Source organism: uncultured Roseivirga sp., assembly GCF_963973945.1.
In the GTDB taxonomy this organism is placed as follows: Bacteria; Bacteroidota; Bacteroidia; order Cytophagales; family Cyclobacteriaceae; genus Roseivirga.
In genome coordinates this window covers 1-57,671 of record NZ_CAXBBV010000017.1, presented here as the reverse complement: position 1 = coordinate 57,671, position 57,671 = coordinate 1, and the positions used below count along the sequence as shown (strand labels likewise).

General features: G+C 40.0%; 49 protein-coding genes and 1 tRNA gene (1 of these 50 running past the window's edge). 20 read left to right on the top strand and 30 right to left on the bottom strand.

Features of this window, described 5'->3' with window-relative positions:
• The 4 genes from AAC026_RS18645 to AAC026_RS18630 form a co-directional block, all read right to left on the bottom strand.
• A protein-coding gene (locus tag AAC026_RS18645; RefSeq protein WP_339701308.1) for a hypothetical protein crosses the window boundary here: on the bottom strand, nt 1-22 show its start. It extends 761 nt beyond the left edge of the window; only the first 22 of its 783 coding nucleotides appear in the window; it begins with the start codon at nt 20-22; the stop codon falls past the left edge of the window.
• A 4-nt stretch (nt 23-26) separates the two neighbouring features.
• Nucleotides 27-683, bottom strand: coding sequence for a L,D-transpeptidase (locus AAC026_RS18640; protein WP_339701305.1), 657 nt, complete (start codon nt 681-683; stop codon nt 27-29).
• Nucleotides 683-1,777, bottom strand: coding sequence for a L,D-transpeptidase family protein (locus tag AAC026_RS18635; protein ID WP_339701302.1), 1,095 nt, complete (start codon nt 1,775-1,777; stop codon nt 683-685). Before AAC026_RS18635 ends, AAC026_RS18640 begins: the two co-directional genes overlap by 1 nt.
• A gap of 74 nt (nt 1,778-1,851) precedes the next feature.
• The gene (locus tag AAC026_RS18630) at nt 1,852-2,457 is read right to left on the bottom strand and encodes a hypothetical protein (protein ID WP_339701299.1); all 606 of its coding nucleotides are present in this window, start codon (nt 2,455-2,457) and stop codon (nt 1,852-1,854) included.
• 262 nt (nt 2,458-2,719) lie between these two features.
• Here AAC026_RS18630 and AAC026_RS18625 point away from each other — a divergent pair, with 262 nt between their 5' ends.
• From AAC026_RS18625 to AAC026_RS18615, 3 genes are all read left to right on the top strand, one after another.
• A complete protein-coding gene (locus AAC026_RS18625) occupies nt 2,720-3,364 on the top strand; it encodes a hypothetical protein (protein WP_339701296.1) in 645 nt (214 codons plus the stop codon).
• A gap of 227 nt (nt 3,365-3,591) precedes the next feature.
• Nucleotides 3,592-4,146 (top strand): carboxymuconolactone decarboxylase family protein, encoded by a 555-nt coding sequence (locus tag AAC026_RS18620; protein ID WP_339701293.1) that lies wholly within the window; start codon nt 3,592-3,594, stop codon nt 4,144-4,146.
• Between the two features lie 186 nt (nt 4,147-4,332).
• Nucleotides 4,333-4,797, top strand: a complete 465-nt coding sequence (locus AAC026_RS18615; RefSeq protein WP_339701290.1) for a MarR family transcriptional regulator — start codon at nt 4,333-4,335, stop codon at nt 4,795-4,797.
• A gap of 28 nt (nt 4,798-4,825) precedes the next feature.
• Here AAC026_RS18615 and AAC026_RS18610 read toward each other — a convergent pair whose 3' ends face one another.
• The 6 genes from AAC026_RS18610 to AAC026_RS18585 form a co-directional block, all read right to left on the bottom strand.
• The gene (locus AAC026_RS18610; RefSeq protein ID WP_339701287.1) at nt 4,826-5,653 is read right to left on the bottom strand and encodes an ABC transporter substrate-binding protein; all 828 of its coding nucleotides are present in this window, start codon (nt 5,651-5,653) and stop codon (nt 4,826-4,828) included.
• 238 nt (nt 5,654-5,891) lie between these two features.
• Nucleotides 5,892-9,122 carry a S41 family peptidase gene (locus tag AAC026_RS18605; protein ID WP_339701284.1) on the bottom strand — a complete coding sequence of 1,077 codons (3,231 nt, stop codon included), beginning with the start codon at nt 9,120-9,122 and terminating at the stop codon, nt 5,892-5,894.
• 146 nt (nt 9,123-9,268) lie between these two features.
• On the bottom strand, nt 9,269-9,679 hold the full coding sequence (locus AAC026_RS18600; protein WP_339701281.1) for a DUF1573 domain-containing protein: 411 nt from the start codon (nt 9,677-9,679) through the stop codon (nt 9,269-9,271).
• 27 nt (nt 9,680-9,706) lie between these two features.
• Nucleotides 9,707-10,360, bottom strand: coding sequence for a DUF2461 domain-containing protein (locus AAC026_RS18595; RefSeq protein WP_339701278.1), 654 nt, complete (start codon nt 10,358-10,360; stop codon nt 9,707-9,709).
• Between the two features lie 31 nt (nt 10,361-10,391).
• Nucleotides 10,392-11,087, bottom strand: a complete 696-nt coding sequence (locus tag AAC026_RS18590; protein ID WP_339701275.1) for a DUF2461 domain-containing protein — start codon at nt 11,085-11,087, stop codon at nt 10,392-10,394.
• Between the two features lie 79 nt (nt 11,088-11,166).
• Nucleotides 11,167-12,063, bottom strand: coding sequence for an aldo/keto reductase (locus AAC026_RS18585; protein ID WP_339701273.1), 897 nt, complete (start codon nt 12,061-12,063; stop codon nt 11,167-11,169).
• A gap of 145 nt (nt 12,064-12,208) precedes the next feature.
• Between AAC026_RS18585 and AAC026_RS18580 the strand changes: the two genes are divergently transcribed.
• Nucleotides 12,209-12,285, top strand: a tRNA-Arg gene (locus AAC026_RS18580).
• A 140-nt stretch (nt 12,286-12,425) separates the two neighbouring features.
• On the opposite strand, the gene AAC026_RS18575 is transcribed toward AAC026_RS18580, so the two are convergent.
• The 6 genes from AAC026_RS18575 to AAC026_RS18550 form a co-directional block, all read right to left on the bottom strand.
• The gene (locus AAC026_RS18575) at nt 12,426-13,424 is read right to left on the bottom strand and encodes a type II TA system antitoxin MqsA family protein (RefSeq protein ID WP_339701270.1); all 999 of its coding nucleotides are present in this window, start codon (nt 13,422-13,424) and stop codon (nt 12,426-12,428) included.
• Between the two features lie 4 nt (nt 13,425-13,428).
• The gene (locus tag AAC026_RS18570) at nt 13,429-13,788 is read right to left on the bottom strand and encodes a hypothetical protein (protein ID WP_339701268.1); all 360 of its coding nucleotides are present in this window, start codon (nt 13,786-13,788) and stop codon (nt 13,429-13,431) included.
• An 81-nt stretch (nt 13,789-13,869) separates the two neighbouring features.
• Nucleotides 13,870-14,394, bottom strand: a complete 525-nt coding sequence (locus AAC026_RS18565; RefSeq protein WP_339701266.1) for a hypothetical protein — start codon at nt 14,392-14,394, stop codon at nt 13,870-13,872.
• Between the two features lie 10 nt (nt 14,395-14,404).
• Nucleotides 14,405-16,255 (bottom strand): AAA family ATPase, encoded by a 1,851-nt coding sequence (locus AAC026_RS18560; RefSeq protein WP_339701263.1) that lies wholly within the window; start codon nt 16,253-16,255, stop codon nt 14,405-14,407.
• A gap of 14 nt (nt 16,256-16,269) precedes the next feature.
• The gene (locus AAC026_RS18555) at nt 16,270-16,608 is read right to left on the bottom strand and encodes a hypothetical protein (RefSeq protein ID WP_339701260.1); all 339 of its coding nucleotides are present in this window, start codon (nt 16,606-16,608) and stop codon (nt 16,270-16,272) included.
• Nucleotides 16,609-17,196: 588 nt separating this feature from the next.
• Nucleotides 17,197-18,873, bottom strand: coding sequence for an AMP-binding protein (locus tag AAC026_RS18550; RefSeq protein WP_339701257.1), 1,677 nt, complete (start codon nt 18,871-18,873; stop codon nt 17,197-17,199).
• Between the two features lie 395 nt (nt 18,874-19,268).
• Between AAC026_RS18550 and AAC026_RS18545 the strand changes: the two genes are divergently transcribed.
• The 9 genes from AAC026_RS18545 to AAC026_RS18505 all read left to right on the top strand — a co-directional run bounded on the left by AAC026_RS18545 (nt 19,269) and on the right by AAC026_RS18505 (nt 26,466).
• Nucleotides 19,269-19,736, top strand: a complete 468-nt coding sequence (locus AAC026_RS18545; RefSeq protein ID WP_339607322.1) for an Lrp/AsnC ligand binding domain-containing protein — start codon at nt 19,269-19,271, stop codon at nt 19,734-19,736.
• 125 nt (nt 19,737-19,861) lie between these two features.
• Entirely contained in the window at nt 19,862-21,307 is a 1,446-nt protein-coding gene (gene sufB, locus AAC026_RS18540; protein WP_339607321.1) for a Fe-S cluster assembly protein SufB, read from the top strand.
• Nucleotides 21,308-21,445: 138 nt separating this feature from the next.
• Nucleotides 21,446-22,204: a Fe-S cluster assembly ATPase SufC gene (gene sufC, locus AAC026_RS18535; protein ID WP_062300192.1), complete on the top strand. Its 759-nt coding sequence runs from the start codon at nt 21,446-21,448 to the stop codon at nt 22,202-22,204.
• 11 nt (nt 22,205-22,215) lie between these two features.
• Nucleotides 22,216-23,541 (top strand): Fe-S cluster assembly protein SufD, encoded by a 1,326-nt coding sequence (gene sufD, locus AAC026_RS18530; protein ID WP_339701254.1) that lies wholly within the window; start codon nt 22,216-22,218, stop codon nt 23,539-23,541.
• A 3-nt stretch (nt 23,542-23,544) separates the two neighbouring features.
• Nucleotides 23,545-24,789: a cysteine desulfurase gene (locus AAC026_RS18525; RefSeq protein WP_339701251.1), complete on the top strand. Its 1,245-nt coding sequence runs from the start codon at nt 23,545-23,547 to the stop codon at nt 24,787-24,789.
• The gene (locus tag AAC026_RS18520; RefSeq protein ID WP_339701248.1) at nt 24,786-25,217 is read left to right on the top strand and encodes a SufE family protein; all 432 of its coding nucleotides are present in this window, start codon (nt 24,786-24,788) and stop codon (nt 25,215-25,217) included. The genes AAC026_RS18525 and AAC026_RS18520 overlap by 4 nt, the downstream gene beginning before the upstream one ends.
• Before the next feature lie 105 nt (nt 25,218-25,322).
• A complete protein-coding gene (locus tag AAC026_RS18515) occupies nt 25,323-25,598 on the top strand; it encodes a four helix bundle protein (RefSeq protein WP_339701245.1) in 276 nt (91 codons plus the stop codon).
• A 91-nt stretch (nt 25,599-25,689) separates the two neighbouring features.
• Nucleotides 25,690-25,998, top strand: a complete 309-nt coding sequence (locus AAC026_RS18510) for a DUF59 domain-containing protein (protein WP_068415345.1) — start codon at nt 25,690-25,692, stop codon at nt 25,996-25,998.
• A 51-nt stretch (nt 25,999-26,049) separates the two neighbouring features.
• Entirely contained in the window at nt 26,050-26,466 is a 417-nt protein-coding gene (locus AAC026_RS18505) for a BrxA/BrxB family bacilliredoxin (protein ID WP_339607316.1), read from the top strand.
• 79 nt (nt 26,467-26,545) lie between these two features.
• Here AAC026_RS18505 and AAC026_RS18500 read toward each other — a convergent pair whose 3' ends face one another.
• The 6 genes from AAC026_RS18500 to AAC026_RS18475 form a co-directional block, all read right to left on the bottom strand.
• Nucleotides 26,546-26,938, bottom strand: a complete 393-nt coding sequence (locus AAC026_RS18500) for a hypothetical protein (protein ID WP_339701242.1) — start codon at nt 26,936-26,938, stop codon at nt 26,546-26,548.
• A 337-nt stretch (nt 26,939-27,275) separates the two neighbouring features.
• Nucleotides 27,276-27,707, bottom strand: a complete 432-nt coding sequence (locus AAC026_RS18495; protein ID WP_339701239.1) for a hypothetical protein — start codon at nt 27,705-27,707, stop codon at nt 27,276-27,278.
• A gap of 7 nt (nt 27,708-27,714) precedes the next feature.
• Nucleotides 27,715-40,170 (bottom strand): MBG domain-containing protein, encoded by a 12,456-nt coding sequence (locus tag AAC026_RS18490; RefSeq protein WP_339701236.1) that lies wholly within the window; start codon nt 40,168-40,170, stop codon nt 27,715-27,717.
• Between the two features lie 262 nt (nt 40,171-40,432).
• Nucleotides 40,433-41,302, bottom strand: a complete 870-nt coding sequence (locus tag AAC026_RS18485) for a hypothetical protein (protein WP_339701233.1) — start codon at nt 41,300-41,302, stop codon at nt 40,433-40,435.
• Nucleotides 41,303-41,441: 139 nt separating this feature from the next.
• A complete protein-coding gene (locus AAC026_RS18480) occupies nt 41,442-42,170 on the bottom strand; it encodes a response regulator (protein WP_339701230.1) in 729 nt (242 codons plus the stop codon).
• Nucleotides 42,171-42,299: 129 nt separating this feature from the next.
• The gene (locus tag AAC026_RS18475; protein WP_339701227.1) at nt 42,300-44,255 is read right to left on the bottom strand and encodes a sensor histidine kinase; all 1,956 of its coding nucleotides are present in this window, start codon (nt 44,253-44,255) and stop codon (nt 42,300-42,302) included.
• Between the two features lie 219 nt (nt 44,256-44,474).
• Here AAC026_RS18475 and AAC026_RS18470 point away from each other — a divergent pair, with 219 nt between their 5' ends.
• The 4 genes from AAC026_RS18470 (at nt 44,475) to AAC026_RS18455 (ending at nt 47,125) form a co-directional block, all read left to right on the top strand.
• Entirely contained in the window at nt 44,475-45,053 is a 579-nt protein-coding gene (locus AAC026_RS18470; RefSeq protein ID WP_339609401.1) for a MarC family protein, read from the top strand.
• Nucleotides 45,050-45,511 carry a ribonuclease HI gene (gene rnhA / locus AAC026_RS18465; RefSeq protein ID WP_339701224.1) on the top strand — a complete coding sequence of 154 codons (462 nt, stop codon included), beginning with the start codon at nt 45,050-45,052 and terminating at the stop codon, nt 45,509-45,511. The genes AAC026_RS18470 and rnhA overlap by 4 nt, the downstream gene beginning before the upstream one ends.
• A gap of 69 nt (nt 45,512-45,580) precedes the next feature.
• Nucleotides 45,581-46,300 (top strand): methyltransferase, encoded by a 720-nt coding sequence (locus AAC026_RS18460; protein ID WP_339701221.1) that lies wholly within the window; start codon nt 45,581-45,583, stop codon nt 46,298-46,300.
• A gap of 81 nt (nt 46,301-46,381) precedes the next feature.
• Entirely contained in the window at nt 46,382-47,125 is a 744-nt protein-coding gene (locus AAC026_RS18455; protein WP_339701218.1) for an ROK family protein, read from the top strand.
• A gap of 178 nt (nt 47,126-47,303) precedes the next feature.
• Here the strand turns inward: AAC026_RS18455 and rplI are convergent, their stop codons facing one another.
• The 5 genes from rplI to cdd all read right to left on the bottom strand — a co-directional run bounded on the left by rplI (nt 47,304) and on the right by cdd (nt 49,675).
• The gene (gene rplI / locus AAC026_RS18450; protein WP_339609393.1) at nt 47,304-47,750 is read right to left on the bottom strand and encodes a 50S ribosomal protein L9; all 447 of its coding nucleotides are present in this window, start codon (nt 47,748-47,750) and stop codon (nt 47,304-47,306) included.
• Nucleotides 47,751-47,775: 25 nt separating this feature from the next.
• On the bottom strand, nt 47,776-48,027 hold the full coding sequence (gene rpsR / locus AAC026_RS18445; protein WP_053224657.1) for a 30S ribosomal protein S18: 252 nt from the start codon (nt 48,025-48,027) through the stop codon (nt 47,776-47,778).
• Complete coding sequence (rpsF, locus tag AAC026_RS18440) at nt 48,024-48,389, bottom strand: 30S ribosomal protein S6 (protein ID WP_339609409.1); 366 nt, start codon at nt 48,387-48,389, stop codon at nt 48,024-48,026. Before rpsF ends, rpsR begins: the two co-directional genes overlap by 4 nt.
• A 155-nt stretch (nt 48,390-48,544) precedes the next feature.
• Nucleotides 48,545-49,186 carry an alpha/beta hydrolase gene (locus AAC026_RS18435; RefSeq protein ID WP_339701215.1) on the bottom strand — a complete coding sequence of 214 codons (642 nt, stop codon included), beginning with the start codon at nt 49,184-49,186 and terminating at the stop codon, nt 48,545-48,547.
• Nucleotides 49,187-49,675: a cytidine deaminase gene (cdd, locus tag AAC026_RS18430; protein ID WP_339701212.1), complete on the bottom strand. Its 489-nt coding sequence runs from the start codon at nt 49,673-49,675 to the stop codon at nt 49,187-49,189. It lies immediately after the preceding gene.
• 143 nt (nt 49,676-49,818) lie between these two features.
• Here cdd and AAC026_RS18425 point away from each other — a divergent pair, with 143 nt between their 5' ends.
• Nucleotides 49,819-51,159 (top strand): saccharopine dehydrogenase C-terminal domain-containing protein, encoded by a 1,341-nt coding sequence (locus tag AAC026_RS18425; protein WP_339609914.1) that lies wholly within the window; start codon nt 49,819-49,821, stop codon nt 51,157-51,159.
• A gap of 61 nt (nt 51,160-51,220) precedes the next feature.
• On the opposite strand, the gene AAC026_RS18420 is transcribed toward AAC026_RS18425, so the two are convergent.
• Nucleotides 51,221-53,563, bottom strand: coding sequence for a transglycosylase domain-containing protein (locus tag AAC026_RS18420; protein WP_339701209.1), 2,343 nt, complete (start codon nt 53,561-53,563; stop codon nt 51,221-51,223).
• 204 nt (nt 53,564-53,767) lie between these two features.
• Here AAC026_RS18420 and AAC026_RS18415 point away from each other — a divergent pair, with 204 nt between their 5' ends.
• Nucleotides 53,768-54,451 carry a hypothetical protein gene (locus AAC026_RS18415; protein WP_339701206.1) on the top strand — a complete coding sequence of 228 codons (684 nt, stop codon included), beginning with the start codon at nt 53,768-53,770 and terminating at the stop codon, nt 54,449-54,451.
• Nucleotides 54,452-54,518: 67 nt separating this feature from the next.
• Here the strand turns inward: AAC026_RS18415 and AAC026_RS18410 are convergent, their stop codons facing one another.
• A complete protein-coding gene (locus tag AAC026_RS18410) occupies nt 54,519-56,036 on the bottom strand; it encodes a beta-1,3-glucanase family protein (protein ID WP_339701203.1) in 1,518 nt (505 codons plus the stop codon).
• A gap of 173 nt (nt 56,037-56,209) precedes the next feature.
• Between AAC026_RS18410 and AAC026_RS18405 the strand changes: the two genes are divergently transcribed.
• Entirely contained in the window at nt 56,210-56,926 is a 717-nt protein-coding gene (locus AAC026_RS18405) for a DsbA family protein (protein WP_339701200.1), read from the top strand.
• A 121-nt stretch (nt 56,927-57,047) separates the two neighbouring features.
• Here the strand turns inward: AAC026_RS18405 and AAC026_RS18400 are convergent, their stop codons facing one another.
• Nucleotides 57,048-57,446 carry a TonB-dependent receptor plug domain-containing protein gene (locus tag AAC026_RS18400; protein ID WP_339608674.1) on the bottom strand — a complete coding sequence of 133 codons (399 nt, stop codon included), beginning with the start codon at nt 57,444-57,446 and terminating at the stop codon, nt 57,048-57,050.
• Nucleotides 57,447-57,671: the final 225 nt, after the last annotated feature.

The window sequence follows — 57,671 nt, the reverse complement described above, 5'->3', positions numbered from 1 at the left end:
GGCTTTTTTCTTGCTCTTCCATTCAATTAGAAAATAAAAACCTTTGAACCTATGGGCAGCGACTTATACACCAACTCGAGGTTAGCGTCATCTAAACGAATACAGCCATGCGTTACCGGCAAACCTAAAAAGCGCTGATAAAGTGTACCATGAATCAGGTAACCATCACCAATGCTCAGTGAGTAATCTCCCAAAACTCCGTATTCAAAACGAGAAGAATGGTTTGGAGAAGGAACAGGTAAACCTTCTTCAACAAAAGCCCAGTCGGGTTTTTTCCATACTGGGTCTTTGGTTTTATTCAGTATTTTAAATTCGCCCTTTGGCGTTTTAAACATCCATTGCTTTTTGCTATCGTTGCCCTTTAAGAGAATGTAACTACCTGTTGAGCAGATATCGCTCTTAACCAGGTTCGTTCCCTTATACAAATAGAATTCATTCACCGTGCTGTTCACTACCAAGTAGTTGTTTTTAGGAATATTGGCCGATAATTTTTTATCCAAAACCGCCAATTGGTTTTGCATGTCAGTCAGCAAAGTGGCTTCGGTTTCCTTATCTACTTTTACCACATCTTCCTGAGCAGCGATACTGATCATGATGGTCTGTATTTTCGCCAATACTAAAAGCAGAAGCACAACAGTGCTCCCGAGTATTACCCATTTCCTTATATTCCTTTTCTTCTCCATTATTTAGCTGGGAGCGGTTTAAGCGCCCCCACTATAATTACTTGTGTATTTTCAGAGGCTAAAGCAAAAAGCTTGTCCATATCGTTATTGTTCAGCGCGACACAGCCATCAGTCCAGTCCAACCCCTTTCCGCCATCGCCATGAATTTCAATCAAATTGCCTATGCTTGCGTTTTTAGGAATAATGCCTTTGGCTTTATTCTCTTTAAAGCGCTTCTGATCGTCAGCGTTTGGGTAGTTCAGCAGTAAAGCTTTATAATATTTGGTCTGCCCATTGCCCTTTTTCTTTACCACTTTATACACGCCTTCCGGGGTGGTTTTATCTCCTGAAAGCATCTTATCGCCCATCCAGTTGGCACCAAGTTCCATATTGAAAGTATGTGTCAACTTACCCTTGGCGTATACATAGCAAAGCCTTTCCATCTTATCTATGATGAAAACCGTTTCGTTCGATTTACGCGACCTTTCAATTCCAGCGGCCGCCCACTGTTTCCATAGCGGATAATCTTTAAAAAAATCTGCCATAGTAGTTTCAGCTTGACTAATAAGTTGGGTCAAATTATTTTCCAGTGTGCTGAGGTTTTCTTTGAGGTATGCCGCGTTTTCATTTTCATACGCAGCAGATACTTCATGATAAAGCAAGCGAGTTTGCGCTAGTTGTTTCACTGCATTTTCGTTCAGTGGAATATTTTTATACTTAAGGTCGAAACGCTCAAATTGGTCATCAATTAAATCGAGTCGTTTGCTGTAATTCGACCATATTTTTTTGCTTACGTTTTGAGCGGTACTTTTGGCTAAAATTGCTGTCTCCGATGCTTTACCAGCAAGTTGTTTTGTAATCGAAAAATCCTTCAGAAAGAAAAAACGATCGTTTTCTTTGGCCCATGCTACCATGGCAGAATCATAAAAGGAAGTTGCCTTTTTATACAAATCTGGTGCGTATTCAGACGCTTGGCTTTTTTCTGCTTCAGAAAGTCTTTCTCGCGCCTCGGTTAATTCAACCAGCGGAGGCTGAGGAAAAATGAAGGAAGGAAATAGTAATACTATCAGAGTTAGCACAGTAAGCAGCGCAATCGCTAGCCATTTGATTTTCATATCTTTTCAAAAAATGAAAATCCCCATTAGGCTTTCAACCGTCAGGGGATTTTGCCTTTATCGTTCTACTAAAATTACTTTCTTCTAGGAGCAGCTTTATACTTGCTGATCACTTCAGTTAATTCAGTATTGATTGTGCTTGCTTTTTCTTTGGCAACTTTCACTTTCGCTAACGAAGGCTTCAACTCACCGTTTTGAAACATTGTGTTTGACTCGGTAATAGAAGCTTCAACAACATCTAACTCAGTTTTAATAGCTTCCAATGCTGTTGTTCCTTCTTTGCCTTTAGGAGCTTCAGTAATTAACTGTCTACCTTGAGCAACCAAAGTTTGAACTTCTTCCATTGAAGCTAAAATTTCAGCTTTCACAGCTTCTTTGGTAGCTTCAGTGTTAGCAGAAACCTCATTAGCCATTGTAGTTACCTTGTTTAACTTCTCAACAGTTTTAGTGTACTTTTTGAAAAATTTAGATTTCTGCTCTTCCAAACTTGCCATAGCTACAGCCATAGAGTCATTTAAAGCATTGTATTGCTCGGTAACATACACTTCGGCACCAGCAACTTTTGCAGTTTCAATAGCAGCCGTAGCAGCATCAATTTCAGTTTGAGGTACATCTGCGCAAGAAGTTATGCCTACCATACCAATGATTAACGCACCGAATAATTTGTTTGTAATTTTCATGATTGTTTATTCTCTTTTTAATTGTTGATTGTTGCCCGAAGGCATACATGGTTTTAGTTTTGATCATGAGACGCAACATTTTTAAAAAGTAACATCACGGTTGAAAAAATATTTTCAACAGAATGAAAAAGGCCAAAATCACTCAAATTTTCATATATGAGCAGATTTTCAAATTTCATTCAGTGGGTACTAAAAAAGTCTGACTATCTTATCAGCTCAATTTTATTAACAGAATAAGGAAGTACTCCGCAGTAGATCAAGCATGAGAATTAAGAAACTTAGAGGGCACAATCGCATATGGAAGGACATTGAGGCTTGGAAGAATGAGAACCTTAAACTCGATATCGAATCCTTAAAAAGTAGTCAGCGCGACCATACAAAAATTTGGGTCAGCCCCTATTGTGACTACAATATGCTAAACAGCGAATACCCTCAACCTAAAGGAAAAACCCGTCAAAAAATCCTTAATGGTTTGATTGAAATTTATACTGAATGGAAAAAGCAGTTGGATGCATTACATGAACCTTATTATCTCAAAATCTGGCTTATTGATCCTTACTTTGCCAACTCTCAGGTAGTATGTGCTATTGGTGATTTCCTTCATTTTTATGACGGCACATTCTTTAAGCCCGATCAAGAATACTCGAACCAAGTTGAGCCTCAAATCAAAAGCCTTCCTGCTGGTTTTAATTGGGAATGTCGTTTAGACGAAATGCATTTAAGTAGTACTGATCTAGGTAAGCCTGAAGATTACTATGATGAAGAAGATTACTTGACAGAGAAAAGAGCCTTTGAGAAGCGATTAAAAAAGCCACATCGAAAAATGATCAGCAAGTCAGAGGACGGTGAGGTAACCGAGTATTATTCATTCAAAGTAGGGCACGCTTGGCTGGGAAGTAAGGACTAGCAGGGCTTAAATCATTTCTTTCTCCTTCTCAAAACTATTCTCCATAGAGAGAAGGCTCTTCCTTCTAAAGTTTATCCAAAAAATAACCAATCCATTAATCTCTTATTATCAGATGGTTACACAACACAAGTGAAAAGACTCAAGAATTTTTATTTCAATGTTTGAACTTCAATGTTATAACATTAGTTGACTACTTGAATTTGAAAAACATTAAAACAAACAATACAATGAGAAAATTTGAAGTACCAACAAGAGAACAAGTAGCCCCAGCAACACAAGCCATTTTTGACGGAGTTAAGCAGAAAATCGGAATGGTCCCGAACATTTATGCCACAATAGGTTATTCTGCAAATGCATTAGATTCATATTTGGCCTTCCAAGGCGCACAAGCCAAGGGATCGTTTAACGCAAAGGAAAGAGAAGCGGTAGCACTTGCCGTAGCTCAAGCCAACGGATGTTCTTATTGCCAAGCGGCACACACTGCCATTGGAAAAATGAATGGTTTTAGCGAAGAAGAAACCCTGAACTTAAGGGCTGGAAAAAGCGAAAATGAGCGTTTAAATGCACTTGTTGCATTAGTAAGAGAAGTCACTTTAAAACACGGACGACCTTCTAGCCTTGCCGTTGAGAACTTTTTTGCACAGGGCTTTGACAATGCTGCACTTATGGACTTGGTGCTTTTGGTAGCCGATAATACTGTAACCAACTATGTAAATAACGTTACAGAAATAGCCATCGACTTCCCAGCAGCAAAACCTCTTGAAGAAGTTGCGGAAGTCTAATTACTGCAATAATTATAGATAAGGTTGATAATTGTTGAACAATAGCCATCTGACAATTGGGATACACCCCCTTACGTTGGATGGCTAATTCTTTTAAGCTTAAAACACTTTATCAAATTTTGATTTTCTCAGTCAATGTTATAACATTAGGTCTGATTTAGTAAGCCAACGGACAATATTTTAAAAATGGATACGCAAACAAACGCTCAGAACACGAAAACCATCAAGGAGCAATTGCGAGCAAACCTATTGTACTCAGCTTATTGGCTAAGCGATTTAACCACTGAGTTTTTAAAGCATTACGACATCACTCAACAGCAATTCAATGTATTGACCATTTTGGGTGAACAACACCCTGAACCCATAAGTACCAAGCAGATCAGAGAACGAATGATCATCAGTAATTCTGATACTTCGCGCTTAATTGATAGGTTATGCGACAAAGGTTTGGCTTGGAAAAGGCCTTGCCCGCATGATGGCAGATTGATTCAGGCATTTATTCATGAAAAGGGTCAGGCGCTCTTAAGTGAAATTGGTCAAAACATGGCTAAGCTTGATGATGTTATGTGCAATATTACCGAAGCGGAAGCTACAGTAGTGAACAAGCTTTTGAACAAAATGAGATTCCACTCCAAAGAGAAAATGGTTTAGATCAGTACATGCCATTAGCTACCAATGTCTACTTCTCTAGTTCTTCAATTGGGCCTACCAAATGGTCGACCTTCAAGTTTTCACTCACCAAGTTGAGCACTCCTAAAGTATCGATTGTCGTTTGGAGCATTGCTTGGTTAAGGTGCGGACGGGATGTCCAGTTTACATCTTTGAGCCATGCTTCTACATCTTCGGGCTTTAAATGATAAAATTCACTTATCCGTTTCACCTTATCTGTACTGGCAATAAATTGATTGACTTGCTGAAATAAGGCGTTTATAGTTGTCAATACTGCTTCTTTCTTTTCTTCAAAGGCCTTGTCCGACACACAAATCACAAAGCAACTAAAAGGTGTTTTACGCTCTCCTACCCTTCTAAATTCTCCACTGTCTACCAGAGATTTAGTCGTGAACTTCTCCCAAAGGAAAATATCAGAATCGCCATATTGGAACGACTCTCGAGCACCAGCCAGATTATCAATCACTTCAAACTTCATGTTTTCTGTAGACCATCCTCTAGCCTTAGCGTCAATAATGGCCATAAGATGTGAACCTGAACCAAAGCGGCTAATGGCATAACGCTTTCCTTCAATATCTGAAACGGATTGGAAGTCGGAATTTGCAGGCACATGAATTCCCCAGGTTAAAGAGGAATCGACATAAAAACTGAAGATTTTGAATGTTTTTCCTTTATCAATTCCCTGAACTGCGCCTTCGGTAAGTAGCACCCCAATGTCTAAATCGCCATCGTGTAATGCTTGCGCCAAAAGGCCTGTGCCACCATGATAATCTGTCCAATGTGGTTTAATACCAGATTTCTCAAGTATTCCTGAAGAAAGCAATAGTTGCCAAGGCATATTAAAATGTTCTGGCACTCCCCCTATTTTCAATTCAACCATTAGTCTTTCGAAAAAATTGAGGCGCAAAGAACACCAAAATCATAGAAAAAAACGCCCAAAATGTAGAAAGAATGTCGTACTACTGATTAAGAGGCGGATTAAATAAATGAAAGGATTGTGGAAAGACGTTGACATGAAAAAGCCTCCATAAGTATTCCACTTATGAAGGCTTCTTTCAAATTATTAGAATGTCAGATTATCTGATCTCTTTCATCAGTTCCTCAATGGCCTTTTCCAGCTGCTGATCTCTTCCTTTATCTACAACACCCGGCATTAACTTCACTTTAAACTGAGGTTCAGTTTGGTTGTTTTCCATCCACTCGCCTGCTTTGTTTTTAGCACTTACAGGCACCACACCCCATCTGCCACCATCGGGTAAACCTTCCCAACCTGCAAAACTACAAGTACCAGGCACTGGCATACCGACAGTTTTTCCAATCTTAAGGTCTGTATAACCACTGGCAAAGCAGTGACCGTCAGAATACATGCTTTCGTTGAACATGGCTAAAGTTGGCTTTGTCCAGCGAGAAGTTGGTTCTCCACCTACCACTTTGGCTTCTGTAGCATAAGTAATAAATGGTTCACCAGTAAAGAACATGGCCAAATCTGCTACCAAGTCACCTCCACCATTAAATCGTGTATCGACTACAACGGCTTTACGGTCAGAGAATTTACCCATCATGTCTTCGTAAATACTACGGTAAGGGCCATCGCTCATACCCGGAATATGTACATAGCCCAACTGACCGTTACTCTTCTCTTCTACTTCTTTCTCGTTGATTTTCACCCAACGATCATACAACAAACCTCTTTCAGCACCTAAAGAAATAGGCTTCATTGTGATCTGTTGTCTCTTTTTAGTTGCGGGATCATAGATTTCTAACAAAGTAAATTGGTCTGCTTTACGGTTTAGATACTTGGCTACATCCACATTCTGAGCAATGATTTCTCCATCAATTTTCTCGATGATCATGCCTTTAGTTACATTGAGGTTCGCTTTGTCTAAAGGACCGCCTTTAATTACTTCGGTAATTAAAATACCATCGTCTTTGTGTTTATAATCCATAAAAATACCCAGCGAAGCAGTAGCATCGGCATTTGTAATACTTGTGCTATATCTGGCACCTGAGTGCGACACATTTAGCTCTCCAAGCATTTCTGAAAGCAATTCTGAGAACTCGTATGAGTTACCGATAGAAGGCAGATACTTAGCGTATTCCTTTCTCATTAACTCCCAATCAATACCATGGAAAGTTGGCTCGTAGAAAACATTTTTGGTTCTAATATAAACATGATCAAACATATATTGACGCTCTGCAACGGCATCATAATTCATTTCACCTTTGACATCCACCCCTTCACGTTTTCCACTTTCTGGATCAATTTTAGAAATTCTTCCTCCACTTAATAAGTAAAGATTCTTTCTGTCTTTATCCCAAGTAAGGCTACCGAAACCTGCATCGAGCTTCATTGCCATTTTTGTTTCGCGGGTTCTTAAATCTGTACTCCAAAGGTTCATTCCTTTTTCAAAACGCGCCAAGTAGTACAGTTTATCGCCATCTTTAGAAAGTACGGCATCGCCCAAACTAGAAGAGTGAATGGTCATTCTCACCTTTCTGTCTTTCATATCATCCCAATCGAAAGTAAGGTCTTTCACCTTTTCCTTCTCTTTTTCATCTTTCTTGTCTTTGTCCTTTTCCTTGTCTTCAGCGTCCTCTTTTTTGGTTGCTTTTTCGATTTCTTTCATCAAGTCATAATCTTCTTTGCTTAGGTTGTACTTATCCCAAGCGTCTTGATCGAAGAACATACTATACACATCGCGTTGAGACGAACCACTGGTGGCATAACTTTTCAAACCATCACGGTTACTGAACCAAATCATTTGCTTACCATCATTCACCCATTTAGGGCTGCTATCGCCATAACCACTTTCAGTAAGGTTTACTCGTTTAGAACCATCTGCGGCTAAAAGTAAAATTTCGCTATTGCTCAGTGTTTTTCCCCAATCGAACAAAATCCATTTGCTGTCGGGACTCCAACTGAAAGACTGGTCTCCATCACCCATGTGATACAAATCCTCTGGGGTCATTAAAGTAGTTGTATTGTTCGAAGCCAAATCCAACACCTTTAAAGTTCTTCTTCCTTCAATAAAAGCTAGCTTTTTTCCATCGGGTGAAAAGTTTGGAAGGTAATTATCGAGCTTATTTTGCACTAAAGGCTCTTCCTTTAATAAGGTGGCAGCGAAGAAAAATGGTTCTTCGGTTTCGCGGATTCTTGTGGTTTTGAAAATGCTCCATCGCCCATCTCTTTCGCTGGCATACACCACTGATTTTCCATCGGGTGAAAAAGTAACAAACCTTTCTTGCTCTGGAGTATTGGTAATTCTTTTTGTGAGGGAACCATCTACAGAAGTAACAAACACTTCGCCACGGGCCGTAAAGGCTATTTCTTTTCCATTCGGTGAAATGGCCATTTCGCCAACACCACCATTGATGGAAACGAATTTATCGCTGTTAGCCTTGCTTTGTGTAACGATATTCACCGAAAGCTTTTTAGGTTGTTGCCCTTCTTTCATGGTGTATAATTCGCCATCGTAGCCAAAGCTTAAAATGCCTCCGCCCATGCTTAGGAAACGAACTGGGTGAGTTTTGAAATTCGTTAGTTGAGTCCTTGCAGAAGGGTTGTCTAGCGAAAGCTTGTGCACATTGAAATTGCCACTTTCTTCGCTTAAAAAGTAAAGGCTTTTCTCATCTTGGCTAAAAATCGGCTGGCGGTCTTCTCCTTCATAAGAAGTAATCATTTTGTGAGAATCCGTCCTTTTATCATATACCCAAATATCGCGGGCAATGGCAGAGTTTTGATGCTTACGGAATTCGTTTTCGCCTCCTTTTTTATCGTGGTAAACCATCTGGCTTCCACTTTTATTTACTTGTACATACTCTGCTGGAAAAGTAAAAACTTGGTCTACACGCCCTCCAGCTACTGGAACCGAATATAATTCAGACTGGGAACCATGAGGGTACTGTCTGTGTTCGGCTAAATCTTGTCTTAGCGCTCCAAATAATACCGATTTATTATCAGCAGAAAAGGAGAAGGGCTGCTCATCGTTTGAGTGGAAAGTAATGCGGTGGGCTTCTCCTCCACGGATGTCCATAGTGAATACATCGAAATTGCCGTAGCGGTCTGAAGCAAAGGCAATGGTTTTTCCATCTTTGCTAAATACAGGCATCAAATCATGCGATTCGTGAAAGGTAAGTTGAGTAGCATCGCCACCATTTGAGCTTACCTTATATAGGTCGCCTTTGTAGGTAAAAACTATTGTTGAGCCATCTGGAGAGATGACCGGATAACGAAGCCAGTTTGGCGCAGTTTGGGCGAAAAGCCCCACCGAAACCAACATTAAAAATGTGATGAGTTGTTTTTTCATATCAGGGTTGTTTTGAAGAGGGTGAAGCTATGAAAAAAATCAAATTACCGCTAATAGCAATTACAGGAATTAAGTAAGCTAAAAATGAAAAAACCCTTGAAGTTCTAGAAACTCCAAGGGCTTAAATTCTTATTTCGAAAGAAAAGCTATTCCCTTCGCTCTCCCGCTGTAACAATGTTACCTCTCAGGGTTAAAATGACTTGTTGAGCTGTAGGGTCGTTGGTGACAAGCGTTACGGTTTTGTTTTGGTTACCGCGTTTGCCAGCGCTATTGAATCGCACAAATACTTCTCCGCTTTTACCAGGAGCAACTGCATCGGTAGAGTATTTGGGTACTGTGCAACCACAAGACCCACGTGCTGATAAAATTTTCAATGGAGCCGTGCCAATGTTCTTAAAAGTAAAGACATGATCTACAGTATCACCCGGGGCAATTTCTCCAAAGTTATACAGCTTGTTTTCAAACTCTATTTTAGCAGCTTCACTTACCGTGGCCTCTTGCGCCTTAACAGCAAAAGCTGCCAAAAGCAGAAACATTGAAATCATTAACTTTTTCATACGCTGTAATTTTCTTCAAGTTAAATATTAATCATCCAACAAAGCAACATTCAAAAAGTCGATCATAGGTAAAATGACTGTGTAAGATTCGATTACCATGTCATGAAAACCATCAGAAAGAATGTCTTTTCGTGTAATCGGACGTATGGCCGCGATACTTTTCAACCTCAGCAATTCGATGAACTCATGATCTTGCGAATAGCCTTTTGGTGCAGTTTTCAGTGCCTCTTCGGTATAGAAATGAAACCAACTTTTAAAAGGCTCGGCATGCAAAGTTTTCATCAGTTTGCGTCCCTCATAATCAATTTCAGTTCTAATTTTCTTGAGCCTTTCACTGTCTGGATGCCAAATTCCACCCGCTATTAAGGTTTCATCTGACCCCAAGTGCACATAGAAATCAGCCAAGCCTTTCCCATGCCCAAACACTACTCCAAAATGATTTTTGTAAGTAGGCCTTTCAGGATGAAACATCAAATTGTTATTGATTCGACTAATGGCTTTTCTGGCCGAAGGTTGCACAATTCTTGGGTCGATTTCTTTCAGCGAAGCTAAAATAGGCTCGAACAGATTGACCACTTCGTTTTTAGCTTCTTCGTACCAAGCCCTATTGGCATCCATCCACTCTTTAGAGTTGTTTGCATTGAGTTGTTCTAAAAATTCAAAAATCACCTTTCTTGCCATGCTACTTACTACCCGCTTTTCCGCTTAAAGTTTATGCTTGATTTTCAATAAGAGAAATTCCGTTTAAATCCGTGGTTAAGTAGTCTGTCATTACATCAAAAAAAGGACGCAAGGCTAAAAAGGTAGCTACTGCATTTTCTACAAAATCAGGTGAGGTTACTTCTTTATCAGAGAAGCTCTTGAAGACATACATGGATTTATACCTTAATAGATCAATGGAAGGATGATCTTTCTCAAAGCCTTTTGGCGCGGTTTTCAGCTGCTCGCCCTGTAAGCCTCCAAAAGTTTTGATGAACTTAGGATCGGAGATTACTTTCTTTAAAGGTTCGTCATCCATGGCAATGTGATCGCGAATAAGTTTGATATCATCGGCATTGGGCTGATAGAAACCTCCGCCCACTACCGTGTTTCCGCCCGGTTGTATATGGAAGTAGTAACCACCCCTCAATGCTGGCTTCGATCGATTGAAACTTCCAGCCCAGCGTGGGTTATAAGGGCTTTTATCTTTCGAAAAGCGTACATCTCTATAGATCCGCATCAAGCTCTTTTTACCTGTGGGTGTAGTGATTTGGTCATGTTTCGAAAGCCCTGCCAATAAAGCATCGGCTACAGAAATTGCATTTTCATGGGCTTGTTCGTAGGTTTTCTTATTGGCTGTAAACCATTCGCGGTTATTGTTTTCAGATAAAGCTTTCAGAAACGAAAAATTAGAGGGACTGATGTTCATGACTTTGATGGTTTGATATTTCAAATAAAGCTAATACTTACTAAACGAATTGCCTTCTGAATTTGGGACATTTTAACACTTATCGATGCGCTTGGTAATAAGCAAGAGGCAATACCTTCCCTAAAGCATCAAGCTTTTCCTTTTCAATAACAGTTGATTCGCTATAAGCCAAAGCTTCTTTGAGTTGTTCTTTGGTACGAATTCCTACCACGGCACTGGTTACAGCGGAATGACTCAATATCCATCGCAAAGCCAAATGCGACAGTTTCGTTTTGTCATCTGTAAGTTTCTTCATTTCATTGACCAGCAATTCGATTTCTCGTGACTTATAATTAAGATATACCTCTGGGATTTTACCACCCAATAACCCTTTTGCTAAACCACCACGTGCCATTAGGCCTACTCCATTACTTTCCAACAAATCCAGCATTTGTTCCTCAGGTCTTCTGTCGAGCAAACTGTATTGCATCATTACACTGGCAATATTTGAATTGGCTACATATTCTCGAATTACATTTGGGCGAATGGAAGAAATGCCATGATTCCTGATTTTACCTTCAGCCCTTAACTGCTCAAAAGCTTCTATCACTTCATTGATTGGGTCTTCTATTGTGCCGCCATGCAGCTGATACAAATCAATGTAATCCGTTTGAAGTCTTTTCAAGCTCAGGTCAACTGCTTTCAGAATATAGTCTTTCGAAGGGTTCCAATCCCAACCGCTACCATCCGCTCTTAGTTGATTGCCTACTTTTGTTGCCACAATCACCTCGGATCTTTTGCCTTTTAATGCTCGTCCAAGTGCTTCTTCGTTCTTTCCTTGATCATAAAGGTCGGCCGTATCAAAATAATTTATTCCGTCATCAATGGCAGCGTGAATCAACTCATCATTGTCCCTTCGGCTCAAATCCATTGACATACAGCCGAATGCGATTTCGCTGATTTGCAATTCTGTATTCTTTAATGCTCTATATTTCATCACAAAAAACTAAACAGTAATAGATGCAAATAAATTCAAGGTTCAACTTGCCAAAAGAAAATCGATTTTCATATATTTGCACTCGCTTTTGAAAAGCGGATTGGCGCTCTATCCTACCGAAACTTCGGGAGGATAGAGACACAACGGTCCCTTAGCTCAATTGGATAGAGCAACTGCCTTCTAAGCAGTAGGTTTCAGGTTCGATTCCTGAAGGGATCACCAATAGTCCCATACATCCCGTATGGGACTATTTTTTTTAGTGGGTGACGGTTATTTATTTTCCCGCACCTGTTGGTGTTCTTGAGGCTGACCGAGAATGATTTCAAGTAGTTTATTACAAGAGGCTATTTTACCTGTTATTATTAAATCCCTTTTAGGTCTATGGCGTAATGGTAGCTGATTAAAGATCTAGAATCTTGGTTATCAAGCCAGCCAAGTTCTTTGTGACTTTCAATTACAATCTGTTTAGTATTAAACTCTTGAAACTTATCTGCTACTCGTTCTAATATTTCCAGTTCTTTTTCAGAAAACAATTCCTTTTTAAAGGGTCTATCAGTTCTGGCTGTTAGGAAAGCAATTTGTCCTCCGTCTGGCAATTCATCATAATATTTGTCTAGTGCGTCCCTCTCTGCAAGATGTTCAAAGAGGGTCTCAAATTTATTGTGTACCGGGCCATAGGATATTGCTCTATATTTCGAACCGCTTATTGACATTCCAGTCTCCTTGAAGGAGCAAAAATCACCATAAAATAAAAGCTTATTCATTTTGGTTTTATAGCTCGGTGTCTTGTGAGCAAAATAGACCACCATTTCTGTGAGTTTCTCGAGGCTGGGTTTTTTATAACCAGTAAATTCATCAGCTTCTGAGCCGCCCATTAAGTAGTTGTCAAAATTGATAAAGTCTTCTTCTCGTTCCTCAATCAGTTTATCTATTTTCTTTAGAAGTACTTCTTTGGCTTTAATTGACTCTGTATTCCAATCTTTAGCTAAAGTCATAAACTTAGCAGGATCACTCGCCATTTTTAACAAATTGGCATTCGGTAAGCTTGGTAAATCACCTTTTTCATAAAGACCATAGGTATTGGGGCCAAAGCCTAGGATTTCCCCCATGCGAACTGCGGACAAATCATATTGATCTCTTATTTCTTTGATCTCATCGGATTGAGGGATATGATGCTTTACACGGTATTGGTTATACACCATCTGCATATTTAACTCATCTAACGCTGTCGTGGTAAATTGCTCTCCACTCTCTTCACAAAGGTAAAACTGATATTTAATGGTAAATTCTTCTTTACGATATGGAACAGCTCTCCATTCGTTAGAAAGCTTCATTTCTTTTCCGGTGATAGGGCTTTTCATGGCGTTAGTTTTTGAAAGGATATTGCATAGGGTGTTCGGCAGTGTGGAATGAAATGCAGATGGTTTGAGTGCCAGGTGCACCCAGTGTAATTTTAATATAGATTTCTGTGTCTTTCATTTTTGTACCGAAAACCCACATTTCTTTGCCACCATGCCAATCTTCATCTAAAGGACCTTGACTGTAATCTTTAACAGTAAGTGTATCTAAAACCTGCTCTCTATCGACAGGTCGTATATCCAGGGCTAATAAGGTATTGAAGTTTTTCGCCCTGCTATCTAAAAACAAGATTCCCCAAATCTGTTTCTTCTCTTTAAAGCTTTTGAGGAAAGCTTCAACATCTTCTCTTTGTGTAACGGATTGCAAAGTTAATTGTTTTTATAATCAAACTATATAGTTGTGTTAATTTATTTTAAATGATCAATCTTAAACTATACAGTGCTGTGTTTAAATCGTAACACTAACTACATAGTCACTTTCATTCATCCAAAAACTAATAGACAAATCATCTGAGGCAATTCCAAAAAGTTGAAAAATAGAAACCAACGTTTTAAGATGGTGTTCTGTATTTCCATGTCCTTCGATATAAAGTTTGCCATGTTGTACCTGAGAGGTAAAATGCTTACCCTCTGCATGGGTAGGACTATTGCTTACAGCATACTTAGTACGTCCATAATGATCATGAATTGGTGCTTTTAGCTCTGCGATATTTCTATCATCTAAAACCCAAATGATAACAGTAGTATAAAGATCTTTCCATGATTTGACCTCACACTGGTGCTTACCCAATGATACCTTTTCTGGATTTGTGTCTTTTACATCATATTGAAGTATCTCAGAAAGGCTGACTTGAACAAGCCTCTTGTGTGACGTTTTTTTCTTGATTTGATGTTGGAGATTTAAAAGTAAATCCTTGTCCTTAATATTGAGAATATCCGCTATTAGCTCATTCTTTAATTCGTGTATGCTCATGATATCAATTTTAGAGGTTTAGATCGTAAACATTGTTTAACAGAATTTTGTGGTTTTGAAGCGTAATGTGGTGCTGAGAAAGAGAATTACAATAGTCTTGAAAGAAACTGGCACAATAATTCTCGTCTGTGTCATCAGGTGAAGGGGTAACCAGCACAATGTTCAGATCAATCTCTAAGTGCTCTATAAATTTTCGTATTTGTCCCTTATTCATTATGAATTTTAAGGAATGTATATCCTGAGTAATGTCAGCCATTACATCGTCAAATTCTGTGTTAGCTAACTCGCCTCTATTCCTTTTTTGAGAAATGAACTTTTGCTTCATTGTTGAATAATAGGCTGTCGATACACTATTGAGATTCCCCCTTAGTCCTTCAAGGTAGGTTTCTGATGAAATTCGAATTTCGGTTTCAGTTTTACCACTGACAAATGCCAAATAGCCATACAGAAGATTGAGGTCTGAGAATAATGTTGATTCTAAGCAATATCCGTCATGAGAAAAGGCAATTGAATTTCCTCTCAATCTTGACTCAATTGATGCATTCAATGCCTGACTGTCTAAGAGAGTAGTAAAGTCTTTATCCGTAATAATAACATATTTTTTGTCTTTGAACAGTTGACTAAGGGTCCTTTTATTATGATCGAGTTTGTCAACTAATTTATCTTTCCCTCTGATAAAAAAGAACTGACAATCAGCTGGCTGACTTGTGTTCGGAATTATACCAGCTTCTTGATATTTAGTTAGAAGTAACTTAATATTCTCTATATCATCAGAACCTTCAACGAAAACAACATGATTTGCTTCGTTAAGCTTTTGAAGAGCCAAAATCGGACTTCCAAAGTCCTTCTTGACGAGATCAAAATCCTCAAGAGCTTTTAGCTCTTTTTGAAGCTTAGCTTCATTATTGAGATAGAATAGTTCGCCATTATTGCATTCACTGACAAAAGCATCATTGTGACTAATAATGAATGTTTGATTGTCCGCCAAGTCTCTCAAGCTTTTCATTAGCCTTTTTTGTAAGACTAAATGAATATGACTGTCTGGCTCATCGATAAGCAATATATTAAGTTCTGCAGCTGCGTAATCCAACGTTCCAAATATTTCAATAACCTGTAAAAGACCACTCCCTTGCATATGCAATTCATGCTGCTTACCATTGTGCTTGACCTGAAGATCAATGTATTCTTCATTATCTTGCCTTGAAGAGTTAACGTGTTGAAATTCGAAGGTTGACCCCATCACTTCGCTCACTTGCTCATTAAGTTTTCCAATATGATTATGCTTAACGATCTTATTCCGTAAAACATCTTGAGACTTACCTAGCATTATTTTTCGATTAACCTGCCCTCTAGTCATATAGGGTTCTTCTCCGAGTATTCTGGAAATTGGGGACGTTTCATATAAGAATATTGCTTCATCTAGCTTGATGCTATTGTCTTTCATAGCCTGAGCAAAATCTTTAAAAGCTTGATTATTTCCTTTTGCTACTCTTAGATAAGAATCAGCAATTACTTTTGGCCGATTGATATTGAATGCTAAGTCATGGTTGACTCCATTATGGTGAAGTGTTAGTCTTATGATAGAATCATAAGGATATTTATTAAATAGATCAGTATCTCTCCAGAACCTTAGAAAGTCTAAATCTCTGAAAGGAATATACATGTTGTTACCAACATAGAATTTAATCCTGTTCGTTTGAATGTATCTATGATAACATCTATACCACATTTGAAGTGCTTCAAAGATTGTACTCTTCCCTTGGTTGTTTTCCCCAATGATAACATTAAATGACTCGTTTGTATCAATTGAGATTTCTTGGAGACATTTGAAATTTTCGATATAGATTTTCGATATATGCATGTTTCTTTCTTCTTTTATTTTTCATAATGGTTCTCCGGCTCTGCAGCCATACTCAACTGCTCCTCAGCTTCTTTTATAGTAAGCTGGCCATTCATTAGCATGGGCAATAACCAATCGCGTAATGAGCTGAGTTCTTCGTTTTCGAGGTCTAGGGCTATCTGATTGTATAAGCCCTCAAGGTCTAGGTCTGAATTATTAGCATTGATTCGGCTGATGCTTGCATCAAAAATACTTGTAAAAATGTTGGTCGCATGATCCCAACTGGTAGTTTTTAGGGATAAGTAATTATAGCCCAATCTCATCAAATGGAGAATGGCTGGTATTTTTACTCTGCTGTCTTCGTTGAATTTCATCAAGAGCACCTATATCAAAAAATAATATTTTGGTAGTTTCTTCAACAATATAAGTGAATGTATTTATAATTGGCTTATTGAAGTATGTGAATTATATAAGAATGCTTTGGCACTGTTGAGTGGCTTTTTAAATGGAGCGTTGAGCAGTCGGCACCGTAGGTCAGACCGCGACTCATTCTGTCTGCATCACTTATTAAATGGATTCTCCAGCTTTCCACCAAAGACAGCCTTTGTTGTATGTTTTCACCAACAAATAGAAGGAGAATGGGAAACTATAGAATCCTCAAACCCTTTTGAATCTGTGCTGATCTCATCAAGAAAGTAGAAGCTATAGCGAATAACTCTAGCAACTCAACAGATAGGTCAATCCGTGCCCGATGAGAAATCATAATCCTCACAAACCATTGGCTCTTGCAAAAATTGAGTCCCCTGACTCCCCTTATTTGATTCTACGGTAGGCCTAGCATTCCCTTTCTTTGAAAGAGATGAGATTAGCTCAAACATTAAAGGTTGCTCCTTACCGTTGATTGCAGAAAATTTCAGTTGGTTTCTTTTCGAAGATCTTTTTACTTTTTTCATAAAAGCAGCCTAGCCTTTCGCCTCTTCTTCCTCCTTCAACTTCCTTCTTAAAATTTTACCCACATTGGTTTTAGGCAGTTCGGTTCTGAACTCATAATGCTTCGGACGTTTGTAGCCTGTAAGATTTTCATGGCAATAGTCGCGTAACTCCTCTTCGGTGAGTGATGGATCAGATTTTACAACAAATGCCTTTACACATTCGGTTGAATGCGGATCTGGAACGCCAATTACTGCTACTTCTAACACTTTTGGGTGGTCGGCAATGGCATTTTCAACATCGTTAGGGTATACATTGAAACCCGAAACGTTGATCATATCTTTTTTACGGTCTACAATTTTGAAGAAGCCTTCTTCGTCCATTATACCGATGTCTCCAGTTCTGAAATAACCTCCTTCAAAGAATACTCCGTCATTCTTCTGATTCCAATAACCCGACATTACTTGCGGTCCCTTCACGCAAATTTCTCCTGTTTCGCCTTGTGCTAAGCGGTTTCCGTCATCATCAAAAATGGCCAACTCGGTTGAAGGTACAGGCAAACCAATCGTTCCCATTTTATGGGTGCCATCTAGTGGGTTCACACAAACTACTGGAGAGGTTTCACTCAAACCATAACCTTGCACCAAAGGCGTTCCTGTCATTTCTTGCCACTTTTTGGCTACAAAGTCCTGAACCGCCATTCCGCCTCCAATAGAAACTTTGAAATGAGAGAAATCGATTTCCTTAAAGTTTGACTGGTTCAGCAGTCCATTGAAAAGTGTATTTACACCCGTAAACAAGGTAAATGGATGTTTCTTCAACTCCTTAATAAAACCAGGCATATCACGAGGGTTAGTGATCAGCACGTTTTTAGCTCCAATATGCATCATAAATGTGCAGTTCACATTTAGGGCGAAAATATGATAGAGTGGAATGGCCGTAATCATCACATCTTTTTGTCCATCCTTTAGAAGCGGTTTAAAAACGTGTGTAATGATCAAAGTATGGGCAACTACATTATTGTGAGATAAAATCGCGCCTTTCGATACACCGGTCGTTCCTCCTGTATATTGAAGGAAAGCCGTATCTTCTCCTTTTATCTCAGGCTGAGTGTATTTCATTCGAGCGCCTTTGGCCATAGCACTCTTGAAAGAAATCGGATTGGGAAGGTTATATGCAGGCACCATCTTCTTGATGTGCTTCACCACAAAATTGACGATCTTTCCCTTCAGGCCTCCAAGCATATCACCCAGTTCGGTCACTATAATATTCTCTACCGAAACATGTGGCAATGTCTCTTCCAAGCTCTTGGCAAAATTCGCAATGATCACAATCGTTTTGATTCCAGCATCTTTAAACTGATGCTCCATTTCCCTTGGGGTATAAAGCGGATTGGTATTGACTACAATGCAGCCTGCTTTGATAGCACCAATAAGCACCACAGGGTATTGCAAACAATTGGGCATTTGGATAGCGATCCTATCTCCTTTTACCATGCCCAATTCATTTTGCAGATAGGCCGCAAAATTGGTAGAGAGTTGGTCCACCTCCTGAAAAGTAAGTACTCCGCCCATGTTCTCGAAAGCCTCGCGGCTGCCAAACTGATTGAAGGCATTTTGATAAAGCTCTAGAAGGTTTTTAGGACGTTGATCTTCAATTTCTGCGGGAACACCCTTTGGGTAATGCGCAATCCAGGGGAAAGTACTCATGTATTAAAATTTGGCTATCATCAAATATAAAGATGAATTACCAAAAAAAAAGGAGGCTAACAAACAAGCCTCCTTTCAAACTAAGAAAAACAAATGAATACGTACCTAAATCTAGTATTCAAACTTTAAGAGCTGTAGGGGAAGGAGTCGAACCTTCACGGAGAGATTAGTCGTCAGGTAGTTCAGATTTATTTCTTTTTCTCCACCCTCGAGAAAGGAGGGCATGGCTGCCTGTTTCATCACCCTACAGTGTATAGCTTCTCTTTTGAAACTGTTTCAAAGGTAATAGAAACAGTTGATTCATTAAAATATCAGTAACGTAATGACCTAATATTTAGAGATAAAATAATTAAACTATATATTTATTATTGAATCAATAATTTTAACCAAAAATCATGGCTGATAATTACGAAATCGATAATGTGGATTTAAAAATCCTCTCTATTCTTCAGCATAACGCGAAAAAGCCCTATACCGAAGTAGCCAAACAAGCATTTGTTTCTAGCGGAACAGTACATGTAAGAATGAGCAAGCTTGAAAAAATGGGGGTAGTAAAAGGTGCTTCTCTCGATTTAAACCTTGCTAAGCTTGGTTATAATGTCTCTGCCTTTTTAGGTGTGTTTCTTTCTAAAAGTTCGCTCTATGAAAAAGTAGCGGTGCAGCTCAAGAAAATTGCAGAAATCACTAGCGTTCATTACACTACCGGCAACTATTCTATGTTTGTTAGAATTTATGCAAAAGGCACGGATCACTTGAAGGATATTCTTCATGATAAAATCCAGAAAGTAGATGGTATTGAACGAACGGAAACCTTCATTATACTTGAAGAAACTTTTAACCGAAGTATACAGTTGGAGGGGTAACAAGTACGATTTTACAATTTCTCATAGCTTTTACTAATAGTTTATTGAAAAAAGGAATTGAGGAAACCAATCCTTTAGGCTTTAAGTTGTACCTTTGTATTTAAAACGATTCTAAATAACTAGGAATGAGTAAAGACGATCAGATATTAGAAGAGTTCACCTCCAAAGAATACGAGTTCGGATGGACAGTAGACTTTGAAGCAGATGAGGCTCCCAAAGGTTTGAACGATGATATCATTCGGTTTATTTCTGCAAAAAAGGAAGAGCCGCAATGGATGCTAGAATGGAGGCTTGAAGCTTTTCATGCTTGGCAGAAAATGAAAGAACCAGAGTGGGCTAATGTTCACTATCCAAAAGTAGACTTTCAAGACCTTATATATTACTCTGCACCAAAGAAGAAAAAGAAGGTTAACTCTTTAGATGAGATCGATCCTGAAATGATCGCTACTTTCGAGAGACTTGGCATTTCACTTACGGAGCAAAAAAGACTTACAGGAGTTGCTGTAGATGCTGTTATCGATTCAGTTTCGGTAGCCACTACTTTCAAAGAAACCTTAGGTGAACTAGGAATTATCTTCTGTTCATTTTCAGAAGCAGTGCGCGAACACCCAGAGCTTATTAAAAAGCACATGGGTTCAGTAGTGCCAGCCAACGACAATTACTATGCAGCACTAAACGCAGCAGTATTCTCTGATGGCTCATTCTGCTTTATTCCAAAAGGTGTAAGATGCCCAATGGAGCTTTCCACCTATTTTAGAATCAATGCCGCCAATACAGGTCAGTTTGAAAGAACCCTGATTGTGGCCGAAGAAGGATCTTACGTAAGTTACCTCGAAGGTTGTACCGCTCCTATGCGTGACGAAAACCAATTGCACGCTGCCGTAGTAGAAATCAAAGCAGCAAAAAATGCAGAGGTAAAATACTCAACAGTTCAAAACTGGTACCCAGGGAACAAAGAGGGTAAGGGTGGTATTTACAACTTCGTAACCAAGCGTGGTATTTGCGAAGGCGACCATTCTAAAATCTCTTGGACACAAGTAGAAACTGGTTCGGCTGTTACTTGGAAATACCCTTCATGTATTCTGAAAGGTGATTATTCCGTTGGTGAATTCTATTCCGTAGCCGTAACCAACAATTACCAACAAGCCGATACTGGAACCAAAATGATTCATATTGGTAAAAACACCAAGTCGAGAATCGTATCAAAAGGTATTTCTGCTGGTAAATCGCAAAACAGTTACCGAGGTCAAGTGCATGTAATGAAACGTGCAACCAACGCCCGAAACTTCTCGCAGTGCGATTCGCTTTTGATGGGCGATAAATGTGGTGCACATACATTCCCTTATATCGACATCGAAAATCAATCGGCTCAAGTAGAACACGAAGCCACCACATCTAAAATTGGAGAAGATCAAATCTTCTATTGTCAGCAAAGAGGTATTGATGCCGAAACTGCAGTAGCGCTTATCGTAAACGGATACGCCAAAGAAGTACTTAAGCAATTGCCAATGGAGTTTGCCGTAGAGGCGCAGAAACTTCTTGCACTAACGCTTGAAGGGTCGGTTGGCTAATCTCTATTATAAAACACCTGAACAAGACAGAGTTTAAAGGTACAAAATTCATCGTTGAAGAACCTGAGATAGATTACGCTTCAGCAAACTTTGAACACTGAACATTAAACGCTAAACACTAAACATTAAAGAGTTAAGATGTTATCAATAAAAAATTTACAAGCCAGAATTGAGGAAAAGGAAATCCTGAAAGGAATCAACCTAGAAATCAAACCAGGCGAAGTGCACGCGATTATGGGACCAAATGGTTCTGGAAAAAGTACTTTGGCTTCTGTGCTTGCAGGAAGAGAAGATTACGAAGTAACTGGCGGATCGGTAGAGTTTTTAGGCAAAGATTTGCTTGAAATGGAAGCTGATGTTCGTGCTAGAGAAGGTGTTTTCTTGGCCTTTCAGTACCCAATCGAGATACCAGGAGTTAGTACAACTAACTTTATGAAAACGGCTGTCAATCAAATCAGAGAGCATCATGGAGAAAAAGCACTCGATGCGGTTTCTTTCTTGAAGTTGATGAAAGAGAAAATGAAGTTGGTTGAAATCGACCAAGCTTTATTGAGCCGTTCTTTAAATGAAGGTTTCTCAGGCGGTGAAAAGAAACGCAACGAAATCTTCCAAATGGCGATGCTTGAACCAAAGCTGGCCATTCTTGATGAAACCGATTCAGGCCTTGACATTGATGCACTCAAAATTGTAGCACACGGTGTTAACACACTGAAAAACAAAGACAACGCCACAATTGTGGTAACTCACTACCAAAGACTTTTGGATTACATCGTTCCTGATTTTGTACATGTTCTTTATAATGGAAGAATTGTAAAGTCAGGCACTAAAGAGTTAGCCTTAGAGCTAGAAGCCAGAGGTTACGATTGGATTAAGGAAGAAGCAGACGCAACCGCTTAAGCAGATATTTTATGGAAAAAATTGCAGGACAATCGATTTTAAATTCGCTTGAAACTCAATTTGAGGCGTTTGAAAAAAGCTTGAATGGTCAAAGTAAATCGGCAGCGCATGCTGTAAGAAAAGAGGCTTTCTCTAGCTTGATGAACTCTGGCTTTCCTGGTCCAAAAAACGAGGAATATAAGTTTACCAACTTTACCAGAGCCGTTGAAAAGAACTTTGAACTGAATGGAACAAATGCTGATTTTGGATTAACTGAAGCTCAAATTTCAGCTACTCAAATCGAAGGATTGGATGCGCATAAAATCGTATTCTTAAACGGGATTTATTCAAGTGAGCTATCTGACAACATCCAGGTAGAAGGCTTAAAAGTTGAATCACTTGCTGAAGGTTTCAAAGCCAATTCACCGTTGGCTCAATCGAATTTTGGCACTAAAGCCAACTTCGCGGAAGACGCGTTTGTAGCCTTAAACACCGCTTTCAGTCAGCATGGGGTTGCGATTGAGGTCGCGGACAAAGCGGTAATCGAAAAACCAATTGTACTTTACTTTATTGGTGATAGCTCAACAGCAGAACTTTCATACCACATCAGAAATATTGTAGTGGCAGGTAAGTTTTCTCAAGCCACCATTATTGAGAAATTCGATACCCTTGGTGAACACAAAAGCTTTACAACTTCTGTAAATGAAATCAGTGTAAGCGATAGTGCCCATCTTCGTTTTTTCAAAATTGAAAACGATACAGAGCAAGCTTATCACATTTCAAACATTCACGCTTCTCAAGGAACAAACAGTAATTTTAAAGCCTTTACCTTCTCGCTGAACGGAGCGATGATTCGTAATAACCTGAACATTAAACTTCAGGCCGAAGGTATTGAAACCTACATGAATGGACTCTATTTATTAGACGGAAAAACGCATGTAGACAACCACACCGTTGCTGATCATATGATGCCAAATTGCTATTCAAACGAATTGTATAAAGGCATAATGGATGGTAGCTCAAAAGGTGTTTTCAATGGAAAAATCTTTGTTCGCCCTGACGCACAAAAAACCAACGCATTCCAGTCGAATAAGAATATTCTGATTTCTGATAAGGCTACGGTAAACACCAAACCTCAATTAGAAATTTGGGCCGATGATGTTTCTTGTTCTCACGGCTGTACTACCGGCCAATTGGATATGGACGCACTCTTCTACCTACAAGCAAGGGGAATTCAGAAAGATAAAGCACGCGCTATTCTATTAAAGGCCTTCGCTAACGATGTGTTAGAAACCGTTGAAAACGAAGCGATCAAAGAATATCTCGCTGCGATTATAGAAAAGAGGTTGGAAAAATAAACCATGGCTCAGACTTTGGAAAAACACACATTGGACATTCAGAAAATCAGGACTCAGTTTCCCGTGCTTCATCAAGAAGTTAACGGTAAACCCTTGATTTACTTCGATAATGCCGCCACAAATCAAAAACCAAAAAGGGTAATTGATGCTTTGGTTAAGTATTACGAACATGACAATGCGAACATCCATAGAGGAGCGCATGCCTTGGCCGCTCGTGCCACAGAAGCATTTGAAAACACGCGCGTTTCTGTGCAGAAGTTTATCAATGCCAACGAGCCAGAAGAAATCATTTTCACAAAAGGGACTTCTGAAAGCATAAATCTAGTCGCTTCAAGCTGGGGTCGAAAGTTTTTGAACCCAGGAGACGAAGTTTTGATTTCAACCTTAGAGCATCACTCCAACATTGTGCCTTGGCAAATGATTTGCGAAGAGCGCGGAGCAGAACTTAAGGTGATGCCCATTAACGAAGCTGGTGAAATTATTATAGAAGCACTTGATGAGTTGATCACAGAGAAAACCAAGATGGTCGCATTTAACCATGCTTCCAATTCTTTGGGTACCATCAACCCAGTAAAACACATTATCGACAAAGCACATGCCGTTGGCGCTAAAGTTTTGGTAGATGGTGCACAAGCCTCCTCTCACCTCACTGTTGATGTTCAAGCATTGAATGCAGATTTCTATGCTTTCTCTGCTCACAAAATGTATGGTCCAACGGGCTTGGGTGTTCTTTACGGGAAACGGGATATTCTGGAAAAAACCCCTCCTTATCAAGGTGGCGGAGAAATGATTAAAGAAGTGAGTTTTGGCAAAACCACTTACAACGATATTCCTTACAAATTTGAAGCGGGCACTCCAGATATTGCCAATGTAATTGCTTTCAACGAAGCCATTCTTTTCATTAATGAATTGGGCAAAGAGAATATTGTCGCTTACGAGAACGAGCTATTGGCTTATGCTACTGATAAAATCACCCAAATAGAAGGCGTGAAACTTATTGGTACAGCCAAAGAGAAAGTGAGTGTACTTTCTTTCGAAGTAGAAGGAATTCATCACTTTGATTTAGGCATGTGGCTCGATGCTAAAGGTGTTGCCGTAAGAACAGGCCACCACTGTACTCAGCCTTTAATGGATCACTACTGCATTGAAGGAACTGTTCGTGCGTCATTTTCTGTTTACAACACGGTTGAAGAAATAGACGCTTTTATTGAAGCCTTAAAAAGCACAATCAGCAAATTCAAGAAATGAGCGAAACCATAAACGATATTCAAAACGAGATCATCGAAGAATTTTCAATGTTGGATGCCGACATGGAAATGACCATTGAATATATTATGGAATTGGGGCAGCAGTTGCCAGAAATGGCAGAAGCACTCAAAAATGAAGACCACATTGTAAAGGGTTGCCAATCTAAAGTTTGGCTGAATGCCGAAGCAAAAGATGGAAAAATATATTTAGAAGCCGATAGCAATACTGCCATCACAAAAGGGTTAGTGAGTATTTTGGTGAGAATTCTTTCAGGTCGTACTCCTCAAGAAATCGTTGATGCGGATCTCTACTTTGTTGACAAAATTGGTTTAAATAGATTCATCGGCACACAAAGATCTAACGGATTGGGCGCTATGATGAAACAAATAAAAATATATGGGTTAGCTTATTCTGCGAAGGCCGAATAAAACTCAAAAAACAAAAGACAAATATCAAAGCGGTGGTGAGCAATTATGACCTTGAGCAAAGAACAGAACAGTTCGCCAAAGACGTTAGGAAGTTTAATAAGGTCATTGACATTAGATTTATCGAATTACGAGGATTCAAAACAGCTCACAAGATCATCTGGATCAGTCGGAGCTAATTACATTGAAGCCAATGAAAAGTTAGGTGATAAAGACTTTAAGTTCAGGGCTAAAATTGCTAGAAAAGAAGCGAAAGAGTCAAGGTACTGGCTTCGGTTAATTGATACTTTAGGAAATAAAGAAGTTGAACAAGTAAGAATTAGGCTAGAACAAGAGGCCACCGAATTGTTGAAAATCTTGTCAGCAATAATAAATAAGGTTTAGATGATTGAGCTCGAAGTATTCATTACTAACTAGGACTGAAAGTTGAGTTTTGTGATTTGCTTTTTGAGATTTGATAATTTGAAGTTGAATTATGGAAGATAACTTAAGAGACCAAGTCGTTGCAGCGATAAAAACGGTGTACGACCCTGAAATACCTGTAGATGTTTATGAATTGGGGTTGATTTATGAAATCAATGTTTTTCCAGTGAACAATGTTTACGTACTGATGACATTGACTTCTCCTTCATGCCCTGCGGCAGAAGTGATACCTGAAGAGGTAAAGCAAAAAATTATGGCACTTGAAAGTGTAAATGATGTAGAAGTTGAATTGACTTTCGACCCTCCATTTACGCAAGACATGATGTCGGAAGCAGCCAAGCTAGAACTTGGTTTTATGTAAGAATGGCCAAAGCGGCTTTTAAGAATTAGAAACGAAATAAAAATAAGAAATATGTACCCTGAACATTTACTCGTCCCATTCAGACAAGAATTGACTGAAGCGGGTTTTACAGAGCTAAAAACAGCCGAGGCTGTTGAAAATCACTTAAAGAACCAGAAAGGCACTTCTTTAGTAGTGATCAATTCGGTTTGTGGTTGTGCTGCTGGAACAGCAAGACCAGGTGTTAAAATGGCTTTAAAGCTTGCCGACAAAAAACCTGATCATCTAACTACTGTTTTTGCTGGTGGCGACATTGAGGCAACTGCTAAAGTGAGAGAGTTCCACATGCCTTACCCTCCTTCTTCTCCATCAGTTGCTCTTTTCAAAGATGGTGAGTTGGTGCATTTTGTAGAAAGACATCACATTGAAGGCAGAACTGCAGATATGATTGGTGGCCATTTGGCTGATGTTTTTGAAGAGTACTGCTAGTTTCTTCATAAACTAAATGAAACAAAAACAGGCCACTTCAAATGAAGTGGCCTGTTTACTTTACGACTGATTCCATCGATTATAAATCTAAGCGGTAGTAGAAGGTGTTGTAGGATTCGATTAAGAAATCACTTGAATTCACTAACCTTCTTAATTCCTTGTTACTCATTTGCTCTACCGTATGGATAGGAGCTTCTAAAAGCAACTCGTTGTCCTTATCATAAATTTTAATAATCTTGATCGGAGAAGGCTTCACGTTTCCTTCATCATCTATTACGAATTCTAATTCGCAATCAGCTTTCAGATTCAAATCGTGCTTTACTTCTGAAATCAATTCAATAGCTTCTTCTCTTGTTAATTTTTCATCAGCAATTTCTGATGCCATTGATACTGAGCTAATGCCTATTAAAAGGCAAATCATTAAAGGAATTCTTCTCCTTAAAATGCCGATTGTGTTGTTTATTGAGTTCATGACCTTGTTGTTTTTGAGTTTAACATTGCTGCCGACCAAAGCAGCTGACCTACCTCCTTATGACAATGCTTATGCCAACTAAGATAAATAGCTGATTATCAATCAGTAGAACCAAAGAAAGCTAAGAATTCTAGGTCGATTTATGTTCATAACCGTACAAGTATGTACGGTACCGTCACAATGAAACTTTTATTGATTTTTATCGTCCCATGAGAAGTCAATTAAGCTGACAATAAAAAAGAGCCTATCTCCATAGGCTCCTTATAAAATTTGAAAACAAGAGTTTTCAAATCCCCCTCAACACAAAATAGTAAGTATTACTAAATTGAATTTTCTTTTATTTCTCTAAACTCACGGTGTAACTTCCTGAAGTTCCAGCTACTACTCCTCCACCTGTATGGGTAAAGCTGAACTTAAAGTTTGTCACACTCAATTCTAGAATTGTTACTTCCTCACCTGTATCTAGATTAATGCTTCCTGCGGCTTCATTAGCCCATGCCCAAGTACCTGTTGCACGAAAAAGGTCGCCACCGTTGGTGGTGGTGTAAGTGCCATCCGTGAACGACAATGTAAAGCCTGGATAATTCAGGCTCACGTCTTGACCGTCTAATGTGATCTGGCCACTGGTACCATAGGTCCAATTCCCTGCAAGTTTTTCAAAGGCGAGTTCTTTGTTTGTGGGCCCATTTGGATCATCTGAGCTACAACCTATAATGATCATTACAAGTAGTACTAAAGTACTTATGGTTTTGGTTCTGTTGATTTTCATTGTTATCTTATCTTTTGATCATTACTTTTTTCCTTACCACAGATTTTCCATCAGTAATCTGAATAATATAGATACCGCTGGTATAATCTGAGACGTTCAGTTGAAGGGTTTTCTCTGTAAAGGATTTTCTACTGAACAATGGCGTACCTGAAGCATTTGCTATATCAATATCCAGTTTTTTACCGCCCACCTCTGACAAGTCAATGTTCAGTATTTTACTTGCTGGATTAGGGAATATACTGATGGTCTCAGGATTGATCGCTCCGTCATCTACTCCTGTGATTATTGCTCCTTCACCAGATACATTTACCGAAACGGTACCTGCATTGGTAATGAACTGAATTGTGCCAGTATAGATATTCACTTCGGTTGGTTTAAAACCGAAGACGATGGTTCTGCTTTCTCCTGGATTTACTATGACCCCTGTAACTGCTCCAATGAAGCCTTCGGGGAACAGCACACTATTGACAATCAATGCTGCTTCTCCGTCATTGTGAACAGTGATGTCAAAATTGCTCGTCAGTCCTAGTGCTGTAGCTGGAATATCGATATTCGAAGTAATTCTAAGCTCTGGTTCTGCCACATTGGTGACTGTTATGGTAAACACTTTCTCGAAAGTACCTCCACGACCGTCATCGGTTTTTACCCGAATGCTGTAACTCGTCTTAGTTTCGAAATCAAAAATAGAGGCTGCCTTAAGACTTGTGCCCTCAACAATAAACTGCGCATTGTCTGTACTTCCCGTTCCCGTTACCAAACTATAAGTGTGTCCAGTAGATTGATCAGCATCTATTGTAGTAAAGCTTCCTATCACTGCTGCTACTTCATTATTCTCAGCAATGCTAGATGAGTTTATCGTTATGTCGGTTGGTGACAGATTGGTGACATAGACTTCGCCTGTAAGCGCTCCTGACAATGGGTTGTTGGCTGCATCTAAAATACTGTCATCGTCTTTTAGGTTTAGGCCTATGCTGCCTTGGCCTGATATGCCGATTACGGTTATGTCATAGGTTTTGGAGTCTACTTGGGTCACAGAATTCAGGGTACCTGTTGCTGTGCCTGTCAAGATCACTTCAAAGTCGGTCAGGTCTACACCCGTTACGTCTTCTGAGAAGGCTGCTCTAAAGCCTGCACTGGCCGTCAGGATCGGATTGGCGGTTTTCTTAGTTAAACTCAGCGCTGTTGGCGCTGTACCATCGAAAGTTGTATTCAGTATGTTACTGGCTTTATTAGTGTTTCCAGGGGTATCAGTGACAATATTGGCTGGAAGACCTACCGCCACTGTACCGTCTGTTCCTGGAGTAATTTCTACTGTCCATTGTTTGTCTGCAATAACTTCCACCAAATTACTAGCTGTACCATTCGTTACCTGAATATCGCTTATCGTAAAGCCTGTTACTATTTCATCAAAGCTGATATTTACTCCAAATGCAGCGTTGGTCAATGGGTCTACAGCGGTAGTCAATGTTGCTGTTGGAGCTACACCATCAACTAATACGGCCGCTGTTGACGCCACTTGATTGAGGTTTAACAAGGCATCTGTACCAAAAGAGTCCTTAATCTTTGCTCCATTTAATGAAATATTCGAGCCTAAAGTTATTCCGTCAATATCCAAATCTCCTTCAACAATGGTATAGCTGAATGTAGCTTTAATAGCATTGCTAACAGCCGTCTTCAAAGTAGCTGACTTGGTAGTTGAACCAACGGTCAACGGTACTGTTGGCGTTCCTGTTATGCTTACAGGAAGTGAGAAATTCACTATAAAGCTCATCTCATCGCCAATGGCGTAATTACCGTCATCTGGAACAGAAACAGAGGTGACAAATGATGCCTCCACAATGGTCAGCGTTCCATCTACCAGGTTGAAGTCATAATTGTTGTCGCTTCCTCCGCTCAAGGTAATAGATGCTGTTCCTGCAACCGTGGTTTCATCTGCCGTTGTCGAAGCTGTTGGCTCTGAATCGATCACAGATCTGTCATCACCATTCACAAAACCAGAATAATCAATGGTGAACTCGGGATTAGCTTGCCCTACTGCCCTTTGTTTATCTTCCGCAGTGGCAGTTAGCGTAGCTTTTCCAATAGTCAGCGTACCGTTATTCATTATAATTGAATAGTTATCCGCTGACCCACCCGGTAGGGTGATGTCATAAGTGCCAGCATCACTTGTCGCATCTGCTGTTGTGCTGGCAGTTGGTTCCATGATATCAGTTTCATCATCCCCGTTCACAAAACCAGCGTAGCTGACGGTGAGGGCTGGGTTTTCTTCCCCGTAGGTCTTCGACTTATCATCGGCTGTGGCTCTAAGCACTGCTTTGCCAATAGAGAGCATTCCACTACTTAAGTTGAAGCTGTAGTTATCTGCTGTTCCTCCTGCCAAGTCGATATCAAAAGTACCTACTCCTGTTGTAGCATCTGCCAAAGTTGATGCAGTTGGCTCAGTTGTGATTGCTGTTTCATCATCACCATTTACAAAGCCTGTATAGCTGATGGTGAATGTTGGATTGACTTCTCCGTAGGTCTTCGACTTATCATCGGCAGTTGCTGTTAGCACTGCTTTGTTGATAGTAAGCGCTCCACTAGCTAGACTGAAGCTGTAGTTATCTGCCGTTCCTCCAGCCAAGTCGATATTATAAGTACCTACTCCCGTGGTAGCATCTGCCAAAGTTGAAGCAGTTGACTCCGTTATGATTGCTGTTTCATCATCACCATTGACAAAGCCTGAATAACTGATGGTGAATGTTGGATTAGCTTCCCCGTAGGTCTTCGACTTATCATCTGCTGTGGCAATAAGCACTGCTTTGTTGATAGTAAGCGTTCCTCTCCCTAAGTTGAAGCTATAGTTATCCGCTGTCCCTCCGGCTAGATTGATATCATAAGTTCCTACTCCTGTTGTGGCATCCGCCACTGTTGAAGCAGTTGGCTCGGTAGTGATAGCATTTGCATCATCGCCATTCACAAAACCTGTATAAGTAATTGTGAAAGCGGGGTTCACCTCGCCATAAGCTTTAGACTTATCATCGGCTGTTGCGGTTAGCACTGCCTTCCCAATAGTGAGCATTCCACTGCTTAAGTTGAAGCTGTAGTTGTCTGCTGTTCCTCCAGCCAAATCGATATCGTAAGTACCTACTCCTGTTGTTGCATCTGCCCCTGTTGAAGCAGTTGGCTCGGTAGTGATAGCATTTGCATCATCACCATTCATAAAGCCTACATAGCTGATTGTGAATGTTGGATTGGCTTCTCCATAGGTTTTCGACTTATCATCGGCAGTTGCGGTCAGCACTGCTTTGTTGACGGTTAACAATTGGGTTGCATTGGTTGCAGCAGCGTAGCTAGCATCTCCTGCCTGCGAGGCGGTAATGGTGGTCTCTCCTGCTCCAATTATTGTTACAGTACTTCCATTGACAATGGCTACACTAGTGTTAGAACTGGTATAAGTCACTCCTAAGTTAGAGGATGCTGTGGCAGAAAGAGTAAAGTTAGCGTCACCATAAGTCTTGGCTGCTAAAGCTCCAAAGGTGATGGTTTGACTGATCTTACTCACCGCACCTTTCAGGCTACTTTCAACCTCATTTCCTGCATTGTTTCCATCGTGTGGAGTTACTTCAAAGCTAATGTACTTGTCTACATCCGAACTCGTTAGGTCATAAGTTGAAGCTGTAGCTCCTGCAATGGCTATTTTGTTTGTGCCATTAGCGTCATCCGATCTATACCATTTGAAGGTTGTACCATCTTCAGTATCATTATCAGTATCTGAATAAGTATAAGCACCTGTCAAGGTTTCGCCAACAGTGAGCGTTCCCGAGAAGTCTACATTAGTTGTGGTTGGTAAAGCATTCAGGGAAATATTTACTCCAGTTGCATCAGACCCTAAACTATTCCCTCCAAAATCAGTGACCACATTATTATTGTTGGCATAAGTGATATTCAGGTTGAGTTGAGCAGTGCTCATGTCCGCAACGGTCAATACCAGTTTGTTGTCTTCTGCTGTTCCATCGGTAATGGCCTGAACAGTGAAATTGGTGCTATTATCATCCACCACGGTGAAATCCGTTGGGTTCGTGCCTAAGGTTTTAACCGGCTCGCTGAAGGTTAGAGTGATTTGCGTTTCAGAATCCTTAGCCGCGCTTACTAATGTTGGAGCAGTGGTATCATCAATTTTAGCACCTGTTCCATCCAATGGATAAACATTCCCAGCTAAATCTGCAATTGTACTTCCACCTGAATGAAGGATTTCCAGATCGCCCAAGAACTCATCCAATGTATTGAAATTGGCTATAATTTTATTGTCACCCACTGTTCCATCTTCCACAGAAACTGCATTCTCCCACTTGTTATTTCCACCATATACGGTAATGTTATGATGGCCATTTGAACCAGGGACAACTGGTTCACTGAAGGTCAAGGTGATTTGACTTTCGCTGGTCTTGGCAATACTCACCAAGCTTGGCGCAGTTTGATCATTGGTTACATTAATCGGTGTGGCAGCAGTGTTATTGTTACCAGCAATATCAGTTGCCTTGTTAGCTGTAATACCGACTGTCACCTGACCATCTGCTGATGGCGTAATTCTGGCAGTATAAACACTCGCACTTACCGTGCTAAAGCTTCCCGCACTCCCATTGGTTACGGAAATGTCATTGACATCGAAATCTGACACAGCTTCAGAGAAAGTAAAGGTGGCCGTAAACTCTCCACTATGTGGGTTATTGGCGTTACTGGTAATTGCAACGGTTGGCTGTGTAAGATCAATTACCAATGCTTTGGCAGCTGATGCTGGAGAATGGTTTCCAGCGTTATCCAGTTCTTTGGCTGTAATTGAATAGGTACCCACTGGTAAGGTTGTTCCTTCATGGTCGAACAACCAGGTAGTGGCATTATTGGTCGTAGCAATTCCAATACTTGTTCCATCAATAAACACTTCTACCCTGCTATTTGCTGTGGCATTTCCTCCAATAATCAAGGTTTGATCATTGGTTATAAAGTCTGAATTTGAAGGTCCTCTATCGTTCCCCACCGCCCCTACAATTGGTGCCGAAACTGGCCCTGTAAGGTCTATCAGCAAGCTAAAGCCTGCAGAAGCCGATGACTCATTGCCTGCGGCATCGGTTGCTTTGGCGGTAATGCTATAGCTGTTTTCCGCAAGTGCAGATCCTGAATGATTGTAAGTCCAATCACCGTTTTCATCAGCAGTAGTTGTTCCAACACTGGTGTTGTCAATAAACACTTCTACTGAAGCATTCGCCTCGGCAGTACCATGTATTTCAATAGCATCATCGTTTGTCAAGCCATCAGAATCGCTCACACCAGTATCATTGCTAATGCCCGTTACCACCGGTGCATTTGGTGCTGTGATATCCACCTCCACACTCAAAGCAGTTGACTCGACAGACTCATTACCAACCGCATCTGTAGCCTTGGCGGTTATACTATGCGTAGCTTCTGTAAGTGTTGAACCAGTATGATCGTATGTCCAATAGCCAGAACCATTGGCTGTGGTATTGCCTACGCTATTTCCACCAATAAACACTTCTATTGAAGCATTGGCTTCGGCAGTACCGCTGATTTCCAGCGTTTGATCATTGGTTAAATTATCGGAAGTACTGCTTCCAGTATCCGTTGAAATACTTGCCACAAGTGGAGCTGCTGGAGCAGTTTCATCGTTAGTCACGCTTAGCTGGGTAGCTGCGGTGTTACCGTTTCCTCCAGCATCCTGTGCTTTGTTGGCAGCCACATTTACTGTTACAGTTCCTTCTGACGCAGGGGTAATAGTAGCAGTATAGATTTTCGCACTTGCTGCATTGACGTTTCCTGCAGACCCATTACTTACTGAAATATCGTTCACGTCAAATCCAGAAACATCTTCGTTGAAAGTAAAGGTGGCCGTAAAGGCTCCGCTTACTGTATTGGCAGAGTTGGTAATTGATATGGTTGGTGCAGTTGTATCAACTCTTACATCGGCAGCACCGACAACACTAATAGAAGTGCTGGCATCATTACCCGCTGCATCCTGGATTGTTCCTCCGTTAAGGCTAATGCTTGAAACGGAAACACCGTTGCCATCAATATCCCCAGCAACAGTAGTGTATCTGAAAACTAGTGAGGTCGTTCCCGAACCACTATGGTATTCAGCAACCCTTTGTTGACCACCCATGGCAATAGTAATACTTGGGGTGCCATTGGTTTCGTCCACAATGACGGCTTCATCAAACACATAGGTAACATCTAAATTATCTATCAAACCATAGGTTTTCCCTACAATGGTACCTGATGAAACTGATGGAGCACTGATGTCTACCGTAACATCTAATGCTGTTGAAACAGCCGACTCATTACCTGCTGCATCTGTAGCTTTTGCCGTGATGCTATGAGTAGCCTCCGTAAGTGTTGAACCGGAATGATCGTAAGTCCAATCTCCTGAGCCATCTGCGGTAGTATTCCCTATGCTGTTTCCACCAATAAACACATCTATTGAAGCATTGGCTTCGGCCGTACCAGTAATTTCCAAAGTTTGGTCGTTGGTTATACCATCCGCAGCACTGCTTCCGGCATCTATTGAAATGCTTGCAACAATTGGAGCAGCAGGAGCGGTTTCATCGTTGGTCACACTTAATTGGGTAGCTGCAGTGTTTGCGTTACCTGCAGCATCTGTGGCTTTATTGGCCAATACATCTACAGATACCTCACCATCGGCAGATGGGGTAATGGTAGCCGTGTAAACCTTCGCACTAGTTGTGTTAAAGTTGCTGGCTGCTCCATTGCTTACCGATATGTCTTCTTCGGCAAAACCACTTACATCTTCGTTGAATGTAAATGTAGCTGTGAAGACTCCGCGCTGAGGATCATTCGCATTACTTGTAATGGTAACAGTAGGGGCAACATTGTCAAGTGCATATTCTTCAATTGTATTCCCGGAAGTAGCCACTTCATACGATTCCCCGGAAGAAATATAAGTGGTAAATACCCAGTCAAAGTTAGGAGAAGGGAAATCACCGTACATGCGGCCATTGGCATAAGGGTTAGTATTTGATCCTTCCGGAATAAATTCACTGGCATTCGCGTGGTCGAAATGGAAGGTATATGACTGACCTGCTACCATAGTTGCCGGGTTATCAAAAGTGATGGTTATATCCTCTGAAGTACGCCAAGATACAGAAGTGAAATCTTGCGTTGCGATAACATTTCCTCCAGTTCCATCACCTTCGCGGATTTTTAAGGTCATTGGACCTGCATATTCATGGATTTGATTCATTTCGACCCGGATTGAAACAAGTGGGCCATTTTGAGTAGCTTGGAAGGATTGTGCGGCCAAGTCACCTCCATTTGTCTGTTCGGCATTCACAGTTTGATCAACATCTACCACCACATTGTCATTCAATATGTTGTTTGAGCCGGAAAGGCCATTGGTTCCAGCAACACCGACTGAGACTGTCCCGTTGGAATCATCCACTCCCGAAACCACTACATCGTAATATCTTGTATCTTCTGCACCAACGGTAACAGGATCAACGCTGGAAATTGTACCGTCACCAGCAGCCGTACCAGACAGCACAAAATCAGTAACATCTACATTCCTCACATCTTCACCAAAATCAACCCTGAATGTGAGCACATCGGCATTGGTATCCTCATCACCCGGGTTTTGCCTGGCAGCGGTATAGATTATAGCCGCCAGCGTTATTTCTACCCCGGTATTATCCGTGGCCAGGTGGTTCCCTCCAAAATCACTTATATTTCCACTAGAAGGGTCATAGGTGATTGTGAGTCTTCCGACTGCACTACCCAAGTTATCAAAACCGAGGATCAGTTTATTGTCTTCGGCTGTGCCATCAGTGAGAGAAAGTATACAGAAGCCATTGTTATTAGCATCTTCTACCGTGAAGTTACTGGCATCAGCACCATCAATCTGAACTTCTTCGTTGAAGGTTAATGTGATTTGTGTATCAGAATCTTTGGTGGCGCTTACCAGCGTTGGTGCTGTATTGTCCAAGTCAATGGTTACGCCAGTGGCATCTGCGGCTAACGCATTGCAGGCAAAGTCAACTACTTCATTGTTATTATTGGCATAAGTGATGATTATATCACCTAAGGCATCACTTAAATCTGCTACCGTTAAAGTCACCTCAGCATCTCCAACAGTTCCGTTATTGATGGCACTTACTACATAGGCGTTTCCTACACCGTCCTTAACTGTAAAGTCAGTAGGATTAACACCTAAAACATCCACATTCTCGCTAAATGTGATGGTAATTTCTGTATCTGAATTTTTAGTACCATTGCTTAAGGTTGGCGCTGAGACATCAGCTGAGGCATTAATTACCACTCCTGTATCATCAGTTTTCTGAGCTATATCGCCTAAGTCGGAAATCTCACCATTATTGTTCGTGTAAGTAATGGTTATATCGCCAACGGCAAACTCAAGACTAGCGACCGTAAGCACAATATCTGTATCTCCGACAGATCCATCTGCCTGAGCTGAGACAGCGTAGGTATTGCCGCGACAGTCCGTTACCGTAAAGTCAGTTGGATTAGTGCCATTGGTTTGTACATTTTCGCTATAGGTAATGGTAATGGTAGTATTATTGGTTTTGACAGCGCTGACCATAGCAGGGTCGTTTCGAACTCCAGAGAACCAACCCAAATCACCAATGTTATTACTACCCAGACTACCAACAACAAAATCCAGTACCCCATCCCCATTCAAATCGGCTAAACGACCAAGGCTATGTTGCCCAACATCAAAGTCTTTTAATACATCCGGCAAGTAGCTATTGCTTTTATTCACATTGAGAAACTCAGGGGTATTGGCGGTACCTGAATTCAAAATCACCTGAAATACTCCATCTGTAGTTCCAGAAATCAAATCCAAGTCACCGTCATTGTCAATATCAGCAAAGCTGGGTTCTGACAAGGTACTTCCTGATCTATTCGTAATAGGGCTAAAATCTTCAAAGGGGCTATCTGCACGGTATTTCCTTAAGAACTGAGGAACTTCTTTTGTTCCAATATTCTCGGCATAGCTGATGGTATCATTCCCCATCACGATCAAATCGAAATCGTCATCACCATCCAGATCAGCGAAGCTTGGGGCAGCAAAGCTTCCGTAGTTCGTGTGGAACCACTCAGTACCATTGTCTGGGTCTGCGAAGAGCCCTTCAATTTGTTGAAACTCAAACACTGGATTACCAATATCTCCAACATTGCGAAAGAAAACGACATCATTCATTGCTGCTGCACTAACGTTAAGTTGGGCAGCTTTATCAGCATCCCATCCCGTTTGGTTTCCGATAAACAAATCGAGATCACCATCATTATCAATATCCACCAAAACAGGCCTTGCACCTTCATTGCTATTGCCCGCCTTTGTATCCAATGAATCGATCGTTGGAATCCAGCCAGTAACAAACTCCCAATTGGGAGATGTAGCAGTGCCTGTATTTCTCATTGGATAGACTTTCCCCGTGAAGGAGCCAACAAGAAAGTCCATATCGCCATCCGCATCGAGGTCGCCAACAGCAAACCCAGGAAGCCTTTTATCACTTCCATCTGGTATTGGTACATTAAGGCCGGCATTATTAGAACCACCGAACTCCCCTCTGCCACCTTCCAATACAAAGGCCGCAGGCCAATCACCAAATGGTGCGCGCACATACTCTTCCTTAGTGTAGCTTTCTGAAGTGACAGGGGCAGTACTTGAGAGGCTTTCCACTGTATTCACGGCTGACTCGTAGATTTGGAATGCTAAATCCAAATCCGAAATATGGCTGGTATTATTCATACCTGTAAATATTACATGCCCACTCGTATAACCTGCATTGGTACTGGATACTATGGCATGGCTACCAGAACCTGAGAAACCAGAAAATAGAAAAGAATACGTATTGCCTTGAGTAAGTTGTGGCAAAGCAGGAATAGCAAAACTCTGACCAGCCGCATCTGTACTGTTTGTAATATTAACCGTTTGACTGGTTATTAAGGTACCACTTTGAGTTTGGTCTCCATCATAGATGCTCAGCGTAGCTGTACCAGAAAAAGTATGATTTCCTGATTTAGGGTAAATCGTAATTTTTGAAAGCCTGCCAGAAGTGCCTGCCATGAAAGTCTGTCCAATGCTTGCCTGGTTCAGGTAATCTCCTGAACCATTATAGTTAGTCTCAAGGCTCTCATTTGCAGTGAAGGTGGCGATATCGCTGCTTCCACTTTCACCACCCACTCCTTTTATACCTAAACCAACTGTACCCACTGCATTGTCCATACCAGAAACAGTGACATCATAAGTACTATTGTCACTTACTAATTCAACTGAAGTAATAGCACCGTTAACAGTACTATTCAAGACAAAGTCTGTGGCATCCACATTGGTTACTTGGTCACTAAATGTAACCCTGAATACCACAGTGCCAGAACCCGTGGTTTCTGTTGAAGGCTGCTGACGGGTAATGCTTAGAACCCCTGGGGGATAACTGGGCAATGGCCCTTGTAAGGAGCTCTCTATGGCAGCCCCTGCTGAGTTCCCATCATTTGGAGTTACTTCGAAGCTGATATACTTTGTAGCCTCTGCCAATGTAAGTGTATAGGTACTGAAAGTAGCCCCTGCAATAGCTGTTTTGTTCGTGCCCTGATCATCATCTGAACGATACCATTTAAAGGTAGTACCACTCTCGGCATCGTTCTCACTGTCAGCATAAGTATAAGAACCTGTAAGCACCTCATCCAACTCCAGTGTTCCCGTAAAAGTTACATTGCTAACCGTAGGGGCTAAGTTTATAGCTTCCAAGGTATAGCCTTCATTCGTTTGAGCTGCATCTGTACTCAGTGCATTACCTGCCGTGGCTGTTCCTTCATAAATATCAATTTTCAGGTCGAAGTCTGTGTGGCTGCTAGTACTGGTTCCAGTAAAAATCACTCTGCCGCCATTATAGTTTCCTGAAGTGCTTGATTCCAATGCCTGCGAGCCACTTCCCGAGAAATTATCCATTACCAAGCTATAAACTTCACCTTGAGTCAGTGGGATAGGGTTTTCGATAGTAAAGGTTTGTCCTGCTGCATCGGTGCTATTGCTTATATTGATAGTCTGCGACCCAATCAATGTTGCGTCACCGGCAAGCTCATTTCCACTGTAAATTTTCAGGTCTGCAGTTCCACTAAAGCTATGGTTTCCTGATTTGGGGTAGATGGTATATGCTGTTAGATAATTATCGGTAGTAGCAGTAAAAGTCTGGCCAAGTTTCGCTTGGTTCAAGTAATCATTAACATCAGTTTGACTGATCGTTTTCGTTCCTGTTCCAAAAATGGCATTTTGAATATCGTTGGAGCCACTAGCTCCATCTACGCCTTTAATTTGAAGTGCAAGGGTTCCATCTACATTGCTGATATTGTTTACCGTTACATCGTAGACGCTGGCGGTCACTTCATTCACAGAGGAAATGGTTCCTCCCACTGTGGAATTAATAGAGAAATCGTCTGTTGTGACATTAGTGGCACTTCCGTTAAAAGTCACTCTAAAAGTGACTTCTGAAGCCGAAACAGTCTGTTCAGTTGGATTTTGTCTTGCTATCTCTTGAATTATGAGAGGACCTAAAACAGGTCCAGACAAAGTACTTTCACTTGCTCCTCCTACAATTGTTCCATCACTTGGAGTTACTTCAAAACTGATGTATTTACTTAAATCATCGTTTGTAAGCGTGTAAGTAAGAGAACTAGCTCCTGCAATAGCAGTCTTGTTGGCTCCAGAAGCATTATCTGATCGATACCATTTGAAGGTTGAACCGTTTTCATCATCTCCATCTGCATGGCTGTAAGTGTAAGTTCCCGTCAATTCTTCTCCCGTGCTCATTGTACCCACCACCGCAACGTTAGTAGCAGTAGGTTGCGCAACAGGTGTACCTAACAACACCTCAATAATTATATCTGAAGTAGCAAAATTGTTAAAACCGGCCTGTAGCCCGTCAAAAGTTCCTGAATAAACACCGGTTGTAAAATCAGCAAAAGTGGCTGTACCAGCAATATCAAAAGTGGCACTTCCTGAAAGGGTGTATAAAGTATTAGACGCCATGGAAACTAGAGAACCCACATCCAAAGCAAAGTCATCATAGTCTGAGCCTGTATCATCATCCAAAACAATGGCACTGAAGTTAATAGGAGTAGTACCATCCGAAAGATTTAGATTTCCCGTCAGGTTAAAGGTTTCGAAGTTGATATTGGAATTGACAAAATTAAAGGACGAATTTCCAAAAATCTGATTAAATCCATTGGCACCAGACCATGAGGTACCATTTCCATTGGTTGTAGCAGAACCTGAGCCAGTAACGGTTAAGGTGGTGGCAGAAGTTGAGGTAGCATGGATAGTAAACTTAATCTGGGCAAAACCAGCAGTCTGTATGAAGACTATTAAAAGTAATGCCCATAAGGATCCCCTTTTGCTGAGAATAGATTCAATGAGTTTGGTTGACAAGGCTCGCATTGCTATTGAAGTTTAATTCAATATGAAAATGCGGCCATTTATTGCGAGGAAATTAGAAATGTGCGTGAACTGCAGTTTTTTGGGCGTGAAGGAGGGGATCACATACGCTAATAATCAACACCAAGGTTTTGATAGTCTGTGAGCTTTGAAAAAAGAAATCAGTGATCAGTACCTAAATATTAGTCTTCTGCCAAGAGACTGATTTTGATATACTGATTTTCTTACAATATTATCTAGCCCTTATTTTCTGATACACCAAGCACTAGCTATGCGGCAAATAGCCTATCAGTTCCACATCAGGTGACTCAGACAATTGGCGAGGGGTGATTATTGTTTCCTTAAGTTCCAAAGGGTTTAAGGGTTTGGAAGAAGTAAAGGACTGATGGAAAAAATCTGCACTCAGTTTTAAATCCGGATGTACTACTATTTCAGGGTCAGCTTCTAGCTCCTCCACCTCTAACTCAAAACCAGCATTTTTGTAGATCATTGCCACCAAAGTAGAGCAGGCTACCATCTTTTTCTGGTGTTCATTACTGTATTCATTAATAAGTAACTGAACAATGTCAATCATTTTCTTGGCGCCCCATTCTCCTAAATGCTTTTCGAGCATTTTATACAAAGCGCCATCTGTATAGCGTAAAGAACATATTACGGCTAAAAGCCAAGCGGTTTCATAGGAATACGGAATGGAAACCTCATCATAAAAAGCTCGTGTGGCGGAATTGATTTTATCTTGAAAATGAACTGGTTGATTTTTCCTTCGGTACACATAAATATTCTTTACTCCCTCTCCTTTCAGGGTAGCTTCAAGTTCGGCTTGTCCAATTCCTGTTCGCCCTGCCTGAACAATTCTATCTAAATTCTCGGGTGTTTTATTCACTCCTCGATTCACATCTACATTGCCCCAAATGGCCGCATGGTAGATGTTTTTGTATTCCTTTCCTTCTTTCCCTGGGTCGAACCAAGGAATTAGATACAGTAACAAGTAGAATGCGGCATGCATTCGCTTTTTTGGATCTTCTTCAAAGTAGTCCTTCTTAAGTTCATCTAAGAATTTGACATAACTGAAGTCTTGATTTTCGAAAATGAGAATATCTCCAATTTGAAGATCGGTTTGATTTAGTGGCTTCATTCTTTATTACATTAAAATTCAATATACTGAATTCAAAAAAGTAGCCCATAGCTTTGTGCGTCAAGGCATTGATCAGAGACGTAAACCTTTATTTTTTGGGTGTAAGGTAAAACTTGAGTTTTAATGTAACATCTAAAAGCTAGAGCATTTGGAGCCGTTGAACCAACTCATCTTTATACGATTTGCCCAATGGAATTTCGGTTTCGTTAATTCGGATCACAAACAAGTGGAGGTCTATATCCTGTATTTTAGATGCATTTACAATATAGGATCGATGTGTCTGTACGAATTTAGTTGAGTCTAATTTTTCAGCCAAGTCCTTCAAAGACTGGCGCAGTGTATATTTTCGATTTTCGGTGAAGAGATTAATGTATTTGTCTTCAACTTCCACCCAAAGTATTTCATTGATTTCAACCTTAACAAGCCTATTTCTTTCTTTTACAAAGAAGGCATTTTTGGCTAAAACCCCGCTTTGCGATTGATCAAAAGCCTTAGCATCGTCTGAATGGGCACGCTGAAGTGCCAATTCCATACTTCTTTCTAGGGTATCAGGGTCGAAGGGTTTAATTAGGTATCCATATGGCCCTGTAGCTTTTGCCCGATCAAAAGTCTCTTTATCATCAAAAGAAGTAATAAATATAATTGGTGTGTGCTGAATAGATTGAAACTCCTTTGCCACATCAATCCCTGTCATTTCTCCATTGAGGTTAATGTCCATTAGAACAATGTCAGGTTTGCTGGTCTTGAATAAGTTCAGGGCTGTTTTTCCTTCTTGGGCAACGCCAATAACCTGATACCCTAGTTCATCAATGAACATTTCAAGGGTATCGGAGTAGTTAGGTTCGTCTTCAACTATAAGGACGTTCATACTTTTGGTTAAGAGTAAAGGCAACTCAAAGTAATATATAACTCTTTACTATGAACACCTTTTTGAACAACTTTCAAATAATTCCATTATAAGTACAACAGAAATCCGAACATCTCTAATTTCTATGAATTAAGCTGTTGGCAAAGTCACGGTAAACTTTGTGCCTATGTTCAGCTTACTCTTTACAGCAATATGCCCCCCATTCATCTGTACAAATTCATTACAGAGCTTCAGGCCTAAACCAAAGCCCTTTTCGCCCCTCTGCCCTATTTGACCCTGCACATTTGAGTTAAAAAGCTGGGCCAAAGTCTGCTTATCCATGCCCATACCCTGATCTTCAATTTCTAGCTCTACCAAACCATCTTTTTGCTTAGTTGAAATCTTTATTTCTCCTCCATCTCTGGTAAATTTCAGTGCATTGCTCAACAGGTTTCGGATAATGGTAGAAGTAGTGTTTACATCTGCAAAAACATACTTAGCGGATATTTCGCAGACGATATTGATGCCCTTAGATTCGGCCAAAGACCGATAGAGTTCAATGTTTTCCTTTACCAAAGCGTGTAGGTCTAGCCTAGTAGGATGATGAGGTACCCCACCTGTTTGTGATGTAGCCCAATTGAGTAAATTGTTAAGCAAATGGTTCAATTGATCTATAGACTGATCAATTTTAGTCCCCATTTCAAGCAGTTTTTCTAGCTTTTCTTTCCTTATAAAGTATTCAAGTTTTTGCCCTACTCCCTGTAAGGCTATCATTGGGCTACGAAGGTCGTGGGCAATAATGGAAAAGAACTTATCTTTAGTTGCATTGGCCGCTTGCAGTTCTTGGGTTCTTTCTTCTACCTTCTGTTCTAAAACTTCTCGTTGCTCGCTTAAAAGCCTCGTTTTAAACTGCTCCTTTTCCAGCTCCTTTTCAGCAATTTCTTTGCGCATGCCTTTGATTCTGGCCGCAAGAGCAAAGGAAAGTAGTACTACCTCTATAGCACCGCCAAATTCAATCCCATATGCCGTTACCCAATGTTCTCCTATAAGTCCTGCTCCGCGAAAGGTCATTAATACAATTCCGAGCATATAGGGTATCCATGCAATCACATAATAAATGGCAGTAGTGTATCCTTTAAAATAGTTTCTCAGGCCAATTATTATGTATGAAGGAAATGTAATGATAACCAATAATCTACCATACAGAAGTAAGTCGGTAGCAGTATAAAAAAGGGTTAAAATGGCCAGTACTAAACCAGCAAAACAAATGACCCACAAAAATATATTCATTTTTGGGTCGAACTTTTTCAAGTTCAAGAAATTAGCAGCAAATCGACTTGAGAAAACTATACTTAGGCTTCCGAATGTTAAGTAAATGTGTTGATCGAGTGCTGGGTTATTCGGCCAAACCAAGTAATAGCCAAACCCATTTAGAACCAATGATGTCCCCAAACCCATGATGGTAGCGCCAACATAAAAAAGGTAGGAGGTATCTTTTAAAAACAGATACAATAGGAAATTGTAAGCTGCCATGATAAACATCAACCCAAAAAACACTCCCAGTAACAGCATTCTGAGCATTTGATGTGTATTGTATTCTGATTTCGGTTTAATCAAAACAGGTACAGCCATACTTACTACAGTCTCTACTCGTAGGTAAATTGTCTGATTTTCTAGGTCTTGATTTATTGGGAAAGCATAAACGATTCCCCCATAATCATTTGTTTTGGGAGAGTAAGCATGTCCCGCTTTTTGCTCGTTCCACACCGAGTCTTTAGAAGACTTTGTAAAAACGCTAATGTAGTCTAGAGAAGGTTGATTAATCTCTAACATTAAGGGCTCTGATGGCGGATGAGTCAGTTCAATTCGAAACCAATAAGGCCTGTGGTCGAACCCAAAGTTTGAAGTTTCCAACGGGTTGGCATTAAAAATCTGCTGAATTCCATCTTCTTTTATCTGATCAATAGAAAAACTACTTGTGTTATCTATAAAGTAATGAATGCTGTATTCTAACTTGGAGGGCACAGGCTTTTGAGCATTTGCATGGAAGGATATTGCAAAAAACACACATAAACCAATAAGACTTATAGCTAGTCTATATTTCAAAGCTGTATTAGAGGACTGGTTAAGAACTTAATAATAGAGACCAATCTAGTTTCAATTTGGCAAGTGTACAACACGTATTGATAAACGGTCAGACATTTTCGAATTCCGAATCACGAAATACAATTACCTCATCAAGAATTAATAATTCGATCACAGTTATTACTCATTATTAAGTGATCAATTCAAGTCTCAATTTCCTAGCTTTGTCAAAAAAAAGCGATGTTCAATTTCAAGGAAATCCTCTCAGTAACCCTGATCTTATTTTCGGTAATCGATATTCTTGGCTCTATTCCTATTGTTATCGACCTAAGAAAAAAAGTAGGCCACGTGCAATCTGGAAAAGCAACTTTAGTCGCAGGTATCTTAATGATCCTCTTCCTTTTTGTGGGCGACAATCTGCTTGGCTTGTTTGGAATCGATGTTGGTTCTTTTGCTATAGCCGGAGCTATCATCATGTTCATCATAGGCATGGAAATGATTTTAGGTAGAAGTTTCTTTAAAAACGAACCTGTTGAAGGTTCAAACAACACCTCATCTATTGTTCCTATTGCCTTTCCGCTAATTGCCGGAGCGGGCACCTTAACTACTATTGTTTCGATTAAAGCGGAGTACAGCGAACTCAATATTTTAGTGGGAATCGTTGTCAACTTGGCCTTTGTTTACTTAGTATTGAAGTCTACCAACTGGTTAGAGAAAAAGATCGGTGCTGGCGGAATTAGTGTTTTGCAAAAAGTATTCGGGATTATTCTTTTGTCTATCGCCATCAAACTATTTAAAGACAACATTATTAACCTATGATCATTATCTATACTGACGGTTCTTCTCGTGGAAACCCTGGCCCTGGAGGCTACGGCACAGTACTTAAATACAAAGAACACCGAAAGGAACTTTCAGAAGGCTTTAGAAAAACCACCAACAACCGCATGGAGTTACTGGCTGTAATCATGGGTTTAGAAGCCATTAATGTAGCCAACGCTCCCGTAACCGTTTATTCCGATTCCAAATATGTAATTGACTCTGTCGAAAAAGGCTGGCTGTGGGGCTGGATTAAAAAAGGCTTTAAAGGAAAGAAAAACAAAGATCTTTGGCTACGTTTTGCTGAAGTGTATAAAAAACACAGGGTTACTTTTCAATGGGTGAAAGGGCATGCTGGTATTCCTGAAAACGAAAGATGTGACGAATTAGCAGTAGAAGCGGCTTTGGGTAATGATTTAAAAGCTGATACCGAATTTGAAAACGGCATCAACGATTTTTAAACGAAAGGATTATGCTTTACATGAGTATTAAGAATTGATAATTCCCAACTCGTAAATCTAAACTTCACAATGGCCAATTCCTTCTTTCAGTTTAAGCAGTTCAGAATTGAACAAGGCAATTGCGGAATGAAAGTAACCACTGAGGGCTGTTTGTTTGGTGCTCTCAACTTAACTCCAGATTCATTCAAGCCCTCACGAATTCTGGATATTGGAACTGGCACTGGACTTTTGGCACTAATGAAAGCCCAACAAACCGAAGCTTATATTGATGCCATCGAAATTGACAAAACTGCTTTTCAACAAGCAAAAACCAATTTCAAAAACTCCTCTTGGCCCAATCGTTTGTCGGTAATTCATACTGACCTTCTTGAATTCCAGCCAAACGACTTCTACGATCAAATTATTTGCAACCCTCCATTTTTTCAAGACAACCAGTTAGGTAGTAATAGCCAAAAGAACAAAGCCATCCATAATTCCAATCTATCATTCGAAGATTTGGCTACCAGTATTTCCAGACTTATTCATCCTGAAAAAGGTATCGCTTCAGTTATTTATCCTGAGTATGAAATGGGTTTATTCAGCCAAAAAATGCAAGAGAGGGGTTTTTATGTAGTGGCCGATATTAAAATTCATAATCAAAGAGGTAAGCCTATTTTTAGAAGGGTGAAATCATTTTCGCAAATAAAACCTGAGTTAGAAATTGCTGAAATCTTCATTATCAAAGAAGAGAGTGGCGGATACACCGATCAATTTATCAACTTACTCAAGGACTACTACCTCCACCTTTGATCTGATTTTGAGTAGAAGCTATTAATTGTTGCAGAGCCTGATTTATCTAAATATCTTCACCCCTATTACCCATTAAAGAATATGCAAGTTTTAGGAATTGACATTGGCGGCACTGGAGTTAAAGGTGCTATTGTAGATACACTAACTGGAGAAATGGTTTCTGAAAGGTACAGGCTAGACACGCCACAACCTTCTACTCCTGAAGCCTTGGCCAAAACGGTCAAAAAGCTAAAAGACCATTTTGAATGGAAAGGGAAAGTTGGCTGTGCTTTTCCAACAGTAGTGATTAATGGAAAAGCCATATACAGTAGCAACCTAGACGATTCTTGGGTGGGAACGCAAATAGACGAAACCTTAAGCAAACATTGCGATGGACTAAAATTCACCGTAATTAATGATGCGGATGCAGCAGCAATAGCGGAAATGCGATTTGGTGCAGGAAAAGGACTTTCGGGTTTAGTTATTGTCGTTACCATTGGAACAGGCCTAGGTAGTGGTGTTTTCTACAATGGACAGCTCATTCCTAATTTTGAGTTAGGACGAATCTACGGCCGTGATGGGAATGTGATTGAACATTATGCCGCAGGGTCGGCCAAAACCAGAGAGGAATTAAGCTTTAAAGAATACGGAAAACGCTTTAATTTTTTTCTGAAACATATTCAAAGAATCTGCTCACCAGATCACATTATTATTGGAGGCGGCTTGAGTAAGAAAATCCATAAGTTCGAAAAGCATATTAAAATCAATACTCCCTACTCTGTATCGGCTAAGCTGAACAATTCAGGCATTGTTGGTGCAGCCATGTATGCGGCTGAAAAAGCTTAACCATTACTCAGTGATAGTTAAAACACCTCCAAAAGTTACTATTCCATTTTACATGAGTTAATTGGCCCCCTAATTCTATAGCTGTCCTAAGCTCTGAAGGATCCAGCTAATATACAAAGCACAAAAAAAGCGGCTGAATCAATGATTCAGCCGCTTTTTAATTCTATATCCTTTGGAATTACTCAGCTACAACGTTGAATTTAACGTCTTTCTTCACCGACTTATGCAAATCGATTTCTGCTTCGTACTCACCAATATTTTTAACTTCACCTTTGAAAGAAATTTTCTTTCTGTCAACATCTACACCTTTAGCAGCTTTCAAAGCATCAGAAATTTGTAGGGTAGTAACCGCTCCAAAAATCTTTCCGCTATCACCAGCTTTTGCTTTAATTTCAAGAACAGTATCTCCAATTGCATCAGCAATTGCTTGAGCGTCTGCCATGATTTTTTCTGCTTTGTGCGACATTTGCTTTACTGTTTCTTCAGTGTGCTTCTTGTTAGATACACTAGCGATAACAGCAAATCCTTGTGGAATAAGGTAGTTTCTTCCGTATCCTGGCTTTACAGCAACAATATCATTTTTATAACCTAAGCCCTTGATATCAGTCTTTAATATTACTTCCATTCTGCTCTACTTTTAAGGGTTCAAATTATTTCAAAGAATCAGTTACGTAAGGTAAAAGCGCAATGTGTCTTGCTCTTTTAACTGCCTGAGCTACTTTCTTCTGATACTTTAAGCTTGTTCCAGTCAATCTTCTTGGAAGAAGTTTACCTTGTTCGTTTACAAACTTTAAAAGGAAATCAGGGTTTTTGTAATCAACGTACTTAATACCGCTCTTCTTGAATCGGCAATATTTTTTCTTCTGTTGATCTCTGTTTACTGGTTCGTTTACGAGTGTCATGCTGCTGCCTCCTCTTTTTTAGATTTGTTGAATGCGCCTTTTCTTCTTTTTTCGTTGTACTCTATCGCGTGCTTGTTTAAAGCAGTGGTCAAGAATCTCATTACCTTTTCGTCTCTTTTAAACTCTACTTCTAAAGTTTTGATTAGGCTTGGGTCGGCTTTGAATTCAATCAAATTGTAGAAGCCAGTAGACTTGTGCTGAATTGGATAAGCCAATTTCTTCAAGCCCCACTTTTCTACGTTTAGTATCTCTGCTCCATTGTTTTTAAGCAAAGTTTCAAAACTTCCGACAGCATCCTTCATCTGATCATCAGACAAAACGGGATTTAAAATGAATACTGTTTCGTAATTGTTCATGTTAATGATTTAATTATTTCGGGCTGCAAAGATAGGCAATTCCAATAAAAAACCACACTAAACTAAAAGATTGTATTTAATGAAAGCCATCCGCCTAAATAAATGGCTCATCTCATTCAATACCAAATACTTAATCCACCGCAAGAACCACTGAATCAAGGCTATTCCTCTGCAATTTCAAGCAGTACCTCACTTGAGAGTTCGTGCAAACCTTTAAAGGTTTTTACTATTGGTTTTATGTCTAAATGTTTAGCGATAGTCTCTTGCTCTTCCATTACACCAGCAGAAAGGTATTGATCTTCGGTTCCATACACCCAATACACCTTTTTTCCTTTTAAGCGCTCTATGCTTTCTAATGGCGGTAAATCTGGAGGAAAAATACCTGCCCAAAGAATGAGTTTATCAAAATGAGCATCCGTTTGCGTAGCAAAGCGCGAAATGGTAGCTGCTCCTTGCGAAAAGCCCAAAAAATTAACCTGTACATTAGATTTCAGTTGACTTTTGATAAAATTAAATACCTCACTTAAATAGGTTAAATAATTCTCTATGTCCGAAAGGCGGTCTTCTTTGGTCATCCAAGTAGCGCCTACCCTTCCCCTAAAACCTTCGAGATAGTAGCGAGAAAGCCCTTCGGGAGCTACTATTAAAACCTTACCATCATTTAAAACCTCGAACTTTCTAATAAAATACTGGGCTAGCTGCCCATGACCATGGCAGACAAACCAAAGCTGTTCTACGTTTTCTGAAATCTCACCAAGCGTGTAATACCGCGCACTATATTCAAAATTTATCTTGTGCTCCATTTATGAATTGAGGTCTTTATTCGAAAACTTAAAAGGAAGAAAGTTATCAATAGAATCGGATTCGTAAACACTGCCATCAGTGTCTGGTAAATAAACCTTGATACTTTGCTCCTGATTATTCTCGTATTCACTCATTACTTGACGACAGCTTCCGCAAGGTGTAGCCATTTTGAATTGTTGCTGATTGGCTGGCTTGGCAACAATGGCCACCTTAATAATTTGGCAATCTGGGTATTGAGATTTCGCTGAAAAGAAAGCAACCCGTTCGGCACAAAGCCCTGCAGGGTAACAGGCGTTTTCTTGATTATTTCCCAAAATAGTTTTCCCATTACTTAAAAGAAGGGCAGCTCCAACCTGAAAGTTAGAGTATGGAGAATAAGCATTAAGTGCTGATTTCTTTGCCTCTTCAATCAAATTCGTTGTTTCCTGATCTAGCTCATTAGCCATATACTGGGTAAGTGAAACTTGTTTTACTATTTTTTTAGCCATTGAATTAAGCCTTGTTTAGAGTTTGGAAGATACGAATCTTTTAGTCCGATGTTTTGATTCAGCAGTATGATTCAGGATTTGTGTGAATATGTTTGGGCGACACAGAAAAATTTGACAGCTTGGCGGCCAAACCTAATGAACCTATGAATCGCATATTAATTCTTGGGGCTGGACGCTCTGCTACTTCATTAATCAATTACTTATTATCTGCTGCCGAAGAAAACGATTGGCATGTAACTGTTGGTGATTATGCCCTTCAGTTGGCAGAAGAGAAAGTGAAAGATAGCAAAAGAGGCAGTGCAATTGCTTTTAATGTAAGGGAAGAGCAAGAAAGAATTAAAGTGATATCCGAAGCGGATGTAGTCATTTCTATGTTGCCAGCTTCTTTCCATCCCATTGTAGCTGAAGCCTGTTTAGAGTTAGGCAAGCATTTACTTACTGCCTCTTATGTTTCTGACGATATGCGCGCTTTAAGCGAGCAAGCGAAAGCAAAGGGGTTACTCTTTTTGAATGAGTGTGGACTAGACCCTGGTATAGACCACATGTCGGCAATGAAAGTAATAGACAAAGTGCGAGATAAAGGTTTAGAGCTTCGCGCCTTCGAGTCGTTTACTGGTGGGCTTTTAATGCCAAACCCAAATGACGACAACCCTTGGGAGTATGGCTTTACTTGGAACCCTCGAAATGTAGTGCTGGCAGGCCAAGGTACAGTGAAGTTTATTCAGGAAGGAAAGTTCAAATTCATTCCGTACCACAAGCTTTTCAGAAGGAATGAGATGATCCACATCCCTGGGCATGGCTACTTTGAAGGTTACGCCAACCGTGATTCATTGATGTATATGGACGTTTACAACCTCCACAATATTCAAACGCTGTTTAGAGGAACACTAAGAAGACCGGGATACTGTAAAGGTTGGGATGTTTTTGTACAGTTGGGAGCCACAGACGACACCTATCAAATGGATGGGGTAAACAAAATGACACATCGCCAATTCCTCAATTCCTTCCTTTCTTATAACCCTAATGATTCTGTTGAATTAAAGCTAGCACACTATTTAGGTTTAGAGCTAGATGGCCCAGAAATGCATAAACTAAGATGGCTCAATCTTTTTGAAGAAACTCCAGTGGGGCTTCAGAAAGGAACTCCCGCCCAAATTTTAGAGCATATTCTTAAAAAGAAATGGACAATTGGACCTGATGAAAAAGACCAAATCGTGATGTGGCATTTGTTCGATTACATTGAAAATGGAAAGACTAAACGCATTCGTTCGGCCATGGTAGCCAATGGCGAAAACGCCAATGAAACCGCTATGGCAAAAACCGTAGGCTTTCCACTGGGGGTAGCTACCAAGTTGCTTTTACAAGGTAAAATTGAAGCTCGTGGTGTGGTTATTCCTATTACTCCAGAATTCTACGAACCTATTTTAAATGAACTTGATGAGCTTGGTTTCCACTTTATTGAGGAAGAAATTGAGCTAGATTAAGTATATACTTTGATCCAATAAAAAATGCCAATTGATTAGTTCAATTGGCATTTTTTATTGTTTAACCACCTCCATTTTTCTTCTTTTCTTTCTTATCCTTTCGCTTAAATAGGTTTCCTATTTTTGAAAAGATGCCTTCTTTTTCTTCTGCTGCTTTGTTGTCAAATTTCATTGGTTTTGGCTTTTCGTCATTAGTAAAAAGCCTTTTAAGAAATCCGTCTTCCTGAATTGGTTGGCACCCCAATTGATTGAGCACCTCAATTGACGGAGGAGGAAACTTTGCTCTTGTAATGGAATTGAAGTTTTTATCTGCGTTCATTTTCTGCATCATTAAACCATAAATTGGCAATGCCGAATTTGCTCCCTGCCCCATATTTGTGGTTCTAAAACCAATTCTATGATCATCAACGCCCACCCAAGTAATGGTTAATAATTTTGGAGTGATTCCCACAAACCAACCATCTTTATTCGACTGGGTAGTGCCCGTTTTTCCAGCAATATCATTACTCAAACCATATTTCCAACGCAGGCGAGAAGCCGTACCTTCATCTACCGTAGCTTTTAGCATTTCAATAATAGACTGACGGGTAGCCTCTGAAAAGGCTTGATCTTCGTTGACTTCTGGTTTAAACTCGGCAATCAACTCGCCCCTGCTGTCTTCAATACTCGTAATAAAATAAGGTTTCACTGTTCTGGATGAATTGACATAGCTTGAATAGGCTTCTATCATTTCAATTAAACTAATTTCAGCTGTACCAAGTGCTATAGAAGGCACTTGGGGCATGTTAGAGGTAATTCCCATTCTTTGGGCTTGCCCTATTACATTTTCCAACCCCGCATCTTCAAGCACTTTCACCGCCACGGTATTTACAGAATTACTTAAAGCTCCTTTCATAGAGTAATTAAGGTCGTAGTTTCCCTCGTCACCAGAGTTCGTAGGTGTCCAATTGTCGTAGTTCGTATAAGTTACTTGCTGCGCAGAGTAATGTTTGCAAGGGTCAACTCCGGCCTCTAGTGCTGCTGTATAAACAATAGGCTTAAACGTAGAGCCCACCTGTCTTTTAGCTTGGTTTACGTGGTCATACTGAAAATGCTCAAAGTCAATCCCTCCGATCCAACTTTTAACGGCTCCAGACCTTGGGTCTATCGACAGCATTCCTGTATTTAAAAACTTTAAATAATGTATAGCACTATCAATCGGGCTGGCTTTTACCACCTTCTTGCCAGACCAATCAAAAAGCTCCATTTCATACTTCACGGCTAATGAATCCATAATCTGCTTCTTAGTTCTGCCAGATGCTTTCAAAGCTTTATATTTAGGCAGTTTCTCTATTGTGCTTTCAATCAAAGCTGCATTTTTTAGCCAAGGCGCATTCTTTCCATAACTCTCTTCAAAGTCCGTCTGAAGTTTGCTCATGTGCTCAGTCATGGCCTCTTCTGCCATTCTTTGCATGTCGTAATCCAAAGTGGTATAAATTTTTAACCCACTTGTGTATAGATTATATGCATCGCCCTGCTCATTTTTATTATTGGCAGTCCAACTCTCTAAAGTCTTTCTCACTTGCTCTCTAAAATAAGGTGCAAGGCCATCTTCATGGCTAAATCCTCTATAGGAAAGTTGCAGTTTTTGACTTTTTGCTATTGAAACTTCTTCGGCCGTTAAATAACCGTAACGCGACATTTGATTAAGTACTACATCCCTTCTAGTCTTGCTTCTTTCTGGAAAAACCCTTGGGTTGTAAAGGTGTGAAGCCTTAAGCATACCAATTAAAACGGCAGATTCAGCAAGTGTTAATTCGCGTGCTTTTTTACTATAGAATTTTCCAGCAGCACTCTCTATTCCAAAGGTGTTATCACCAAACGGAACTGTATTTAAATAGAGCGTAATGATTTCTTCTTTGGTATAAGCCTTTTCTAAACGTGTTGCAATTATTGCCTCACGAGTCTTATTCACAGGCATACTAAATATGCCGTGATTCTTTCTTGGGAAGAGGTTTTTTGCCAATTGCTGAGAAATGGTGCTTCCTCCACCAGACGATTCGTCTTGCAACAACAGACTCTTAAAAATAACCCTTAACAAACTTCGATTATCAATTCCTTTATGATCGTAAAATCTAGCATCCTCCGTTGCAATTAAGGCCTCAATTAAGTGTTGGGGGATTTCATCATAATTAATCGGTTGCCTATCGAAAATATAGAACTTGCCTATGAGTTTTCCATTTGAAGCATAGACTTCAGAGGCTTTGCTTTGCCTAATTTCTGTAAGTTGATTTTGATTTGGAAGAGGGCCCCAAACCTGAAGGTAAACACTGAAGTAAAAAAGTAGAATTGCAGAAATACCAAAAATTAGAATCCTCAAACCCCATTTTAGAAGTTTGCGTTTTGGCTTACGTGATTTAGTCATTTGTGTTTATTGTGGTTCAGCAAAAATATGCACTTGCCGTGCCGAAAACATCATAAGTTTCAATATGCCATCCAACTTATTTTAAGACTACATTATTGTTTCTATTTTGAAATTTTCCTTCTTCATCATTTATCATTTTGAAAAAAGATTTCTCGAATTGAAAGAAAGTTTTGATGATGGCATTTCCTTTTTTTAGTATTCGGAATGAAAAGTCTTTTCTTTGATCGCTCCGAGGCACCTGAAATACTGAAAAAGGTAAGAAGCTTGGGCTTTCAAACTCATTATGATTTCGATAAACACAGAGTTGAGCTGAGGCTGGAACAACAAGACCGTGAAGCTTTTCTTCGCCTACCGTTAACACTAACCTGCAATCAAACTCTCCTTTTAAATTTCGAAAAGGAAGTAACCTACGTTATGCTTTTGGTGCAGTCTGGTAGTGCTTCAGTTGGTGTTTTTAAAGGGGAAGAATGTTTAGCACATAAAGTTTTTGGGGCGTACATGGTTCGGAAGAAGCAAGGAAAAAGCCAGATTAAACATCTAAAAACCAAAGGAAAATCTAGAGCAGGTTCTCGTGTGCGTTTGGCCAGTACTCTGGAGTTTTTTGAAAACATTAACCTCAGGCTTCAAAACCATTTTCAAGAATATGAATTTGATAGAATTGCAATGAGTTGTTCTAAAATTCTTGTCCCGTATTTATTCGGTTCCAAAGAAAATATCCCCTTCGATAAAAAAGACAATCGACTTTATAAAATTCCAAAACACCTACATCAACCTAATTTCGAAGTTATGCTCGGTATGCAGAAATACTTGAATAAGGCTGAGTTAGTGTATGACGAAACACTTTTTGACCAGTTTGAAGATTTAAAAAACATAGGCACTTCAATATGAAGTGCCTATGTGAAGTTTAAAAAATGAGCCATTGGTCAGTCCCACAACTGGCAAATGACTTTTATCTTTAGGAAGTTGGTTTCGTTGGGGCAGGTACAGTACCATTCCATGCTAAACCAGCCCCCCAAACAAGAACTTTATTGTTTATGACACAGGCTTGGGTTAAACATTGATTTGCACCTGTACCTTCTTCTACCTGATTATTCTTGATCCAAATGTATTTATTGTTACCAAGCCCACTAAACTCCATTTTTGTCCAGTTTGGTAAATCAGGCAGAAATCCACCATAGGCACCCGTAGAATTAGGTAAATATCGCCAGTTACCAATTTTGATTACTCCCAAGGCTTGACTCCCTGTTCCAATACCAAATTGATATTTACCAGATTGCGGTTGATTGCTGCTATCATCTGATGGTGAAGTGTAATCCTTAGTAGCATCATCAGCAATTACATTTAAGGTAAGCTCGGCACCAAGCTGAGAGGTTACCAAAACTTTTAGGTTTGAATCGGCATATGGAAATCCGTATGAGTTTGAGTTCTCATGAATCACTTGAGCATATTGGTTGCCATCACCAGTAGCAAAAGGCACTAAGCCAGGAAACATTGAGTTGTTATTATTTGAAGGGCTTTCCATTGAAAAATAGCCTTCATTCATACCAATCATAATTTCTCTAAATACCGAATTGGTAATTGTTCTTTCAGCCACAGTGCTTGATGGGTCATTGACGGAAGTTCTGTTTTGATGAATTGCTTTAAAAGTTTTCCCACTATCGGTTGACCAGTTCATATAGCCACCATCACACTCATAGATGATTTGAGAAGTCAAATTAGCCTTAGTGATGTGGCAAACTTGAGTACCATCAGTGCTCGTAAGTTCAATAATATTATCTGAGCCTGATGCAGCATTTTTAAACGTACCTGCCATTTGTACAGGAACTCCGTTCTCTGGCGTATCTGACAAAATACTTAGCGAAGCTGGATAGTTTGTGGCTGTTTTATCAGTTAAACTGTTTAAGTAATCATCATAAGACCTATAACTAGCAGGCACATGATTTGGCGCAAGAATTTTATCCTGTCCTGTTGTAGTAGTAACTACAGCCGCTGAACCACCTGGCGCATTGCTATCTGTAAGTACGGCTTTTACTTGACCTATGATCGAATCAGAAGCTTTTGTTGCTACCATTGGCGTTTTGTAGCCCAAAGAAAAAGCAGCTCCCGTTGAATCTGTTCCTTCTAGCGTTAGAGGTAAACCAAGAATATCAACATTAGAGAGGTTAATCCATATTGCGGTATCTGTACTTGTGCGTGAAAACTCAATCCATCCATAATATTCAGGACCCTGAGGTAAAGGTGGATTCGGATATTGACCATAACCTACATATAATCGACCACTCTTGATGGTATCAAATGTGATTGCCATATCATCTGTCAATGGTGTAACTGTACCTACTGTAATTCCCGACACACCAGATGAATCATCGGCTGTTAGTAATACATGTAAAACTTTACTTGGATCTGGTGTAGATTGGTTTGCCAATAACGAGGACGCTCCTCTTAGGTTTGCAATTTTAATTGTAGTACTCATTTTTGGTTGGGTTTATAATAAAACAATACGCTAACCTAGTATGTATTACCACCATTTCAATACCTACAAAGTATTACTAATGCACTACTATTTTATACTTAAAACTCACTTCAACTCTTAATAGGCAACTTTCATTGAACTCAAATTATCACTCTACTGTTGGTTTCGGCAATATGAAAGAAGAAAACCAACATTGTGATCCTGAAACTGGAGAGTGCTCACCTGCTGAGCTAGGAGAGTTTAACCCTCAAACTGAACGAAGTGGAGATAAAGAAATCATTTATGTAGGAGACCCAATGTGCTCTTGGTGTTGGGGAATTTCAAATCACCTGAAGGAATTAAAGTCTCACTATACGCAATTCAAATTTACTATTGTAGTGGGCGGTTTGCGCCCAGGAGGTGGTGAAGCATGGGATGATGAAATGAAGTCTTTCTTGAGGCATCACTGGGAAGAAGTGACCAAAAGAAGCGGACAACCATTTGGTTATTCCCTATTTGAAAAAGAGTCCTTTAACTATGACACTGAGCCTCCTTGTAGAGCAGTAGTTACCGCTCGCCAGTGGGTGAAAGAAAATGAGCTTGAGTTTTTTGAGTCCGTTTCAAGAAAATTCTATGTAAATAATGAAGACCCTTCTGAAACCGAATTTTATCGATCAATTTGTGCGGAATTTGACATCCCTTTCGAGCAGTTCAAACTGGCCTTTGAAAGTGATGAAGCAAAATACAATACCCATCAGGAGTTTCAACTTAATCGTCAGTGGGGTGTAAAAGGCTACCCTACAGTACTTTTCAAAAGCAAAAATCAACTCTTCCAAATCAATCACGGTTATACAGAGTTTGAGCAAATGAAGTTTGTTATTGAGAAAATACTAAGCGAGGAAGTTAAATAGCAGATGGCTAGAACATCCCTATTAAAGCATGAAAAAGCTTACTCACAGGCAGCAATGCTAATTCACAATATTATGCCCTCCATAAAGTAAAGTATTGATTATTAATACACTTTTGAATAAGCTATTCTGAAGCTTTAGTCCTGATCAAAATCACTCCACTACTCGCTTCCAATCCGTATATATTAGTTGCAGAAAGTCCATTTAAAACCTTAATTGATTTGATGTTAGACGGGAGAACCATTGCATTAGCCCGAGAATAATTACCCACAATTACATTGTCAATAACAAATAAAGGATTGCTATAACCATATGCTCCACCGCGGAGGGCAATATTTGCGTTGGCCTCACTTCCAGTTACCGACACCCCAGGAACGGACTTCAGTGCTTGGTATAAAGAAGTGTATTGCTCGTATTCCTGTGTTGGTTTTGCCCGATCTTGCGCTATCGATGATTGAGAAGCACATTGAGTAAAAAGAAAAGCACATAAGATAAAGAATGAAATTATAGCAGCTGTTTTCATAGTTCTGTTTATTTTAAATAGAAAAGCATGAATCCTAAATATATTAAGGCTCTCTAGCCTACCGTAAACGACTGTATTAAAGATAGTTATAAATTTTCGTAATTATGTAAATCAGCAAATATCTCTCCAGTTACTTTTTGGTGCCCTCCCCCCCTTCAGAAAATAGAGCCCTGTCTTGTCCTGAAATAGGTTTACACAAATAAGTGTAAGAATGAATAATAGGTA

Coding starts and splice junctions, on each gene's coding strand:
- AAC026_RS18630 (WP_339701299.1), bottom strand. CDS start 2,457: ATGAAAATTACAAACAAATTATTCGGTGCGTTAATCATTGGTATGGTA.
- AAC026_RS18525 (WP_339701251.1), top strand. CDS start 23,545: ATGGCTCAGACTTTGGAAAAACACACATTGGACATTCAGAAAATCAGG.
- AAC026_RS18480 (WP_339701230.1), bottom strand. CDS start 42,170: ATGAACGTCCTTATAGTTGAAGACGAACCTAACTACTCCGATACCCTT.
- AAC026_RS18625 (WP_339701296.1), top strand. CDS start 2,720: ATGAGAATTAAGAAACTTAGAGGGCACAATCGCATATGGAAGGACATT.
- AAC026_RS18605 (WP_339701284.1), bottom strand. CDS start 9,122: ATGAAAAAACAACTCATCACATTTTTAATGTTGGTTTCGGTGGGGCTT.
- AAC026_RS18640 (WP_339701305.1), bottom strand. CDS start 683: ATGGAGAAGAAAAGGAATATAAGGAAATGGGTAATACTCGGGAGCACT.
- AAC026_RS18460 (WP_339701221.1), top strand. CDS start 45,581: ATGGCCAATTCCTTCTTTCAGTTTAAGCAGTTCAGAATTGAACAAGGC.
- AAC026_RS18585 (WP_339701273.1), bottom strand. CDS start 12,063: ATGAAATATAGAGCATTAAAGAATACAGAATTGCAAATCAGCGAAATC.
- AAC026_RS18510 (WP_068415345.1), top strand. CDS start 25,690: ATGGAAGATAACTTAAGAGACCAAGTCGTTGCAGCGATAAAAACGGTG.
- sufD (WP_339701254.1), top strand. CDS start 22,216: ATGGAAAAAATTGCAGGACAATCGATTTTAAATTCGCTTGAAACTCAA.
- AAC026_RS18575 (WP_339701270.1), bottom strand. CDS start 13,424: ATGAAAAGCCCTATCACCGGAAAAGAAATGAAGCTTTCTAACGAATGG.
- cdd (WP_339701212.1), bottom strand. CDS start 49,675: ATGGCTAAAAAAATAGTAAAACAAGTTTCACTTACCCAGTATATGGCT.
- AAC026_RS18485 (WP_339701233.1), bottom strand. CDS start 41,302: ATGAAGCCACTAAATCAAACCGATCTTCAAATTGGAGATATTCTCATT.
- AAC026_RS18415 (WP_339701206.1), top strand. CDS start 53,768: ATGAAAAGTCTTTTCTTTGATCGCTCCGAGGCACCTGAAATACTGAAA.
- AAC026_RS18520 (WP_339701248.1), top strand. CDS start 24,786: ATGAGCGAAACCATAAACGATATTCAAAACGAGATCATCGAAGAATTT.
- sufC (WP_062300192.1), top strand. CDS start 21,446: ATGTTATCAATAAAAAATTTACAAGCCAGAATTGAGGAAAAGGAAATC.
- sufB (WP_339607321.1), top strand. CDS start 19,862: ATGAGTAAAGACGATCAGATATTAGAAGAGTTCACCTCCAAAGAATAC.
- AAC026_RS18400 (WP_339608674.1), bottom strand. CDS start 57,446: ATGAAAACAGCTGCTATAATTTCATTCTTTATCTTATGTGCTTTTCTT.
- AAC026_RS18505 (WP_339607316.1), top strand. CDS start 26,050: ATGTACCCTGAACATTTACTCGTCCCATTCAGACAAGAATTGACTGAA.
- AAC026_RS18420 (WP_339701209.1), bottom strand. CDS start 53,563: ATGACTAAATCACGTAAGCCAAAACGCAAACTTCTAAAATGGGGTTTG.
- AAC026_RS18455 (WP_339701218.1), top strand. CDS start 46,382: ATGCAAGTTTTAGGAATTGACATTGGCGGCACTGGAGTTAAAGGTGCT.
- AAC026_RS18600 (WP_339701281.1), bottom strand. CDS start 9,679: ATGAAAAAGTTAATGATTTCAATGTTTCTGCTTTTGGCAGCTTTTGCT.
- AAC026_RS18565 (WP_339701266.1), bottom strand. CDS start 14,394: ATGAGCATACACGAATTAAAGAATGAGCTAATAGCGGATATTCTCAAT.
- rpsR (WP_053224657.1), bottom strand. CDS start 48,027: ATGACACTCGTAAACGAACCAGTAAACAGAGATCAACAGAAGAAAAAA.
- AAC026_RS18610 (WP_339701287.1), bottom strand. CDS start 5,653: ATGCCTTGGCAACTATTGCTTTCTTCAGGAATACTTGAGAAATCTGGT.
- AAC026_RS18425 (WP_339609914.1), top strand. CDS start 49,819: ATGAATCGCATATTAATTCTTGGGGCTGGACGCTCTGCTACTTCATTA.
- AAC026_RS18615 (WP_339701290.1), top strand. CDS start 4,333: ATGGATACGCAAACAAACGCTCAGAACACGAAAACCATCAAGGAGCAA.
- AAC026_RS18405 (WP_339701200.1), top strand. CDS start 56,210: ATGAAAGAAGAAAACCAACATTGTGATCCTGAAACTGGAGAGTGCTCA.
- AAC026_RS18595 (WP_339701278.1), bottom strand. CDS start 10,360: ATGGCAAGAAAGGTGATTTTTGAATTTTTAGAACAACTCAATGCAAAC.
- AAC026_RS18410 (WP_339701203.1), bottom strand. CDS start 56,036: ATGAGTACTACAATTAAAATTGCAAACCTAAGAGGAGCGTCCTCGTTA.
- AAC026_RS18560 (WP_339701263.1), bottom strand. CDS start 16,255: ATGCATATATCGAAAATCTATATCGAAAATTTCAAATGTCTCCAAGAA.
- AAC026_RS18490 (WP_339701236.1), bottom strand. CDS start 40,170: ATGCGAGCCTTGTCAACCAAACTCATTGAATCTATTCTCAGCAAAAGG.
- rnhA (WP_339701224.1), top strand. CDS start 45,050: ATGATCATTATCTATACTGACGGTTCTTCTCGTGGAAACCCTGGCCCT.
- AAC026_RS18470 (WP_339609401.1), top strand. CDS start 44,475: ATGTTCAATTTCAAGGAAATCCTCTCAGTAACCCTGATCTTATTTTCG.
- AAC026_RS18635 (WP_339701302.1), bottom strand. CDS start 1,777: ATGAAAATCAAATGGCTAGCGATTGCGCTGCTTACTGTGCTAACTCTG.
- AAC026_RS18545 (WP_339607322.1), top strand. CDS start 19,269: ATGGCTGATAATTACGAAATCGATAATGTGGATTTAAAAATCCTCTCT.
- AAC026_RS18550 (WP_339701257.1), bottom strand. CDS start 18,873: ATGAGTACTTTCCCCTGGATTGCGCATTACCCAAAGGGTGTTCCCGCA.
- rplI (WP_339609393.1), bottom strand. CDS start 47,750: ATGGAAGTAATATTAAAGACTGATATCAAGGGCTTAGGTTATAAAAAT.
- AAC026_RS18590 (WP_339701275.1), bottom strand. CDS start 11,087: ATGAACATCAGTCCCTCTAATTTTTCGTTTCTGAAAGCTTTATCTGAA.
- AAC026_RS18500 (WP_339701242.1), bottom strand. CDS start 26,938: ATGAACTCAATAAACAACACAATCGGCATTTTAAGGAGAAGAATTCCT.
- AAC026_RS18495 (WP_339701239.1), bottom strand. CDS start 27,707: ATGAAAATCAACAGAACCAAAACCATAAGTACTTTAGTACTACTTGTA.
- AAC026_RS18435 (WP_339701215.1), bottom strand. CDS start 49,186: ATGGAGCACAAGATAAATTTTGAATATAGTGCGCGGTATTACACGCTT.
- AAC026_RS18555 (WP_339701260.1), bottom strand. CDS start 16,608: ATGAAATTCAACGAAGACAGCAGAGTAAAAATACCAGCCATTCTCCAT.
- AAC026_RS18620 (WP_339701293.1), top strand. CDS start 3,592: ATGAGAAAATTTGAAGTACCAACAAGAGAACAAGTAGCCCCAGCAACA.